The 54,152-nt window shown below is 70.4% G+C and carries 57 protein-coding genes and 1 tRNA gene (1 of these 58 running past the window's edge); 31 read left to right on the forward strand and 27 right to left on the reverse strand.

The features are described 5' to 3' along the window. The 3 genes from ACK4TT_RS11235 to ACK4TT_RS11245 all read left to right on the forward strand — a co-directional run. Window positions 1-166: cation:dicarboxylate symporter family transporter (locus ACK4TT_RS11235; protein ID WP_409637037.1), on the forward strand; the 166-nt coding region annotated here is incomplete at its 5' end. A 29-nt stretch (window positions 167-195) separates the two neighbouring features. Next, the gene (locus ACK4TT_RS11240; RefSeq protein WP_409637019.1) at window positions 196-657 is read left to right on the forward strand and encodes a RidA family protein; all 462 of its coding nucleotides are present in this window, start codon (window positions 196-198) and stop codon (window positions 655-657) included. Then, on the forward strand, window positions 657-1,367 hold the full coding sequence (locus tag ACK4TT_RS11245; protein ID WP_409637016.1) for a hypothetical protein: 711 nt from the start codon (window positions 657-659) through the stop codon (window positions 1,365-1,367). Before ACK4TT_RS11240 ends, ACK4TT_RS11245 begins: the two co-directional genes overlap by 1 nt. Before the next feature lie 19 nt (window positions 1,368-1,386). On the opposite strand, the gene ACK4TT_RS11250 is transcribed toward ACK4TT_RS11245, so the two are convergent. Both ACK4TT_RS11250 and ACK4TT_RS11255 read right to left on the reverse strand, forming a co-directional pair. After that, window positions 1,387-3,930, reverse strand: coding sequence for a zinc-dependent metalloprotease (locus ACK4TT_RS11250; protein ID WP_410213000.1), 2,544 nt, complete (start codon window positions 3,928-3,930; stop codon window positions 1,387-1,389). After that, window positions 3,927-4,634, reverse strand: a complete 708-nt coding sequence (locus ACK4TT_RS11255; protein WP_410213001.1) for an MFS transporter — start codon at window positions 4,632-4,634, stop codon at window positions 3,927-3,929. The genes ACK4TT_RS11250 and ACK4TT_RS11255 overlap by 4 nt, the downstream gene beginning before the upstream one ends. Window positions 4,635-4,830: 196 nt before the next feature. Between ACK4TT_RS11255 and ACK4TT_RS11260 the strand changes: the two genes are divergently transcribed. The 3 genes from ACK4TT_RS11260 (at window position 4,831) to ACK4TT_RS11270 (ending at window position 7,876) form a co-directional block, all read left to right on the forward strand. After that, on the forward strand, window positions 4,831-5,832 hold the full coding sequence (locus tag ACK4TT_RS11260; protein WP_409637007.1) for a D-cysteine desulfhydrase: 1,002 nt from the start codon (window positions 4,831-4,833) through the stop codon (window positions 5,830-5,832). Next, on the forward strand, window positions 5,829-6,569 hold the full coding sequence (locus ACK4TT_RS11265; protein WP_409637004.1) for an aspartate/glutamate racemase family protein: 741 nt from the start codon (window positions 5,829-5,831) through the stop codon (window positions 6,567-6,569). Before ACK4TT_RS11260 ends, ACK4TT_RS11265 begins: the two co-directional genes overlap by 4 nt. 389 nt (window positions 6,570-6,958) lie before the next feature. Then, on the forward strand, window positions 6,959-7,876 hold the full coding sequence (locus tag ACK4TT_RS11270; RefSeq protein WP_409637001.1) for a LysR substrate-binding domain-containing protein: 918 nt from the start codon (window positions 6,959-6,961) through the stop codon (window positions 7,874-7,876). 74 nt (window positions 7,877-7,950) lie between these two features. Here the strand turns inward: ACK4TT_RS11270 and ggt are convergent, their stop codons facing one another. Together ggt and ACK4TT_RS11280 are read right to left on the reverse strand one after the other, a co-directional pair. Next, complete coding sequence (gene ggt, locus ACK4TT_RS11275) at window positions 7,951-9,720, reverse strand: gamma-glutamyltransferase (RefSeq protein WP_409636998.1); 1,770 nt, start codon at window positions 9,718-9,720, stop codon at window positions 7,951-7,953. A gap of 59 nt (window positions 9,721-9,779) precedes the next feature. Beyond that, a complete protein-coding gene (locus ACK4TT_RS11280; protein ID WP_410213002.1) occupies window positions 9,780-12,869 on the reverse strand; it encodes a TonB-dependent receptor domain-containing protein in 3,090 nt (1,029 codons plus the stop codon). Window positions 12,870-13,239: 370 nt separating this feature from the next. Between ACK4TT_RS11280 and ACK4TT_RS11285 the strand changes: the two genes are divergently transcribed. The 4 genes from ACK4TT_RS11285 (at window position 13,240) to ACK4TT_RS11300 (ending at window position 17,051) form a co-directional block, all read left to right on the forward strand. Continuing rightward, window positions 13,240-14,241 (forward strand): YeiH family protein, encoded by a 1,002-nt coding sequence (locus ACK4TT_RS11285; protein ID WP_410213003.1) that lies wholly within the window; start codon window positions 13,240-13,242, stop codon window positions 14,239-14,241. A 349-nt stretch (window positions 14,242-14,590) separates the two neighbouring features. Next, window positions 14,591-15,379 carry an IclR family transcriptional regulator gene (locus ACK4TT_RS11290; protein ID WP_410213004.1) on the forward strand — a complete coding sequence of 263 codons (789 nt, stop codon included), beginning with the start codon at window positions 14,591-14,593 and terminating at the stop codon, window positions 15,377-15,379. After that, window positions 15,376-16,128, forward strand: coding sequence for an SDR family NAD(P)-dependent oxidoreductase (locus ACK4TT_RS11295; protein ID WP_410213005.1), 753 nt, complete (start codon window positions 15,376-15,378; stop codon window positions 16,126-16,128). The genes ACK4TT_RS11290 and ACK4TT_RS11295 overlap by 4 nt, the downstream gene beginning before the upstream one ends. After that, a complete protein-coding gene (locus ACK4TT_RS11300; RefSeq protein ID WP_409636982.1) occupies window positions 16,128-17,051 on the forward strand; it encodes a polysaccharide deacetylase family protein in 924 nt (307 codons plus the stop codon). Before ACK4TT_RS11295 ends, ACK4TT_RS11300 begins: the two co-directional genes overlap by 1 nt. 65 nt (window positions 17,052-17,116) lie before the next feature. Here ACK4TT_RS11300 and ACK4TT_RS11305 read toward each other — a convergent pair. Continuing rightward, window positions 17,117-17,192, reverse strand: a tRNA-Ile gene (locus ACK4TT_RS11305). 99 nt (window positions 17,193-17,291) lie between these two features. On the opposite strand from ACK4TT_RS11305, the gene ACK4TT_RS11310 reads away from it, so the two are divergent. Further along, a complete protein-coding gene (locus tag ACK4TT_RS11310; protein WP_410213006.1) occupies window positions 17,292-18,029 on the forward strand; it encodes an SIMPL domain-containing protein in 738 nt (245 codons plus the stop codon). On the opposite strand, the gene ACK4TT_RS11315 is transcribed toward ACK4TT_RS11310, so the two are convergent. Further along, complete coding sequence (locus ACK4TT_RS11315) at window positions 18,019-18,450, reverse strand: hypothetical protein (RefSeq protein WP_409636976.1); 432 nt, start codon at window positions 18,448-18,450, stop codon at window positions 18,019-18,021. The genes ACK4TT_RS11310 and ACK4TT_RS11315 overlap by 11 nt on opposite strands. A 34-nt stretch (window positions 18,451-18,484) precedes the next feature. Next, complete coding sequence (gene panD, locus ACK4TT_RS11320) at window positions 18,485-18,841, reverse strand: aspartate 1-decarboxylase (protein ID WP_409636973.1); 357 nt, start codon at window positions 18,839-18,841, stop codon at window positions 18,485-18,487. 361 nt (window positions 18,842-19,202) lie between these two features. On the opposite strand from panD, the gene ACK4TT_RS11325 reads away from it, so the two are divergent. Then, on the forward strand, window positions 19,203-20,450 hold the full coding sequence (locus ACK4TT_RS11325; protein ID WP_409636970.1) for a serine hydrolase domain-containing protein: 1,248 nt from the start codon (window positions 19,203-19,205) through the stop codon (window positions 20,448-20,450). A 4-nt stretch (window positions 20,451-20,454) separates the two neighbouring features. Here ACK4TT_RS11325 and ACK4TT_RS11330 read toward each other — a convergent pair whose 3' ends face one another. After that, window positions 20,455-20,805 carry a hypothetical protein gene (locus ACK4TT_RS11330; RefSeq protein WP_409636967.1) on the reverse strand — a complete coding sequence of 117 codons (351 nt, stop codon included), beginning with the start codon at window positions 20,803-20,805 and terminating at the stop codon, window positions 20,455-20,457. Window positions 20,806-20,904: 99 nt separating this feature from the next. Between ACK4TT_RS11330 and ACK4TT_RS11335 the strand changes: the two genes are divergently transcribed. Further along, a complete protein-coding gene (locus ACK4TT_RS11335) occupies window positions 20,905-21,129 on the forward strand; it encodes a flagellar basal body rod C-terminal domain-containing protein (protein WP_409636964.1) in 225 nt (74 codons plus the stop codon). A 94-nt stretch (window positions 21,130-21,223) separates the two neighbouring features. Further along, on the forward strand, window positions 21,224-21,700 hold the full coding sequence (locus ACK4TT_RS11340; protein ID WP_409636962.1) for a hypothetical protein: 477 nt from the start codon (window positions 21,224-21,226) through the stop codon (window positions 21,698-21,700). Window positions 21,701-21,773: 73 nt separating this feature from the next. Here ACK4TT_RS11340 and ACK4TT_RS11345 read toward each other — a convergent pair whose 3' ends face one another. Both ACK4TT_RS11345 and ACK4TT_RS11350 read right to left on the reverse strand, forming a co-directional pair. Continuing rightward, window positions 21,774-22,223, reverse strand: coding sequence for a DUF6152 family protein (locus ACK4TT_RS11345; protein WP_409636959.1), 450 nt, complete (start codon window positions 22,221-22,223; stop codon window positions 21,774-21,776). Between the two features lie 74 nt (window positions 22,224-22,297). Next, on the reverse strand, window positions 22,298-23,167 hold the full coding sequence (locus ACK4TT_RS11350) for a hypothetical protein (RefSeq protein ID WP_409636956.1): 870 nt from the start codon (window positions 23,165-23,167) through the stop codon (window positions 22,298-22,300). Window positions 23,168-23,306: 139 nt separating this feature from the next. On the opposite strand from ACK4TT_RS11350, the gene ACK4TT_RS11355 reads away from it, so the two are divergent. Further along, window positions 23,307-23,927 (forward strand): TIGR02466 family protein, encoded by a 621-nt coding sequence (locus ACK4TT_RS11355; protein ID WP_409636953.1) that lies wholly within the window; start codon window positions 23,307-23,309, stop codon window positions 23,925-23,927. Between the two features lie 7 nt (window positions 23,928-23,934). Here the strand turns inward: ACK4TT_RS11355 and ACK4TT_RS11360 are convergent, their stop codons facing one another. The 7 genes from ACK4TT_RS11360 to ACK4TT_RS11390 form a co-directional block, all read right to left on the reverse strand. Continuing rightward, a complete protein-coding gene (locus ACK4TT_RS11360) occupies window positions 23,935-24,135 on the reverse strand; it encodes a hypothetical protein (protein WP_409636950.1) in 201 nt (66 codons plus the stop codon). A gap of 92 nt (window positions 24,136-24,227) precedes the next feature. Then, the gene (locus ACK4TT_RS11365; RefSeq protein ID WP_409636947.1) at window positions 24,228-24,482 is read right to left on the reverse strand and encodes a hypothetical protein; all 255 of its coding nucleotides are present in this window, start codon (window positions 24,480-24,482) and stop codon (window positions 24,228-24,230) included. Window positions 24,483-24,513: 31 nt separating this feature from the next. After that, window positions 24,514-26,427: an RNA polymerase sigma factor RpoD gene (gene rpoD / locus ACK4TT_RS11370; RefSeq protein WP_409637034.1), complete on the reverse strand. Its 1,914-nt coding sequence runs from the start codon at window positions 26,425-26,427 to the stop codon at window positions 24,514-24,516. Between the two features lie 446 nt (window positions 26,428-26,873). Next, window positions 26,874-28,778 carry a DNA primase gene (gene dnaG / locus ACK4TT_RS11375; protein WP_409636944.1) on the reverse strand — a complete coding sequence of 635 codons (1,905 nt, stop codon included), beginning with the start codon at window positions 28,776-28,778 and terminating at the stop codon, window positions 26,874-26,876. A gap of 117 nt (window positions 28,779-28,895) precedes the next feature. Next, entirely contained in the window at window positions 28,896-29,777 is an 882-nt protein-coding gene (gene sigJ, locus ACK4TT_RS11380) for an RNA polymerase sigma factor SigJ (protein WP_409636941.1), read from the reverse strand. A gap of 10 nt (window positions 29,778-29,787) precedes the next feature. Further along, complete coding sequence (locus tag ACK4TT_RS11385) at window positions 29,788-30,354, reverse strand: hypothetical protein (RefSeq protein WP_410213007.1); 567 nt, start codon at window positions 30,352-30,354, stop codon at window positions 29,788-29,790. Continuing rightward, window positions 30,347-30,742, reverse strand: a complete 396-nt coding sequence (locus ACK4TT_RS11390) for a hypothetical protein (RefSeq protein ID WP_410213008.1) — start codon at window positions 30,740-30,742, stop codon at window positions 30,347-30,349. Before ACK4TT_RS11390 ends, ACK4TT_RS11385 begins: the two co-directional genes overlap by 8 nt. Window positions 30,743-30,884: 142 nt before the next feature. Here ACK4TT_RS11390 and ACK4TT_RS11395 point away from each other — a divergent pair, with 142 nt between their 5' ends. Continuing rightward, window positions 30,885-31,274, forward strand: a complete 390-nt coding sequence (locus tag ACK4TT_RS11395; protein ID WP_409636932.1) for a GxxExxY protein — start codon at window positions 30,885-30,887, stop codon at window positions 31,272-31,274. Between the two features lie 31 nt (window positions 31,275-31,305). Here ACK4TT_RS11395 and ACK4TT_RS11400 read toward each other — a convergent pair whose 3' ends face one another. Beyond that, on the reverse strand, window positions 31,306-32,001 hold the full coding sequence (locus ACK4TT_RS11400; protein ID WP_409636930.1) for an HAD family hydrolase: 696 nt from the start codon (window positions 31,999-32,001) through the stop codon (window positions 31,306-31,308). Window positions 32,002-32,160: 159 nt separating this feature from the next. Here ACK4TT_RS11400 and ACK4TT_RS11405 point away from each other — a divergent pair, with 159 nt between their 5' ends. After that, on the forward strand, window positions 32,161-33,288 hold the full coding sequence (locus ACK4TT_RS11405; protein ID WP_409636927.1) for a response regulator: 1,128 nt from the start codon (window positions 32,161-32,163) through the stop codon (window positions 33,286-33,288). Here the strand turns inward: ACK4TT_RS11405 and ACK4TT_RS11410 are convergent. Together ACK4TT_RS11410 and ACK4TT_RS11415 are read right to left on the reverse strand one after the other, a co-directional pair. Next, complete coding sequence (locus ACK4TT_RS11410) at window positions 33,267-33,512, reverse strand: DUF1272 domain-containing protein (RefSeq protein ID WP_409636924.1); 246 nt, start codon at window positions 33,510-33,512, stop codon at window positions 33,267-33,269. The two genes, ACK4TT_RS11405 and ACK4TT_RS11410, sit on opposite strands and share 22 nt — an antisense overlap. 62 nt (window positions 33,513-33,574) lie before the next feature. After that, complete coding sequence (locus tag ACK4TT_RS11415) at window positions 33,575-34,012, reverse strand: DUF1330 domain-containing protein (protein ID WP_409636921.1); 438 nt, start codon at window positions 34,010-34,012, stop codon at window positions 33,575-33,577. 149 nt (window positions 34,013-34,161) lie between these two features. Between ACK4TT_RS11415 and carA the strand changes: the two genes are divergently transcribed. After that, window positions 34,162-35,331: a glutamine-hydrolyzing carbamoyl-phosphate synthase small subunit gene (gene carA, locus ACK4TT_RS11420; protein ID WP_410213009.1), complete on the forward strand. Its 1,170-nt coding sequence runs from the start codon at window positions 34,162-34,164 to the stop codon at window positions 35,329-35,331. A gap of 34 nt (window positions 35,332-35,365) precedes the next feature. Here carA and ACK4TT_RS11425 read toward each other — a convergent pair whose 3' ends face one another. From ACK4TT_RS11425 to ACK4TT_RS11445, 5 genes are all read right to left on the reverse strand, one after another. Then, on the reverse strand, window positions 35,366-35,716 hold the full coding sequence (locus ACK4TT_RS11425; RefSeq protein ID WP_409636915.1) for a GxxExxY protein: 351 nt from the start codon (window positions 35,714-35,716) through the stop codon (window positions 35,366-35,368). Between the two features lie 101 nt (window positions 35,717-35,817). Continuing rightward, on the reverse strand, window positions 35,818-36,561 hold the full coding sequence (locus ACK4TT_RS11430; protein ID WP_410213010.1) for an anti-sigma factor domain-containing protein: 744 nt from the start codon (window positions 36,559-36,561) through the stop codon (window positions 35,818-35,820). Then, window positions 36,558-37,076: a sigma-70 family RNA polymerase sigma factor gene (locus tag ACK4TT_RS11435; protein WP_409636909.1), complete on the reverse strand. Its 519-nt coding sequence runs from the start codon at window positions 37,074-37,076 to the stop codon at window positions 36,558-36,560. The genes ACK4TT_RS11430 and ACK4TT_RS11435 overlap by 4 nt, the downstream gene beginning before the upstream one ends. A 76-nt stretch (window positions 37,077-37,152) precedes the next feature. After that, window positions 37,153-37,569: a cupin domain-containing protein gene (locus ACK4TT_RS11440; RefSeq protein WP_409636906.1), complete on the reverse strand. Its 417-nt coding sequence runs from the start codon at window positions 37,567-37,569 to the stop codon at window positions 37,153-37,155. Between the two features lie 44 nt (window positions 37,570-37,613). Then, entirely contained in the window at window positions 37,614-37,838 is a 225-nt protein-coding gene (locus tag ACK4TT_RS11445; protein WP_409636904.1) for a hypothetical protein, read from the reverse strand. A 200-nt stretch (window positions 37,839-38,038) separates the two neighbouring features. On the opposite strand from ACK4TT_RS11445, the gene ACK4TT_RS11450 reads away from it, so the two are divergent. The 5 genes from ACK4TT_RS11450 to ACK4TT_RS11470 all read left to right on the forward strand — a co-directional run bounded on the left by ACK4TT_RS11450 (window position 38,039) and on the right by ACK4TT_RS11470 (window position 44,136). Further along, on the forward strand, window positions 38,039-38,848 hold the full coding sequence (locus tag ACK4TT_RS11450) for a DUF5694 domain-containing protein (RefSeq protein ID WP_410213011.1): 810 nt from the start codon (window positions 38,039-38,041) through the stop codon (window positions 38,846-38,848). Window positions 38,849-38,969: 121 nt separating this feature from the next. Beyond that, window positions 38,970-42,260, forward strand: a complete 3,291-nt coding sequence (gene carB, locus ACK4TT_RS11455; RefSeq protein WP_410213012.1) for a carbamoyl-phosphate synthase large subunit — start codon at window positions 38,970-38,972, stop codon at window positions 42,258-42,260. 222 nt (window positions 42,261-42,482) lie between these two features. Then, window positions 42,483-42,656: a hypothetical protein gene (locus ACK4TT_RS11460; RefSeq protein ID WP_409636896.1), complete on the forward strand. Its 174-nt coding sequence runs from the start codon at window positions 42,483-42,485 to the stop codon at window positions 42,654-42,656. Window positions 42,657-42,850: 194 nt separating this feature from the next. Continuing rightward, a complete protein-coding gene (locus tag ACK4TT_RS11465; protein ID WP_409636893.1) occupies window positions 42,851-43,624 on the forward strand; it encodes a glucose 1-dehydrogenase in 774 nt (257 codons plus the stop codon). Between the two features lie 11 nt (window positions 43,625-43,635). Further along, window positions 43,636-44,136: an AAA family ATPase gene (locus ACK4TT_RS11470; protein ID WP_409636889.1), complete on the forward strand. Its 501-nt coding sequence runs from the start codon at window positions 43,636-43,638 to the stop codon at window positions 44,134-44,136. A gap of 120 nt (window positions 44,137-44,256) precedes the next feature. Here ACK4TT_RS11470 and ACK4TT_RS11475 read toward each other — a convergent pair whose 3' ends face one another. Continuing rightward, the gene (locus ACK4TT_RS11475; RefSeq protein WP_409636886.1) at window positions 44,257-44,886 is read right to left on the reverse strand and encodes a glutathione S-transferase family protein; all 630 of its coding nucleotides are present in this window, start codon (window positions 44,884-44,886) and stop codon (window positions 44,257-44,259) included. Between the two features lie 162 nt (window positions 44,887-45,048). Between ACK4TT_RS11475 and ACK4TT_RS11480 the strand changes: the two genes are divergently transcribed. From ACK4TT_RS11480 to ACK4TT_RS11510, 7 genes are all read left to right on the forward strand, one after another. Further along, the gene (locus ACK4TT_RS11480; RefSeq protein WP_410213013.1) at window positions 45,049-45,240 is read left to right on the forward strand and encodes a PsiF family protein; all 192 of its coding nucleotides are present in this window, start codon (window positions 45,049-45,051) and stop codon (window positions 45,238-45,240) included. 103 nt (window positions 45,241-45,343) lie between these two features. Continuing rightward, complete coding sequence (locus ACK4TT_RS11485; RefSeq protein WP_409636880.1) at window positions 45,344-46,027, forward strand: response regulator transcription factor; 684 nt, start codon at window positions 45,344-45,346, stop codon at window positions 46,025-46,027. A 5-nt stretch (window positions 46,028-46,032) separates the two neighbouring features. Continuing rightward, window positions 46,033-47,388, forward strand: a complete 1,356-nt coding sequence (locus tag ACK4TT_RS11490; RefSeq protein WP_410213014.1) for a sensor histidine kinase — start codon at window positions 46,033-46,035, stop codon at window positions 47,386-47,388. A 95-nt stretch (window positions 47,389-47,483) separates the two neighbouring features. Further along, window positions 47,484-47,957 carry a transcription elongation factor GreA gene (gene greA, locus ACK4TT_RS11495; protein WP_409636874.1) on the forward strand — a complete coding sequence of 158 codons (474 nt, stop codon included), beginning with the start codon at window positions 47,484-47,486 and terminating at the stop codon, window positions 47,955-47,957. Window positions 47,958-47,967: 10 nt separating this feature from the next. Then, entirely contained in the window at window positions 47,968-48,972 is a 1,005-nt protein-coding gene (locus ACK4TT_RS11500) for a mitochondrial fission ELM1 family protein (protein WP_410213015.1), read from the forward strand. Further along, window positions 48,969-50,015 carry a UDP-2,4-diacetamido-2,4,6-trideoxy-beta-L-altropyranose hydrolase gene (gene pseG / locus ACK4TT_RS11505; RefSeq protein ID WP_410213016.1) on the forward strand — a complete coding sequence of 349 codons (1,047 nt, stop codon included), beginning with the start codon at window positions 48,969-48,971 and terminating at the stop codon, window positions 50,013-50,015. The genes ACK4TT_RS11500 and pseG overlap by 4 nt, the downstream gene beginning before the upstream one ends. An 84-nt stretch (window positions 50,016-50,099) precedes the next feature. Further along, complete coding sequence (locus ACK4TT_RS11510) at window positions 50,100-51,650, forward strand: DegT/DnrJ/EryC1/StrS family aminotransferase (RefSeq protein WP_409636864.1); 1,551 nt, start codon at window positions 50,100-50,102, stop codon at window positions 51,648-51,650. On the opposite strand, the gene ACK4TT_RS11515 is transcribed toward ACK4TT_RS11510, so the two are convergent. Next, a complete protein-coding gene (locus tag ACK4TT_RS11515) occupies window positions 51,640-52,818 on the reverse strand; it encodes a glycosyltransferase family 61 protein (protein ID WP_409636861.1) in 1,179 nt (392 codons plus the stop codon). The two genes, ACK4TT_RS11510 and ACK4TT_RS11515, sit on opposite strands and share 11 nt — an antisense overlap. A 101-nt stretch (window positions 52,819-52,919) precedes the next feature. Here ACK4TT_RS11515 and ACK4TT_RS11520 point away from each other — a divergent pair, with 101 nt between their 5' ends. Beyond that, window positions 52,920-54,152: the 5' portion of a tetratricopeptide repeat protein gene (locus ACK4TT_RS11520; RefSeq protein ID WP_409636858.1), read on the forward strand. Its footprint extends 318 nt past the window's final position; only the first 1,233 of its 1,551 coding nucleotides appear in the window; it begins with the start codon at window positions 52,920-52,922; its stop codon lies beyond the right edge, outside the window.

Genomic DNA, 54,152 nt, shown 5'->3' on the forward strand with positions numbered 1-54,152 from the left:
CGAGGCCGGCCTGCTCCTCATCCTCGCCGTCGACCACCTCCTCGACATGGGCCGATCCGCCACCAACGTCGTCGGCAACTCCGTCGCCGCCGCCGTCGTCGCCAAGTGGGAAGGGCAGATCGCCGAGCCAGAGGAACAGACCGCGCCCGAGACGACCGGCGCCTGACCGTCCCCACACCCCAGAAGGACCAGCCCATGAATGCAACCGAGACGCGCCTGGCCGAACTCGGCATCGTCCTCCCCCGCCCCGTGGCCCCGGTCGCCAACTACGTCCCCTGGACCCTGCAGGGCGGCCTCGTCCACATCTCCGGGCAGCTTCCGACCCATCCCGGGGGCGCTGTCGGAGGAACCGTGGGCGTGGACGTGGATCTCGACCAGGCGCGTCACGCCGCGCGGCTCTGCGGCCTCAATCTCCTGGCCCAGATGCGGGACGCCGCCGGCGGCGACCTCGACCGCGTCACGCGGGTTCTCAAGCTGAACGCCTTCGTGCAGGCCGGCCCCGGCTTCATCGACATTCCCGCCGTGGTGAACGGCTGCTCGGATCTGATGGTCGAGGTGTTCGGCGACCGCGGCCGTCACGCCCGCTCGGCTGTCGGCGTATACCGGCTCCCCCTGGGCGTGGCCGTCGAGATCGACGCGGTCGTCCAGCTCGCCTGATGGGCCGGGCCGGGCGAACTCATCCCCTGGCGCCACCCGCCCTGGGCGTTCTCGCCGGCTCGGCCGCGGCGGCGATCGCCCTGCAGCAACGGCTGGACCGCCAGTGCGTGGCCGCCCCGGGGCCTCGCCCGCGGGTCCTGGTCGACTGCGATCCGGCCTTGGGCGATCCCGAGCGGGACGACCCCCGCCGCTGGGAAGAGATCCTCACGGAGCAGGGACGGCGGATCGCCGGCGCCGGGGCCGAGCTGTTGCTCTTCACGTCGGCCGCCGCGCACACGGCCCAGCCACGGGTCGAGCGCGCCGTGGCGCGGCCGGTGCTTAGCCGCATCGAGGCCGCCGCCGAGGCCGCCTGCAGACTGGCGGGCGACGGGGCGGTGGGAATCCTGGCCGGGCCGGCCTGCCTCGACGCCGGCCTCTATCAGTGGGCGTTGCGACGGCGCCGCCGGCGCGTCCTGATGTCGGAAAGCCCTCCGACGGAAGAGGCCTCGCGGGTCCTCGCCGCCCTGCGCCGGCGCGGCGCCGCCGTCGTGATCGTGGACCTGCCGCACCTCGAGGGGGCCGCGCCCGCCGACCCGCTCGGGACTCCCGTCGTCGACGCCGCCGAAGCGCAGGCCGCGGCCGCCATCGCCTGGGCCCGGGGCGAGGCGCCCCTGCCCGGCCGGCCTCACATCGAACCGGGCCTTCTCGGTCCGGCCTCCCACCCCGGCTGACGCGGCGGCCGCATGGGGGTCAGCGATCCGCCGCTGTGGGCGGAGCGCAGAACCAGCAGCCCTCGCCGATCGGGCTGCCGGGGGGCGCCGGCGACGAGGGCAGCCGATCGGCGGTCAGCGCCTTCAGGCGGTCTGGGTCGGCGTCGAGCAGGATGGCGGCCAGGTATTGGGCGGCGTTCAACTCCTCGGGCGAGCCGCGGTAGTCGCGGAGCTGGCCGCCGAAGCGTGTCAGGGCCGTCCTCAGCTCGGCGGCGGCCGTGGGCGACAGCTTCGGATCGAACAGCGTGTCGGCCGCGTCGCCGGCCAGCCGCACGCGCTGGCGGCGTCGGATCTCCGCGAGGCGGGGCGGCAGCTCCTTGCCGGCCTGCGGGGCGAGGGCGTCGAACACGCCGGACAGCAGTTCCGGGAGGCTCAACTGGCCCGGATCGCGGCGGTGCTGCTCGACGACCCGGTTGAGGCGTTCGGCGTCCAGCAGGGGCGAGAGCGTCAGGTCGCTGGCGGTCGTCGCCACGCCCGGCAGGTCGAACACGGGACCGCCGCTGGTCCTGAACAGCTCGATCTCGAACTGCCGGTCGGTCGAACCCGACTGCGCCGCCGACAGCAGCTCGACGGTCCGATCAGGCAGATCCAGCGCTTCCGGGTCGAGCGTGCGCAGCAGCGCCGCCAGCGCCCGCCGCTGCGCCGACGCCCGCACGGGCCTCGCCCGCTCCTGGCCGTCCCCCCGCACGGCGTAGGCATAGTCGACGCCGCCGATCTGCTTCACCGCCGCGTCCAGCTGGTAACGGTGGAACAGGTAGATCGGCACGAACACGCGTCTAAGGTCCGCGACCGGAGCGCCCTTGGGGATGTTCTGCAGGCCGAAGCGATCGAGGGCGATCCGCCGGACCCGCATGACGTTGTCGAGCTCGGCGACGGGGTCGTCGCCATTGTCCCACTGCGTGCTGGCGGGATGCTCGGTGTCGGTGATGAACCGATAGCCGCGGGCCACGGCCTCCTGCGCCAGGCGGTCGAGCTCGCGGCGCTCGTCCACACCCGGCGGGAACTGGCTGTACAGCCACTTCACCGTGAACTTGTCCCAATCGCCGGCGCCGGTGCGATAGGCCCGACTGAGGTCGAGGCGATCGCCCTTCACGCGCACCAGCGGGCCCGGATAGTCCATGGCCGAGGCCCGATCGCCGTAGGTGCTGCCCGCGAAGTTGTGGGCGAATCCCAGCGCATGTCCCGTCTCGTGCATGCCCAGTTGACGAATGCGCCAGAGCGCCAGCTGAACCGGATCGTCGGGGCCGCCGGCGCCCGTACGATCGGCGCCCACCAGACCCTCGAAGATCATCCGGTCCTGGCGGACCCGCAGCGAGCCCAACTGCACCACACCGCGGACGATCTCGCCGGTCCGGGGGTCGACGACCGTCTGGCCCGTGGACCAACCCCGGGTCTGGCGATGGATCCAGTTGATGACGTTGTAGCGAGCGTCCATCGGGCTGACCCCCTCGGGCAGCACCTCCACCCGGAAGGCGTCTACGAAGCCCGCCGCCTCGAAGGCCTGGGCCCACCACCCGGCGCCCTCCACGAGGGCGCTGCGGATCGGCTCGGGGGCCGCGCGGTCGACATAGAACACGATCGGCTTCTTGACCCGCGAACGCGCGGCGGTCGGGTCGGTCTTCTCCAGACGGAAGCGTCGGACGAGCCGGTAGACGACGGGCTCGGTCAGGTCGGCGCCATAGTTGTTGACCAGCACCTGAACGGACGTGCCGGTCCGCGGGTCGTGCAGACGCGGCGTGAAGCCGGGATCGGGCAGTTTCAGGAACGAGTGGTGGACGGTGAAGGTGAGGTTGCGCGGGTCGGGCGCCACGCCGCGCACCTCCGGCCCCGGCTCTTCGGAGGTGAAGGTCTGCACCGCCTCCAACTCGACGTTCTCGGGAAAGGCGGCGGCGCCGGCGGCGTCGATGTAGGACAGCGGCGCCGACAGCCGGAACGTACCCTGGCGGCGCTGCTTGAGACGCGCGGCGATGTCGAGGGCGTCTTGCCCAAGGAAGGAGCTGAAGTCGACCAGCACCGCCCCGTCGGCGGCCTCCGCCTCGACCTCGCCGGACCACAGGTTCGAGACCGCGAAGGAGTCGCGCACGGCCCGTTGCTCTTCCGGCGTCCCCCCGTCGGCGCGGAAACCGTGGTTCTCCGCCTGCAGGATGACGCGGCGCCCCACCCGGCGGAAGGCGACGACCTGGGTGCGGGCCATCTCCGCGCGATCGAGACCCACCGGCGTGGAGCCCAGCCCGCTGGCCAGCGAGGCCTGGTAGAGATAGCGCCCCATCACGCCGTCGGCGCCGGGCGGCGGCAGCCGCAAGCGCACCTTGCCGGCCCTGACGTCGACGTAGAGGTCCAGCAGGCCGGCGCGGCGTTGCTGGCCCGCCACGACCCTGGCGAGGTCCTGCGACGGCTTCTCACCGCCCGCGCGCTCGGCCGAAGGCCGCTCCTGCGCGGCGCCGGAGGCCAAGGGCGTCACGGCCGCGCCGGCCGCCAGCAGAAGGATGGCCAGCGCGCGGCGCGGCGTGGAAGAGCATGTCATGCGAGTAACTCCTTGCGCCGCATGGCGAGCAGGACGCCGAGGGTGGCGACGGCGCAGGCCGTCACATAGAAGCTTGGGGCGATGGCCAGGCCGCTCTCGCGGACCAGCAGGGTCGCGATGAAAGGCGCGAAGCCCCCAAAGATCATCACCGCCCCGTTGTAGCCGACCGACAGCGCCGTATAGCGCACGCTGGTCGGAAACAGCGCGCAAAGCGCGTGCGGCGCGGCGCCGTTGTAGAGTCCCAGCAGGCCGCCGGCGACGACCGCGACGGCGACCAGGCCGGCGAAGCTCTGCAACGAGACGAGCATCAGGAACAGCGGGATGCTCAACAGGGCGAATCCCGCGGCGGAGACGACCATCGGGCCGCGGCCCCATCGGTCGGCCATCAGGCCGGCAAGCGGCACGACGACGATGTTGGTCAGGGACGCGAAGACCACGCCGGCCTGGGCGTCACGGGGGGCCAACCCCAGCGATTGCGCCGCAAAGGTCGGCATGAAGGTGATGTAGACGTAGCTGGCCGCCGTCCAGGCCATGGTTAGGCCGAAGCAGGCGAGCACGGCCCGGCGATGGGTCGTGAAGGCGCTCCACAGCGGGGCGACCGGGGCGATGTCGTGGCCCGCCGCGGCCAGCGCCAGGGCGCATCCCCGGCCGATGCCCCGCGCGCCGCCGGTGACGATCGCGCTGCGAGCGCCCCCCCGCCCCATCCGCACACCCCACGCATGACTAGTCTTGGGAGACTTGCGCGATTTAATGATAAACGCAACCGATCTATTTGCGCAACGCGCGCTATTACTTTATGTTTTGCTATTCATAACCATAATTGATGATTGTTGACTTCGAACGACCCCGGTCTAGGCATGCCGCGCCCGCCGCGCCGGCGGCCCAGTCTGGAGCGCCCCCTTGAACCTCGCCAAGCTTCCCCGTCGCCGCTATACGCCCGCGCCCACCCCGCTGGAGCCGCTGCCGCGACTGAGCCGCGCCCTGGGCGGTCCGAACCTGTTCATCAAGCGGGACGACCTGACCGGCCTGGCCTCGGGCGGCAACAAGACCCGCAAGCTCGAATTCCTGGTCGCCGACGCGATCGCCCAGGGTTGCGACACCCTGGTGACGGTGGGCGCGGTGCAGTCCAACCACTGCCGGCTCACCCTCGCCGCGGCCGCCAAGGAAGGGCTGAAGTGTCGCCTCGTACTCGAACAGCGGGTTCCGGGTTCCTACGACCCCCAGGCCAGCGGCAACAACTTCCTGTTCGGCCTGATGGGAGTCGAGGCCATCACGGTGGTCAACGCGGGCGACGACCTCGGCGCGGCCATGGCGGCGGTGGCCGCCGACCTCGCCGCCCAGGGCCGCAAGGCCTATGTGATCCCCGGCGGCGGCTCCAACCCGCTCGGCTCGATGGGCTATGTGGCCTGTTTCCAGGAACTGATGGGTCAGGCTTTCGACCAGGGCCTCGCCCTCGATCACCTGGTCTGCGCGAGCGGCAGCGCCGGCACCCACGCGGGGTTGCTGGTCGGCGCCGTCGGAACCAGCGCGGGCCTGCCGATCACCGGGATCAACGTCCGGCGTCCGCGCGCCGAGCAGGAGGGCAATGTCCACGCGCTGGCCGAGCAGACGGCCGCCTTCGCGGGCGTCGCGGGCGGCGTGCCGCGCGACCAGGTGGTGTGCCTCGACGAGTGGGTCGGCCCCGGCTACTCCCTGCCCAGCCCCGACATGATCGAGGCCGTGCGCATGCTTGCCGAACTCGAGGGGATTCTGCTGGATCCGGTCTATACTGGAAAGGCGATGGCCGGGCTGATCGGGCTGATCCGCCGCGGCCAGTTCCGCGCCGGCGAGAACGTCTGCTTCCTGCACACCGGCGGGGCGCCGGCGCTCTACGCCTATCAGGCGGTGCTGGAGGGCAGATGATCCCGCTGACGGTTGGCGTCCTGGGCGGCATGGGGCCGGCCGCCACCCTGGACTTCATGCAGAAGGTGCTGGAGGCGACAGACGCCCGGCGCGACCAGGACGGCGTCCGGCTGCTGGTCGACTGCAACCCCCTGGTCCCTGACCGGAACGCCGCGCTGCGGGGCGAGGGGCCGTCGCCGGGTCCGGCCCTCGCCGACATGGCCCGCGGCCTCGAGGCCGCGGGCGCCGACTTCCTGGTCATGGCCTGCAACACCGCCCACGCCTTCCAGTACGACATCGAACAGGCCGTCCGCGTGCCGTTCGTGAGCATCATCGAGGAGACGACCGCCGTCGTCGCCGAGCTCGTCCCGCGCGGCGGGGCGGTGGGCCTGCTGGCGGCGGAAGGCTGCCTGCGGGCCGGACTCTATCAGGAGGCCTTCGCGCGACGGGGCCTGGCCGCCGTTGTCCCGGAGCCGGACGACGACACCTTCATGTCGGCGCTCTACGCCATCAAGGGCGGCGACCTGGGGCCGGCCGTGCGCCGGCGGATGTCCGACCTGGCCGGCCGGCTGGTGGCGCGCGGGGCCCAGGCGCTGGTGGCGGCCTGCACCGAGGCGCCGCTGGTCCTTGCCGCCGGCGACGTGGATGCGCCCCTGGTGGACTCGACGCGGGTGCTCGCCCGCTCGACGGTGGCCTACGCCCGCCGCCTGCGCCCGCTGCCGGAGGTCATGTCGCTTACCGACGGGGGGGAGGCCTGATCCGGGCGAACCTCCGCCCGGTGCGGCGCCGGGTCACCGGTCTTGGCTGATCACAAATTGAGCATGCGGTTCGCCTGGGAGGCGCCGCCGAACGTCTGCCGAACCGCCGTGGAGATCATCGCGGGCCCAAGGCCTCGAAACCCTTGCCGGGGCACGGCACAACTCCGGGCTGCGGGGATCGCGACGCCGCCGCCGGGGCGCTCGCCAGGGGCCGCGTCCAGGCGATCCGCGCCTTGGCAACCTTAGGGCGTGCTCGCCGTCGCGTCCTCCCGCCGGGCGGCGCAAGCGGCCGTGATTCCGCCTCCCTGCCGTTCGAGGTTGTGAACGATATTCTCTTTGCTGAACGTCAGCCAGTGTGTCTAACCTGTGACGCCAGCACAGGTTAGATCATGACCCTTGAGCAGCTTCGGATCTTCGTCTGTGTCGCCGAGCGCCTGAACATGACGCGCGCGGCGGAGGCGTTGCACATCACCCAGTCGGGCGTCAGCGCCTCGATCAGCGCTCTGGAAGGCGCCTACGGCACCACCCTTTTCGACCGCGTGGGGCGGCGCATCGAGCTCTCGGCGGCCGGCCAGGCGTTCCTCGTTGAGGCGGAGAAGGTGCTCAGCCAGGTGAACGCCGCCCAGCGGACCCTCTCGGACCTCAGCAACCTCCGCCGCGGCGCGGTGTCGATCTGCGCGAGCCAGACGGTCGGGAACTACTGGCTTCCGCACGTCATCGCCGACTTCCGGAGCCGGTTCTCGCACCTCGAGATTCAGCTCTCGATCAGCAACACCGCCGGGGTCAGCCGCGCCGTGCACGACGGTACGGCGGAGATCGGCTTCATCGAAGGCGAGGCGGGCGACCCCAGCCTCACGGGTTTCGACATCGACGGCGATCGGCTTTGCGTCATCGTGCCCCCCGACCACCCCTGGGCCGGCCGCGAGGTGGCGCCCGAGAAGTTGGTCGAGGCGGATTGGGTGCTGCGGGAAGAGGGCTCTGGCACGCGGTCGGAATTCATCCGCGCGCTGACCGAGCTTGGGGCCCCGGTCGAGGCCTTGCGGGTCGGTCTCACCCTGCCGAGCAACGAGGCGGTGCGCTCGGCCGTGATCGCCGGCGCCGGTCCGGGCGCGCTGTCCCACCTGGTCGTGCGGGAGGCGGTCGCGGCGGGCGCCCTGGCCGAGGCGGCCCTGCCCCTGCCCCGTCGTCCCTTCCGGGTGCTGCGGCACTCCGAACGGCGGCTTAGCCGGGCCGCCGACGTCTTCCTGAAGAGCCTGCCCGGCCGCGAGCCGGTGGTCACCGAGCTGCGGCGGCGGGTGAACGCCTGAACAGGCTGGAGCGGCCGTGGGCGGGGCGCTGATGGCCTGGCCACGCGCCGCCGCGCCCGCCAGGCCCACGCGTCCTAGCGGACCGCCACCGCGCCGGCGTCGGGGCGACGGGTGTCGGCGGCGCCGTACAAGACCCCGTCCGGGCCGATCATGATCGACTGGGTGCTGCCGATGATCTGCGAGCGCTCGACCTCGTGGCCCATGGCCCGCAGAGCCTTGACCTGATCCTCGGGGATCGGCTCCTCGACCTGGAGTGGGCCGTCCGGGCCGGCCTGATAGATGCGCGGGCGCTGGGCGGCTTCGGCCATGTTCAGTTTGAAGTCGATGAGGTTCATCAGCACCTGGACCATGGTGCCGATGATCGTCCCCCCGCCGGGGGTGCCCGTCGCCACCCAGGGCTTGTCGTCCTTGAAGACGATCACCGGCGAGATGGTCGACTGCGCGCGCTTGCCGGGCTCGATCTTGTTGCCGAGGCTCTGGGGCCGCGGGTTCCAGTCGAAGTTGCCGAGCGAGTTGTTCAGCAAGAACCCGGTCCCCGGCGCCACCACGTGGGCGCCGTAGGAGGCGGTCAGGGTGTAGGTGTTGGAGACCACGTTGCCGTCCTTGTCGACCACCGAGAAGTGGGTGGTGTCCGGGCTCTCGTAGGGCGTCGGGTCGAGGGGCGGAATCTTGGTCCGGTCGAGGACGGAGTTCATGGAGATCAGCTTGGCGCGTTCCTTGGCGAAGGCCTTGCTGGCCATCCCCTCGGCCGGCGTCTTCCACTGCGGCGGCCCGCCCGAGTAGCGGCGGTCGATGTTCACGACCTTCAGGGTCTCGGCCACCAGGTGCATGGTGGCCACATTGCCCGCGCCGTACTCCGCCACCGGGAACTGCTCGATGATGTTCATCGCCTCGGCCACGCTGGATGCGGCCGAGGTCGGCGGCATGTAGGCGATCTTGTAGCCGCGATAGGTCGACCAGATCGGCTCGCGGACGTTGGCCTTGTAGGATTCAAGATCCTTCAGCGAGATGATCCCGCCGCCGGCCTGGATGCCGGCCACCAGGCGCTCGGCCACGGGTCCCTTGTAGAACCCGTCGGCGCCGTTCTTCTGTATCTGGCGCAGGGTCCAGGCGAGGTCGGGATTCCTGAACACCTCGCCCGGCCGGTAGGGGCTGCCGTCCTGCTTGAAATAGACCTTGAAGGCGCCGTTCGGGTCCTTGCTCATCGCCTCGCGCCGCGCCGCCAGCGCGATCGACTCGTCGTCACTCATCACCAGGCCCTTCGAGGCCATGTCGATGGTCGGCTGGATCAGATCCGCCCAAGGCAGCTTGCCGAACCGCCGGTGCGCCTCATAGAGGCCCGCCACGGTGCCCGGCACGGTGACGCCCTTCATCGACTGGACCTTCTCCTGCGACACCCGCTGGTCGGGCCCAAGCAGGAAGTCGGGCGTCACCCCGAGCGGGGCCTGGCCGTAGTACTCGATGGCCGTCGTCGTGCGGTCCTTGGCGTTGTAGATAAGCATGTAGCCGCCGCCGCCGATGTTGCCGGCCCGGGGCAGGGTCATGGTTTCGGCGAAGCCGATCGCCACCGCCGCGTCGACGGCGTTGCCTCCCTTGCGCAGGATGTCTGCGCCGATGGCGGCCGCCACCTTGCTCTGCGCCACCGCCATGCCGTCACGGCCGATGGTCGGGTGGTGGATGGAGCGGTAGCCGATCAGGTCGCCGCCGCCGACCGCGGGGCCCGGCGGTCCTTCGGTCTCCTGGGCCAGGCCGGCGGCCGGGGCGAAGGCGAGGGAGAGCGCGATCGCGCTCGACAGGGCGAGACGCGCCATGCGCGCGCCGGCGGAAGCGGCGGAGCCAGCCATGGAAGTATCCTCGATGAAGACAGGCCGCCCCGGACCGGCGTGGCCCGGGGCGGCGACGATCAGAACGTCTTGCGCACGTTGAAGTAGAGATAACGGCCGTAGGGATTGTAGACCGAGGCTTGATAGCCGCCCGCCACCAGCGGCGGATCCTTGTCGAACACGTTCCGGGCCCCGATCCGGACCCGGGTCCCTTGCAGGTACGGGTTGCCGTCCTCGAACGAATAGGTCAGCGACACGTTGTGGATGAAGGTGTCGGGCACCCGGAAGTACTCGCCCGTCGAATACCTCAGCGCGGTCGAATAGAACTCCCCGGTGTAGGCCGTGAACCAGTTCGCCGAGAAGTTCCCGTAGCGCCAGTTCAGCGAACCCGACCCGCGCCACTCTGGCGTGCCGTTCTGACCGACCAGGTCCTGGCCGCCGGTGATGGTCGTGCCCGGGTTGATCAGGCCCGCGTCTCGCGCCTCCAGGAGCAGGGCCAGGCCCTCGGTGGGCGACTGGTAGAACTTGTCCAGGCGCGCCACGTTCACATCGACGCTGAAGTCGCCGAAGCGATCGGTCTTCAGGGCGTAGTTGACACCGACGTCCACGCCCTGGGCCACCTGCGGCAACTGGTTGACGTACTTGTCGTCCGCGTACTCCACGAAGCCGACCGGCTCCAGGCCGGTGCCGGCGAACACGGCGATATTGTCCGGCGTCGGCGGCAGGCGGTGGACCGCCGGGTTGGACGAGCCCTGCATGCGCATCAGGTAGTCGAGGATGACGGCGTTGCCTTCCCCGAACAGCCCGATGACGCCCTTCTGTTTGATCTTCCAGACGTCGACCGTGAAGATCAGGCGGCCCAGCTCCGGCGGCAGGAACTGCGGCTGGAAGACGATGCCGTAGGACAGGCTCTCCGAGGTCTCCGGCTTCAGGTCGGGGTTGCCGGCCCGCACGGCGCGCGTGGTCCGCGACTGCGCGCACTGGGTGAAGCTGGTGATCCGGCCGGCGCGAAGGTCGGCTTCGCAGAAGTAGTAGTCCTGCCGGCTGTTGGTGCGGCTCACCTGGGTGACGTTGATCTGCTCGAGGTTGGGCGCCTTGAAGCCCTGCGACCAGGAGCCCCGCAGGCGGAAACCGGGGACGAGATCCCAGGCGGCCGCCACCTTCGGCTTGGCGACCGAGCCGACGTCGCTGTAGTCCTCGGCGCGGCCGGCGAGCTGTAGCTCCAGGCGGTCCACCAGCGGGATGTTCATCTCGGGCGAGACGAGGGGGATGGCGAGTTCGGCGTAGGCCGACTTCACCGTCCTGTGGCCCTTCACGTCCGGCGACACCGAGGTCCCGGGAATGTTGCTGAGCGCCACCGCACCGCCCACGATAGGACCGGTGACGGCGTCCACGAACTGGATCGTCCCGTCGACGTTCTCGTCGCGATCGTCGCTATAGGTTTCGCGGCGGACCTCGACGCCGGCGGCGAGGCCGACATCGCCTCCCCAGATCGAGAACAGGTCGGGGCGGCTCACCTTGAAATCCCAGAGCGCGAGCGTCGTCTTGTTCGCCCGGGTGATCGGGATCACCAGCCCGGCCCGCGCGGCGTCGCTCGAAGGCGTCTGGTCGCCGCCGGTGACCAGGTCCGTCGTGCCGATGCCGTTGAAGGGGTTATAGGCGTCCGGCGTCGTCCGGTTGACCGCCGCCGAGAAGGCGGTGCCGTCCACGGCGTACGAGAGGTCGTCGACCGTCGCCCAGGAATAGAGGGCCGCGCTTTCCCATTTGAACCCGAACTTCTCACCCTTGAGGCCGCCGAGGAAGCGGTACTGCTCGTTGGTCACGTAGACCTTCGAGGTATCCAGATCCAAGAGGCCGTAGGTGTTGAAGGTCAGCCTAAGGCCGCTGGCCGGCACACCCACCAGGTTGGGCAGCCGGTTGGGGTTCGGCTGGCCGTTGGCCAGGGTGGTCGCGCCGAACGGGTTGTAATAGGCGTTAGGGCCGATGCTGATCGTCGGCGAGGTGCCGATGCTCTGGGCGCCGGCGACGGTGCCATCGGTCTCGGCCCTATAGTAACCGGCCTCGCCGAAGAACGTGACGTCCTCGTTGATGTCGTAGTTGCCGGTCAGGAAGAGGTTGTACCGCTCGGTCTCCGGCATGATCGTCGACTTGCTCGACTTCAGCGTGTCGACGCGGAAGGCGCGGTCGGTCGTCGTGTTGAAGGCCCCCGGCACGATGCAGAGCCCAGGGCTGACCACCACCGTGCAGTTCACCCCTGCGGCCTGCGGCGAAAAGTGGAAGATGCCGGTGGAGCCGGTGATCGCGGTGGAGCCCTGGCGGATCGCACCGGTCACGCCCTGCGCCTGGAAGGCGCCGAAGCCCGTGGTCGCGGAGCGGCCGTCGAGGCTCACGGTGTTGGCGAACTCGGTGTCGGCGAACAGCGGCCGGCGGTCCGACGAGGCCGTGTAGTCCTGGTCGGAGGCGAGCAGCGCCGAGCGGCTCTCCAGCGACCCGAACAGCGTGATGTTGCCGCGGCCGTCCTGGATGTTGCGGCCGAACAGGCCCGTCAGGCGGCCTTCGCGCAGGTTGGTCCCTTGCGCCTGGCCGTACTGGAATTCCAGTTGGCCGCCATCGAAGTCGTCCTGCAGGACGGTGTTGATCACGCCGGCGACCGCGTCCGTGCCGTAGATGGCCGCGGCGCCGTCCCGCAGCACCTCGACGCTCTTCAGGCCCGCCACGGGGATCGCGTTGGTGTTGTAGGTGAAGGTCGGCACCAGCGACTCGGCCTGGGTGGTCGGGTGGTAGACGGTCCGCCGGCCGTTGATCAGCACGAGGGTGTTGCCCGCGCCGAGGTTCCGCAGGCTGACGGAGTTCACGTCGCCGCGTGCGGAGTTGGACGAGCCCGGGATGAAGCTTGAGTTGAAGGTGACGTTGCCGGCCTGCGGGATCGTCCGGAACAGCTCGTCGCCCGACCCGGCCGCCGTCGCCTGGATCTGCTGGACGTCCACGACCGTGACCGGCAGAGCCGCCGTCACCTTGCTGCCCTGGATCTGGCTGCCGACGACGACGATCTCCTGGACGTCGGTCGCGCCCGCGTTCTGACCGAACGCCGGCGTCGCCAGCGCCGCTATCGCCGAGAAGGCCGTCGTGGCCAACATGGCCGCGCGGCGTCGCCCTGCTGCTTGCATCATCTTGTTCCCCTCTCGCCCCAAAATCCGTCGTTGCGGACGGTCAGGATTGTTCGGCGATCGGGCAAGCCACGTCAAACAACTGCTCTTAAGACGTTCAATAACCCAAACTTGTCGATTTGAAATTCGGCGCCGCGCTTCCAGGCGCCTGAGGCGACAATGGCCCTTGAGACAACATTTCGCCCGGAACGTCGACCTCATTGCGACGCCCTCAACTTGAGGTAGGTCGCCTTTTCTGTCTAGCCGGGCGGACTGATCGGATCAGTGAGAAATCCGATCGTTTCCACAACTACAATACGTTTTGGACCGGAGCGGCCATTGTCTATCTCCGACAGGCCCGACGTCGCGGGCGTGCTTCGCAACGAATCCGGCCTTGTCATCAGACCCGCTTTCGCGCCGCCGCCGGCGGGGCCTCGTCCACGGGCCGGGCCTCGCTCTCTGCCTTGCGATCGGCCTGCTCGCCTTCGCCCTGCACCGGCTGCCCGCGCTGGCCCTGCTCAGCCCCCTGATACTGGCGGTCCTGCTCGGCATGGCCGTCCGGAACGTGGCCGGCCCCCTGGCAAGCTGTGAGGAAGGGATCGCCCTGACCCTGCGGGGCGCCCTGCGCCTGGGCATCGTGCTGCTGGGGTTCCAGGTGAGCCTCGGCCAAGTGCTGGCGCTCGGGCTACCGGGCCTTGCGGTGATCATCTTCGCCGTGACGGGCGTCTATCCCTTCACCGTGCGGGCCGGCCGATGGCTCGGCGTGGACGCCGGCCTGGCGCGACTGCTCGGGGCCGGCTGCGCGGTCTGCGGAGCCTCGGCCATCGTCGCCGCCAACACCGTCGTCGAGGCGCCCGAGGAGGACGTGGCCTATGCCGTCGCGGCCATCACCCTGTTCGGGCTCCTCGGCCTCGGCCTCCTTCCGCTGGCCTCGACCCTGCTGCATCTGTCGTCGCATCAGCAGGGGCTATGGGCCGGCGGGGCCCTGCACGAGGTCGCGCAGGCCACCGCGGCCGCGTTCCAGGGCGGCCCCGAGGCCGGCCGGACAGGCGTCGTGACCAAGCTCGGCCGCGTGGCCCTCCTGGCGCCCCTGGTGCTCATCCTCGCCGCCCGTTCGCCCGCGACGGCCTCGGGCCCGCGGCCCGGCGTCCCGGGCTTCCTGCTCGGCTTCGTCGGCGCGGTGGCGCTGAATTCGCTCGTTTCCCTGGACCCCGGATTGAAGTCCTTCCTCTCCACGGTCACCACCCTGCTGATGACCGTGGCGCTGGCCGCCATGGGCCTGGGGGCGAGCTTCGCCGCGCTCGTCCGGCGCGGGCCCCGGCCGCTGCTGCTCGCCGGCCTCGCCACCCTCTTCATATCGGCCGGAACGCTCGTCCTTGTCGTCGGCCTCGCCTGATGTCAGGCGGCCGGCAGCGCCGCGACGAGGTCCCGGCCCCGGCCGAGACAAGAGACCAGACCGTATTCCTGCAGGGTGTGGGCGCCCGCGCCCTCCATGCCCAACCCATCCAGGGTCGGCACGCCGGGCGCGGCGGTGAAGTCGCCGTCCGAGCCGCCGCCACGCAGCGGCAGGCGACCACGGCGTTGACGCCGGCGGCGTGGTGGCTGGGGCTCTCCTCCACAAGCCGCGCGATCGGCATCTCAAGCCGCATCGCGCCCATACCCCCGCCAACCGCCGACCACCGCATTGACGCCAGCTTAGGCGAAAGGCGACAATGCGTTCAATCATAGGAACTTCGTTCAATTAGATGACCGACAATGTCCTCTCCGCCGGGCGGGTCCTCGACCTGCTCGAGTTCATCGCCCAGGCGCCGGAGGCGGTGAGTCTCCGCGACGCGACCCATGCCCTGGCCGCGCCGAAGAGCAGCACGCTGATGCTGCTCCGGACCCTGGTGAACCGCGGCTATGTGCAGCGCGACGCCACGACCGACCGCTACCGGCTTTCCGACGACTTCCGGGCCGGCGCCTTCGGCTGGACCGTCGACCCGAACGCCCGTCTGGTCACCCTGGCGCGTCCGATCCTCGAGGCGCTCAGCCGGGAGATCGGCGAGACCTGCACCCTGGGGATCTGGGACGAGCCCGGCCAGGCCCGCCTCCTGGTCAAAGTCGTGGCCGATCTCGACGTCCGCTACGACACCGACGTCTCCCGCCCCATCCCCCTCTACTGCACCGCGATCGGCCGGGCGCTGTTGTCCACCTGTCCGGCGGCCGAGCGCGCCCGGTTGCTGGGCGAGGGTCCCTTCCCCGCCGTGACGCGCCACACCCTGACCGACCGCCGGAAGATCCTGGCCCGCATAGAGCAGGCGGCCGAGGCCGGCTTCGCCTCGGTGGAGGAGGAGTTCGCCCTGGGCGGCACCGGCGTCGCCGCGCCGGTCCTGGGACCGGACGGCCGGGCCCTGGCCGCGCTCAACGTTGGCTGCGTGACCAACCGCTTCGAGGAGAAGCGCGAACAGGTGATCGGCGCCGTGAAGCGTTGGGCCGGCGTCCTCGCCGCCGAGCTGAACCAGGAGCCGCAGCCGCGGCGCCGCGCCGGATGAACCTGGACTTCTCCGGCCGGACGGTCGTCGTCAGCGGCGGCGCCATCGGCTTCGGCCGGGCGATCGCGCTGAGCTTCCTCGACCTCGGCGCCCGGGTCTTCGCCTGCGACATCCTCGAACCCGAGCTCGCGGCGCTCGCCGACGCCGGCGTCGAGACGGCGCGGGTCGATCTCACCGACCGGGCCGCGGCGGCCGACTGGATTCGGCGGGTGGAGGATCGCACGGGGGCGCCGGTGGACGTCCTCGTCAACAACGCCGGCGGCGTCGCGGGCCAGGCCTTCACGCCGATCGAGACCGTGACCGACGAGGCGTGGGACCGGATCATCGCGATCAACCTGGGCGCCGCCATGGCCCTTAGCCGGGCCTGCGCGCCGGGCATGAAGGCCGCCGGTCGGGGCGCCATCGTCAACATCACCTCCGGGGCGGCGCTGAAGGCGTCGCTGACCGGCGTCCAGGCCTATTGCGCCGCCAAGCACGCGATGCTGGGGCTCACCCGCCAGCTCTGTCACGAGCTCGGCCCCTTCGGCATCCGGGTCAACAGCGTCGCGCCCGGCTTCGTCCAGACCAATGCCGCCACCGCGGCCCAGTGGGCTTCGTACAGCGAGGCCAAGCGGGCGGCGATCGTCGAAGGCGTCGCGCTCCGCCGCCTGGGAACGCCCGAGGACATCGCCCGGGCGGTCGTCTTCCTCGCGTCCGACCTCGCCGGTTTCATCTCGGGCGAGATCCTCTCCGTGAATGGAGGCCATTGATGCCCCCCCTGCCCCGGCCCCCCGCCCCCGATCCTGACCAGAAGCCCTGGCAGTGGCCGGAACCGGTGTGGCGCGGCCTGGTGGACCGGGTGCGCGCAGGCCGGCGCCTGGCGCCCGAACGCTGGCCCGGCGGCGCGCCCTTCGCCGTGGCGATCTCCTTCGACAGCGACCACGAGACCAATGACCTGCGCGACGGCGGCGCCTCGATCAGCCGGCAGAGCTGGGGGCAGTTCGGGCCGCGAAAGGGGGCGCCGCGCATCCTCGACATCCTGCGCCGCACCGATACGCCGGCCTCCTTCTACGTCCCGGCGGTCTCGGCGCTGCTGCACCCGGACGAACAGCGTCAGGTGGCGGGCGAGGGCCACGAGATCGGCATCCATGGCTGGATCCACGAACTCAATTCGGTGCTGCCCTACGAAGCCGAGCGGGACCTGATGCTCCGATCCGCCGACGTGCTCGAGAAGATCGCCGGAACCCGGCCGCGCGGCATCCGCACGCCCTCGTGGGACTTCAGCCCCAATACCCTGACCATCATCCGCGAGATGGGCCTGACCTACGACAGCTCGCTGATGGCCGACGACGACTGCTACGAGCTGGTCCAGGACGGCGTTCCCACCGGCGTTGTCGAGCTGCCCGTCGAATGGATTCGGGACGACGCGGTCTACTTCGGGATGAACCGCTTCGCCGGGCTGCGCCCCTACACGCCGCCCGAGGGCGTGCTGGACATCTTCCGGCGGGAGCTGGAGGCCGCGCGCGACGAGGGCGGGCTGTTCCAGCTGACCCTGCATCCGCACATCATCGGGGCGCGCTCGCGGATCTGGATCCTCGAGGAGATCATCGCCCTTGGGCGCGGCCTGGGCGCATGGTTCGGAACCCACGGCCAGGTCGTCGACCACGTGCTCGCGGCCTGCCCGGCCGTCTGAAAGGAGCCGGCGCGCAAGCCGTCGCGGCTGGGCGGCCCGCCGCCCATGGCATGCGCGAAGCGCGCTGGTGGGCCCGGCAGGACTCGAACCTGCAACCAGACCGTTATGAGCGGCCGGCTCTAACCATTGAGCTACAGGCCCCTGCAGCGGGTTTGGCGGTTACCACGGGCTGCACGCCGCTTAAAGCTTGCGTTCAGGTGGCGCTTGCGAGTTTGCGGCCCAGTTTCGATGGAGACCTCGATGAAGACCCTGATGCGCGTGTCCGCCCTGGCCCTGGCTCTTTCTGCGAGCGCGGCCGTTCCCGCGGCCCTGGCCCAGGCTGCGCCCCCCGCGGCCGACAGCATGTTCCGGGCGACCACGCTCAACCTCTCGGCCTATGGCGAGACCAAGGTCGCCCCCGACATGGCGACCATCACCCTGGGCGTCACGACCGAGGCCCCGACCGCCGTCGAGGCCATGCAGGCCAACGCCCAGCGCATGTCGGGCGTCGTGGCGGCGCTCCGCCGGGGCGGCATCGCCGAGAAGGACATCCAGACCTCGGGCCTGAACCTCAACCCCCAGTACCGCTACGAGGAGAACAAGCCGCCGCAGCTCGTGGGCTACCAGGCCTCGAACATGGTCACCGTCACGGTCCACGACCTGAAGCGGCTGGGCCAGGCGGTGGACGCCACGGTGGGCGCCGGCGCCAACCAGATCCACGGGATCAGCTTCGGCCTCGACGACCAGACCGCCGCCGAGAACGCCGCCCGCGAGGAAGCCGTGAAGGCCCTGCAACAGAAGGCCGACCTCTACGGCCGGGCGACCGGCTACCGGGTGTGGCGCCTGGTGTCGCTGAGCGAAGGCGCGGCCTCGTTCCCGATCCAGCCCCCGATGCCGATGATGGAGTTCGCCCGCGCCGCCAAGGCCGACACCTCGGTCTCGCCCGGCCAACTGACCGTGCGGGTCGACATCACCGGCCTCTACGAACTTACTCGCTAGGCGCGCTGACGCCCGCGCGGCGGAAGGCGGCCTCCAGCCGGTCGGCCATCATGAGCCCCGGAAAGGCCCGGTCGCCTTCCATCACCGCCGCGTAGACGAGGTCCTTGCCCGCGACGGGGCCGGCGGCCCAGCCGACGCCGCGCGAGCCGTCGGCCAGGGTGTTGCAGCTCAGCGTGCGCGGGCGGCCGTCCTTGGCCACGGCGTCCAGCAGGTCGCCGACCTTCATCGCGCCGGGCCCCTCGCAGTCCGGGTATTCCTTCGCGCAGGCGGTGGCGGTGTTGTAGCGGTAGAGCACCTTGCCCGAGCCCTTCGCGCCGATCAGCACGCAGGTGTTGGGGTCGCCGATGGCGCGCGAGACCGCTGCGTCCAGGCGGTCCTTGTCCACACCGGGCGGCGCGCCGGGGGCGCAGGCCGAAAGCATGAGGACGCCGGCCAGGCCGGCGATGAATACGGCCCTAGGCGGCCTGCTTGATCTCGTTGCCATCGTCCAGCAGCACGACCGTGGGCGCATAGTTGCGGGCCTCCTCGGCCGGCAGCATGCCATAGGTCACCACGATCACCTTGTCGCCCTTTTGGACGAGCCGGGCGGCGGCGCCGTTGACGCCGATCACCTTGGAGCCGCGCGGCGCCTCGATGGCGTAGGTCGTGAACCGGGCGCCGGTGGTGATGTTGAGCACGTCCACCTGTTCGTGCGGCAGGATGCCGGAGGCGTCCAGCAGGTCGCGGTCGATGGCGATGGAGCCCTCGTAGTCCAGGTCGGCCTGGGTGACCGTGGCCCGGTGCAGCTTGGCCTTCATCAGGGTGACCAGCATGGCGCAGACGTCCTCGTGAAGGAATGCTCGTGAAACGCTGGGACCGCGCGGGCGGCGACACGCACAATGGCCAAGGCCCGCTGGACGCGAAGCGCATATACGCATGAAGACCTTACCATTCAATGCCGCGATGCAGCGAAGGTGACGCTTGGGGACCTCCCGGCGGGAGACCTTGCGCGGCAAGGCGTCGCAGAGTCCCGGCGGGGGCGCGCGCCTTTCTGACGCCCCTGACCTTACGGCGCCGCAGCACGCGAGGGCCGGCGCGCGCGCAACCCTCGCGGGCGGGCGCAGCCTTTCCCTTGACGGACCGCGCGTCACCCGTCGGTAATCTTCCCTGATCAACGATAAGGAGGCGCGCCCGATGGACGGCGGTCAGGTTCCGGGCGGTTTCGACCGCGACGCTTTGGCTCAGGTTCCGGCGGCCCTGCAGGGCTTCGTGGACCAGGGCGCGCTGTCGGGCATGGTGACACTGGTCTGGCGCGGCGGCGAGGTGGTCCAGGTCAACACCGTCGGCCACCGCGACGTGGCGGCCAAGGCGCCGATGCAGCGGGACACCCTGTTCCGCATAGCCTCCATGACCAAGCCGGTGACCTCGCTGGCCGCCCTCCAGCTCATGGAGGAGGGCAAGCTTCGGCTGGATGACCCGATCACCAAATGGATTCCCGAGCTGGCCGGCATGCAGGTCCTGAAGGATCCGACCGGCCCGCTGGACGCCACCTACCCCGCCCCGCGCGACATCACGGTCGAGGACCTGATGACCCACCGCTCGGGCCTGGCCTACGCCTTCACCTCGTCCGGCCCCATCGCCCAGGCCCACGAGGACACGCTGGGCCCGCCGCTCGGCCATCGCATCACCCCGGACGAGTGGCTGAAGGCGCTGGGGACCCTGCCGCTGACCTACGCGCCCGGCGAGCGTTTCCACTACAGCCACGCCACCGAGGTGCTGGGCTTCCTGGTGGCCCGCATCGAGGGCAAGACCCTGGGGGAGGTGCTGCGCGAGCGGGTCTTCGCGCCGCTCGGCATGCACGACACCGACTTCTGGGCGCCGGCCGAGAAGGCCGATCGGATGGCGAAGCTCTACCAGGCGCCGCCCGAGGGCGGGCCGCTGAAGGACGTCTCCTGGCCCGAGCCGCCGGCCCGTCCCGCCTTCGAGGCGGGCGGCGGGGGGCTGATCTCCACCGCCGACGACTATCTGAAGTTCGCCCGCCTGATGCTGGGCCGCGGCGAGGTGGACGGCGTGCGCCTGGCGAAGCCCGAGACCCTCGACCTGATGACCGCCAACCGGCTGACCGAGGCCCAGCGGACCCACGACTTCCTCGGCATGCCGTTCTGGATGAGCCAGGGCTTCGGCCTGGGCGTCTCGACCATCATGGACGCCGAGAAGCACCAGTGGATGGGCGCGGGCGCGGAAGGGTCGTTCGGCTGGCCGGGAGCCTTCGGGACGTGGTGGCAGGCCGATCCCGTCAATGACCTGATCCTGATCTACCTGATCCAGGACTCCATGCCTCTGGGTCCCGAGGCGGTGACGGCCATGCAGGGCCAGCGCCCCAATGGCCGCCTCGCCCTGCCGGTGTTCCAGAAGATGGTCTACGGCGCGCTTCGCGCCTGAGATGTCACGGGTTGCGGGGGGCCACGCAGATCGGGCGCCCCTCGAACGTGTCGCCCTCCAGGCTGCCGTCCCGGGCGGCGTCCTTGCGGACCCGGTTCAGGGCGGCGCTTTCCGGCGGCGGCCGCTGTCCGGGCGGACAGATCGGCACGCGGGTGCGCAGGCCCCCGGCCGGGCAGGTGCAGATGAGTTCGCTCTGGTCCAGCCGGCTGGCCGGCACGTCGCAAGCCGCCGGCGCGGTGTTTCCGGCGACATCGATGCACTGGATGGTCCAGGTCGGCGGGCGTTCGCCCGCGGGCTGGGCGGCTGCGGCGCCGGCGAGGCCCGCCACCAGGGCGGAGAGGAGAAAGGGTCGCATGGGCGTCTCCTGGGCTAACCCCATCATACGCCTGAAAGAGCCTAGACGTTCACCATGTCCTTCAGCGCGGCCTTAACGCCGTTGCGTCAGGATCGCGGCATGGATGACGCGCTCAACATCGCCCGCGGAGGTCTGGCGGCGGCGGAGACCCGCTTCGCCCGCTCGGCCCAGCGCATCGTCGAGGCGCCGATCGACGAGAGCGTCGACTTGGGCCACGAGATGGTCGAGATGATCCAGGCCAAGCACCACTTCTCGGCCAACCTCAAGGTCATCGAGTTCGCCCAGGACATGTGGCGGTCGCTTCTCGAAATTCAGGTACGCTAGACCCCTTCCAACGGTGGACCCCAGGCTCCGCTTGACGCACACTGTCCGCCAAGCGCGGCCGTCGATCGCGCGACCGAAACCGGGGGGATACGCCGTGCACCGTCTGACGCCGCTGGCCGCCGTGGCCGTGCTGCTGGCCGCCTGCCAGCCCAAGCCCGAACAGCCTGCCTACACCGGCCTCGATATGCAGGAGCTGATGGTCCACGTGGTGGACCCGGCCGCCTTCGCGTTCTGGCGGGGCTCGGGCTACGTGCTCACCGAGGAGGGCGAGCAGGACCTTTCGCCCACCACCGAGGAAGGCTGGAAAGCCGTCGAGGACGGCGCCGCCACCGTGGCCGAAGCCGGAAACCTGCTGATGCTGCCCGGCCGCGCCCGCGAGCCCGCGGCCGAGTGGAACAAGTACGCCAAGCTCCTGACCGAGCGGGCGCTCGAGGCCAAGGCCGCCGCCGAGAAGAAGGACAGGAAGGCCGTATTCGACACGGGTGGCCGCCTCTACGAGGTCTGCGTCGCCTGCCACGAGAAGTACGTCATCGGGCCCATGCTGGCCGACGAGCAGAAGCCGAAGAAGTAGCGGCCACGAAAAAGGGGAGCCTCGCGGCTCCCCTCGACACCCCGGGGCCTTCCCTCGGGCCTTCCCTGGGAGCCTACTTCTCGTTCGGGTCCGAGCCGTCCTTCGGCGCGCCGGTGCCGGACGAGCCCATGAACACCTTGCGGCCGTCGGCGAAGGTCACGTCGCGGCCGTTGGCCTTGCACTTGGGCGTGCAGAGCTTGTCCTTGGACTGGTAGCCGCGGACGATGACCTCGGTGCCCGGCCGCAGCGAGTTGCGGTCGATGCCCGCGCGCAGAAGGGTGTTGGGCGTGCCGCCCTCGACCATCCAGGGCGTCACCTTGCCCCCGGGACCTTCCACGTCGACATGCACCCAGGCGTGCGGATTGATCCATTCCACGCGGGTCACCTTGCCGCGCAGCAGCACCGGGGCCTTGCCGTCGAACTCGGCGGCGAAGGCGTGGTGAGCCCAGGCCGCGCCGCCGGCCGCCGCGGCCGCGAGCGCCGCGCCGACCATGCCTGCGATGATCAGTTTCCGCTTGTCCATCTTCCGTCTCCCCGGCCGGTCGCCGGCCTCTGGTCTTGTCCTTGGAGGGCTGGGCCCCCGATCGCTTCAGTGGGCTACTTCACCGGTTCCTTGCGCAGGTGCCCGTACATCAGCTCCTCGACGAACTCGACGCACTTGAACTGCTGCAGCCGCGCGTCCTCGCCCAGCCGCCGGTAGAGGTTCATGCTCATCTTCCACGGGCGCGTGAAGGTGTTCGGGTCGGTGATCTCGGCCTCGTAGCGCATGGTGTTCGGCCCCGTGGGCGTCCATCGCTCGACGACCGTCATCTGGTCCGAGTGGTGGTTGCCCGCCCGGTCGAACCAGGTGCGGTCGTTCTGGCCGGTAACGGTGACGACCAGGGTGTCGCCTTCCCACTTGGCCACCGACTGGCCCATCCAGGAGTCCACCGGCGCCGGGCCCGGATCGTCGAACATCAGGCTGCGCACCGCGCCCGCGTACTCATAGGCGATCATCACCGTCCTGTCGGACTGGAGGATCTGGAACGGCAGGTGCATGTAGTTGGCCCGCGGCACGCCGGGCAGGTAGCACTTCACCTCGGGATCGCGGGCCAGATAGTCCGCGCGGTTCTCGTCGCGCAGCTTCCTGGCCTCGGGGGTGTAGGGGATCTCGCCGCCGTCCACCACGCCGGCGCCGCCGGGGACCGCGCCCACCGCGCCCAGCGGCAGGAGCTCCTTGGCCGGCAGGGGACCGTGGGGGCCGGGGCGCATCTGCAGGGCCGCGCGCGGGGCATGCGGCTCGATGTCCCAGCCGGCGGTGTTCATCACCTGCCAGACGCCGTTCAGGTCGGGGAGCTTCGTACCGGCCAGGCGCGGCGCCTTGTACGCGGCCACGGAGCCGGCCTTGGGGGCCTTCGTCTGGGCCACGGCCGCCGGGCCGCTCATCACCAGGCCGGCCGCCGCCAGCGCCGCCGCGATTCTGATCATGCTCTCGTTTCCCCCGGGATCCGTGCGCCTGCGCGCCGGTCCCCCTTGTTCTGTGCGTCCAGCCTAAACGCCGTTCAGTCAAAGCGCCAGCCGAGGCGCGGCTTTGACAAAACGGCCCGCGGCGACTAGCGCGGACGGCATGACGCTGCGCACGCTCTTCGCCACTTCGGTCTACGAAGCGACCCTTACAACAGACCGTTATTTCGAAAATTTCAATAGCGAGATTTTCGAGGCCTGCGACATGCTGGCAGCCGAGGACGCCGCCGGCCGGGCCTGGTGCCGCGAGCACGGCTATGGCGGCTACACCTCCTACGCGTCGCTGGACGACCTGCCCCAGCGGGCCAGCGTCTTCGGGGAGTTGAAGACCAGGCTGGATCGCCACGCCCGCGCCTTCGCTGAGGCCCTCGACTTCGACCTGGGCCGCGGCCGACTGAAGCTGGACAGCCTGTGGGTCAACGTCCTGAAGCCCGGGGCGGCGCACACGAGCCACATCCACCCGCACAGCGTGATCTCGGGCACCTACTACGTCGAGACCCCGCCCGGGGCGAGCGCGCTCAAGATCGAGGACCCGAGGCTGGCCATGATGATGGCCGCCCCGCCGATCCGCCCGGACGCACCGGAAACCCGCCAGCCCTTCGTCTACCTGCAGCCCGCGCCCGGGACGATCTACATGTGGGAGAGCTGGCTGCGCCACGAGGTCCCGGCCAACCGGGCCAAGACCCCGCGCGTCTCGGTCAGCTTCAACTACGGCTGGCGGTGAGGCGCCCTCAGCGGTCCGCGACGGTCCGCCGGCCGCCGAACCTGCCCCCGAAGAAGTCGCCGGCGTTCCAGCTCGGGCTCTGCGGCGCGTCGGCCAGCTCGCGGGCGATCTCGTAGTTGATGCGGGCGAACCTGGCCCCGGCCACGTAGTCGATGGGCTGGGAGAGGTCGGCCAGGCTGTCGAGCGCCTCGCGCAACACGGCCGACATGCGCCCGGCGGCGTTTCGGTCACGCTCGGCGAGGAAATTGGCGAGTCGTTTCAGGTCTCATGTCGCCCGCGGCGACAGGCGTACGGTGCGGCTCAACGCTTCCGCGCCAGCGCGGCCTCCATTTCCCGGTCGAAGCAGTTCATCGCCTCCTCGACGGAAATGAACTCCCCTGTCCGGCGGTATTGCGCCAGCCGGGCGCGCGACACCGACAGGGGATCACCCCCCAACTCGTCGACGAGAACGCCCAGCGCATAGGCCTCGACCGACATGCCGGCCGCCCGGGCGGCTTCGGCGAGCCGCCGCTGCGTTTCGTCGTCAAGCTTCAGGGTCAGGTCGCCATCGGGCATGGCGGCAGGCTCCCTCCGCCGGGACCGGCCGTCAACTGTCGAGGAAGCTCCGCAGCTTCCGCGACCGGCTGGGATGCTTCAGCTTGCGCAGGGCCTTGGCCTCGATCTGGCGAATCCGCTCGCGGGTCACGCTGAACTGCTGGCCGACCTCTTCCAGGGTGTGGTCGGTGTTCATGCCGATGCCGAAGCGCATGCGCAGCACGCGCTCCTCGCGGGGCGTCAGCGACGCCAGCACGCGGGTGGTGGTCTCCCGCAGGTTGGACTGGATGGCCGCGTCGATCGGCAGGACGGCGTTCTTGTCCTCGATGAAGTCGCCGAGGTGGCTGTCCTCCTCGTCGCCGATCGGGGTCTCGAGGCTGATCGGCTCCTTGGCGATCTTCAGGACCTTGCGCACCTTCTCCAGCGGCATGGCCAGCTTCTCGGCCAGTTCCTCCGGCGTCGGCTCGCGGCCGATCTCGTGCAGCATCTGGCGGCTGGTGCGGACGATCTTGTTGATCGTCTCGATCATGTGGACCGGGATGCGGATGGTCCGGGCCTGGTCGGCGATCGAGCGGGTGATCGCCTGCCGGATCCACCAGGTGGCGTAGGTCGAGAACTTGTAGCCGCGGCGGTACTCGAACTTGTCCACCGCCTTCATCAGGCCGATGTTGCCCTCCTGGATCAGGTCCAGGAACTGCAGGCCGCGGTTCGTGTACTTCTTGGCGATCGAGATCACGAGCCGCAGGTTGGCCTCGACCATCTCCTTCTTGGCCTGACGGGCCTCGCGCTCGCCCTTCTGCACCGTCTGGACGATGCGGCGGTAGTCGTCGATCGGCACGCCGGTCTCTTGCGCCAAGGCGGCGATCTCGGAGCGGATCTCGGCGATCTGGGCGGCGTCGTTCTCGGCGAACTTGGTCCAGCGCACGCCCAGTTGCTTGACCATGTCGGTCCAGTCGGGGCGCATCTCGTTGCCGAAATAGGCCTTCAGGAACTCGGCGCGGCTGATGCCGTAGCTGTCGGCCAGGCGCAGCAGGCGGCCTTCCAGCACCATCAGGCGCTTGTTGATCGCATAGAGCTGCTCGACCAGCGCCTCGATGCGGTTGTTGTTCAGCTTCAGGGTCTTGAGGTGCTGGACGATCGTGCCGGTGGCGGCCTGGTAGGCCTTGCGCTCGGCGTCCGACAGGTCCTGGCCCTTCAGGCGATGACCGACCAGCTTCTCCTGAAGCTGGCGGAAGCTCTCGAATTCGGCGGCGATGGCGTCGAGGGTCGCCATGACCCCTTCGCGCAGCTCGGCCTCCATGGCGCTGATCGTCGGGCCCGCGCCGTCGTCGAAGTCGTCGTCGCTCTCGCCTTCGGCCTCGCCCTCGGCGGCGCCTTCGGCCTCGGCCTCGACCGGCGCCTCGGCGGCGCCCTGGTTCTGGCCGCCGTAGGTCTGCTCGAGGTCGATGACCTCGCGCAGCAGGATGCGGCCGTTCTCCAGCTCCTCGCGCCACACCATGATCGCTTCGAAGGTCAGCGCGCTCTCGCACAGGCCGCGGATCATGGTGTCGCGGCCGGCCTCGATGCGCTTGGCGATGGCGATTTCGCCCTCGCGCGACAGCAGCTCCACCGAGCCCATCTCGCGCAGGTACATCCGGACGGGATCGTCCGTGCGGTCGTAGGCCGGCTCCTTGGTCGTCTCGACGACGGCGCTTTCCTCGCGCACCGCCACCTCGCCGCCGTCGGCGTCCTCCTCGGACTCCACCACGTTGACGCCCATCTCGCTGAGCATGGCGAGCGTGTCCTCGATGGCCTCCGACGTGACCTCCTCGGAGGGCAGGACCTTGTTCAGCTCGTCCATGGTGACGTAGCCGCGGGCCTTGGCCTGCTTGATGAACTTCTTGACCGCGGCGTCGGTCAGGTCGAGCAGCGGGCCGTCGCCTTGGGTGGTTTCGGGCGTTTCGGCTTCGGCTGTATTCGAGCTCATCGAGTTCTCCGACATGGGTCTTTCCCGCCCCGCAAGAGGCGGGCCCAAGATGGTGTCCGGCGGTCATATGCCTAGGGGCCGCGACGTTACGACCCGTCAGTCCGCCAAGTTCGTTCCCGTTCTGATCGCGCGCATCAGGGCGTCGCGCCGCCGCAGGCATGAAGGACGTTGCCTAACCACGCCTGAACGACCGCGAAGGTCCCCCTCCGCAGCGCAACCCCTGGGATCACCGCGCATCGAGGGAGACATCATCAGACCCACATGGGGGGCGCGCCCGAATGGTTCGCAGCGGCCCGAATCGATGCCTGTCAACAGCGCGCTAAATCCGCACGGGGGCAGATGGCAAGCCGCCTGCCGGGAGTCAAGATGTCCACACGGCGCCAAGGGGAATGATTTCCCTCGGCATTTCGCCGCAAGACGGGTCCGGCGTCGGGACATGGCGGCGCCTAGTGGGGCAGGACGGGCCGGTCGCCGTCGGCGTGGGCCCAGTCGGAATTGACCAGCTTGCGCAGGTGATCGCGCTCGGCCTTCAGGTGGATCAGGGCCTGGGCGTCCTGGTCCCGGGGCAGGTCCCGGGCGGCCGCCTCCACCGCCTTCTCCAGGGAGTCCAGTTGCATCAGCAGGTCGAAGGCCTGCTGCCAAAGGTCCCGGACGCGTTCGCGGGCGGCTGTCTCGTCCAGGAACGGCGCGCTGACGCCGGCGCGCCGGGCGTCCTTCTCCAGGCGGGCGATCGCATCCTCGCTCATGCCCCTGGCGCGCAGGCGGCGGACCACGGCGTCGAACTCGGCCTCGCCGGCCTCGTAGCGGAGCTGCACCAGTTCGTGGGCGATGGCGTCCAGCCGCTCGTCCCCGAAGCCCCGGGCGCCCACCAGCTCGATGGAGTTGTCGATCAGGCTGGGGTCCTTCAGCGCCGCCACCGCCAGGGCCGCGGCCAGCGGCCGCACCGAGGTCTTCAGCGCCTGGGCCGCCTGCTTGCCCTCGGGCGTGGGCCCGGCCATCACGGGCTTCCGTGACCAGCGCTGGCGCGACAGCTCCCGGGCCGCGGCGCCCACCGTGTAGACCGGCTCCCGCGTCGGCCAGAGCTGCTCGTAGCGGCCCAGCAGGTCCTCCTTGTAGGCCTGGGCCAGGTCCGGGTCGGCGATCGTGGCGGCGAGCTTGCGCAGGCGCACCTTCAGCGAGGTGCGCCGCTCGGGCGTATCCAGCGGCTCCAGGTCGCGCTCACGGATGAACAGCGCCTCGGCGAAGGGCGTGGTCTTCTCCAACTGGGCCTTGAGCGCCGCCGGCCCCTGCTCGCGCAGCACCTCGTCCGGGTCCTTGCCGCCCTCGACGAGGGCGAACCTGAAGCTCTTGCCCGGCTTCAGCAGCGGCAGCGCCCGGTCGATGGCCCGGCCCGCCGCCTGGCGGCCCGCCCGGTCGCCGTCGAAGCACAGCGTGGGCTCGTGATGGTGGCGCCACAGCACCTCCATCTGCTCCTCGGTCAGCGCCGTACCCATGGGCGCCACCGCCGGGATGCCCGCCCGCTGGCAGGCGATCACGTCCATGTAGCCTTCCACCGCCACCAGCGGCGGCTGGTCGCCCGAGGGCGCGGCGGCCAGGATCTTGCGGGCCTCGGAAAGGCCGTAGAGCTGGTTCCCCTTGTGGAAGACGACCGTCTCGGGGCCGTTCAGGTATTTGGCCCGGGCGTTCGGATCCATCGCCCGGCCGCCGAACGAGACCACCCGGCCTCGCACGTCCAGGATCGGGAAGATGATGCGGTCCCGGAACCGGTCGTAGGGGGCGCCCCCCTCCTCCGGCGCGATCAGCAGGCCGGCCTCGACCAGCTCGGCGGGGCGGGCGCCCTTGGCCACCAGATAGTCCTTCAGCGCCGTGCGCCCGGAGGGCGAGTAGCCCAAGCGGAAGCGGGCCCAGTCCTTCTCGGGCAGGCCGCGCTTCTCCAGATAGGCCCGGGCGTCGCGACCCGAAGGCCGCTTCAGCTCGGCCTCGAACCATTGGGCGGCCAGCTCCAGCCAGTCGACCAGCCCCTGGCGCTTCTTCTCGACCTCGGCGCCACGCGGGTCGGCGGCGGGCAGCGCCAGCCCCGCCTCGGCGGCCAGTTTCTCCACGGCCTCGGCGAAGGTGAGCCGCTCGGTCTCCTGCAGGAAGGTGATGATGTCGCCGGTCTTGCCCGACGAGAAATCGAAGAACTGGCCCTTCTCGTCGTTCACGAAGAACGACGGGGTCTTCTCCTTGTTGAACGGCGACAGGCCCACGTACTCGCGGCCCTGCTTGCGCAGCTTCACCGTCTTGCCGATCACGTCCGACGGGCGCAGCCGTCCCTTGATCTCCTCGATGAAGTGCTCGTCGAAGCGCATCCGGCCTGTCTACCTCGCCGACCGGGGCCTTCGGATGCGGCCTTGTCAGCCGACTCGCAGTCTCCCGGTAGACGCCTGTGCATACACCTTCGACACGCTGTGGATAAGCTGTGCGTTCTACAGGCGTTCCGCGCGAGCTTCCGGAACGTGCCCCAGCTTCTCCGGATTGCGCATGACATAGATGGCCGCGATCCGGCCGTCCTCGCCGGGCTCGAAGGCGATGGTCTCGGGTCCGTCCGACAGGTGCAGCAGGAGGCCCGGCCAGCCGTTGATCCGCACCGCCTCGAAGGCGTTCACCTCCGGGAAGCCGGCCCGCCAGCGGATGCCCTGGAAGAGGCCGATGATGTCGTCGCGGCCGACCATCACCCGCAGAGCCGCCTTCCGCTTGCCGCCGCCGTCGGTGACCATCACCGCGTCCTCGGTCAGCAGCGAGGCCAGCCGGGCGTAGTCGGCGCCGGCCGTGGCGGCGGCGAAGGCCTCGGCCAGTTCCTTGGCCCGGCCCTCGTCCACCGAGAAGCGCGGGCGGGCGTCCTGCACGTGGGTCCTGGCGCGGCTGGCGAGTTGGCGCACCGCCGCTTCCGTCCGGCCCAGGGTCTCGGCCACCTGGGCGTAGTCCTGTTCGAAGACGTCGTGCAGCAGGAACACCGCCCGCTCCAGGGGGGAGAGCCGCTCCAGGGCCAGGAGGAAGGCGATCGAGACGTCCTCGGCCCGCTCCACGGGGTCCTCGGTCAGCGGCTCGATCAGCGGCTCGGGCAGCCACGGGCCGCGATAGGCCGCCCGCTCGGCCTTGGCCGCGCGCAGGCGGTCGATGCACAGCCGGGTCGTGGCCCGCACCAGCCAGGCGGCGGGGTCGGCGACGCCCTCGCCCGCCCGCGTCCAGCGCAGCCAGGCGTCCTGCACCGCGTCCTCGGCCTCGGCGACCGAGCCCAGCATGCGATAGGCCAGCCGCTTCAGCCGCGGCCGCTGGGCCTCGAAGGCATCGGTGAGGCCTGCGTCCATGGTCGTCATCCTAGGCCGCGCGCTTGAGCGGCGCGACCGCCTCGCCGGCCACCACCACCCGGGAGCACGCCTTGCCGTAGCCCAGGGCGTACTTGAGCGTCGGGTACATCCGCGCGGCCGTGATCGTCAGGCCGATCGCCACCAGGGCCTTGTCGCCCCAGCGGCGCACGATCTCATCGCGCAGCGGGTCGCAGGCCTCCATGTCGCGGGCCAGGCTCGCCTTGGCGAAGCGGTAGGCCAGCGCCGCCGTCTCGCCCATGGCCGCCTCGTCCCCGGCGATGATCGCCCGCAGGACGGCGGGGTCCATGCCGTTCGCCGTGGCGATGTCGACGCCCACCTGGACGCAGGGGCCACAGTCCTCGCTCATGGCGCCCACGAGGCCGGCGGCGGCCAGGGCCTCGGCCGGCGCCGCCTTGGGGTCGGCCGCCTTGGTCCCGAAGCCGAACTTCACCAGGCTCTTCGGGCTCACGCGCAGCACGTGGCGCATGTAGCTGGCGTCGTAGTCGAAGGCTTTCTCGAACCGGTCGAGCCAGCGGGACAGATAGGCGCGCAGCATCATCTCGGTCTCCTCATGCATCTGCGGGGCGACGGAAGAGGGCGAGCAGGAGCGGCAGGGCGGCCAGCAGGTAGACCCCCGTGAAATCCTGGGCGACGTCGGCCCAGGGGGTCGCGCCGCAGGCCGCGTCATAGACGTGGATGCCGGCGTGGAAGGTCAGGAACAGGGCCCCGGCCGCCAGCGCCGCCCAGCCCTCGCGCGGGCGCCAGGCGAACCACGCCGCTCCGAGGCCGGCCACCAGATAGGCCGCCCCGATGTCGCGGACGAAGTGGGCGTTGAACGGCCCCGTCGCCGGCACGCCCGGCACGGCGTCGTACCAGGCCTGCGAGCTGAACAGCATGACAAGCCCATTGCCGCCCAGCGCCGCCGCCAGCAGCCCCGAAAGCCACCGATCCCAGTTCCGAACCAAACCCGCCTCCTCTTCGATCGCCCCAAGGACGTGAGAGGCCGGCGCGGTGTGACATGAAGATTTCTGGAACCACGGATTTCACGGATTGCACGGATTTGTTCTTGTATTGTTCACGCCACCTGCCTGTGCTATTCAAGCCCAGATGGAAGGCGCCGATGGCCATCGTCTGCTCTATGGGGACGAGACGTTCCGAATCCGCCGGGCTGTGTTCAAGGTGCACGGCACGCTCGGTCCAGGCTTCCTCGAAGCGGTCTACCATGAGTGTCTCGCGATCGAGTTCGAGAGGCAGGAGGTCCCTTTCAAGGCGCAGGAGCCCCTGCGGCTCACATATGATGGGCGCTGGCTCAAACAGACCTACGTCGCCGACTTCGTCTGCTACGGCGGGATCATCGTCGAACTGAAGGCGGTGCGCACCATCGCGCCCGAGCATCGGGCGCAGACGATTAACTATCTCCGCGCTTCCGGGATGCGAGTGGGATTGCTCGTAAATTTTGGAGCCGGCAGCGCGGAGATCGAGCGCTTCGCGCTCTAATCCGTGTAATCCGTGAAATCCGTGGTTCCCCTCAGCTCAGGCCTCGCAGCCAGGCGGGGAGGTCGGAGATGGACGCGAGTTCGGCGAAGCGGGGGTGGCCCTTGGGCGCGTCGGCGACCTCGTGCTCCCAGATGAGCTCGTAGGGGATGTGCGCCGCGTACGCCCCGGCCTCCAGCGCCGGGAGGATGTCGCTGCGCATGGAGTTGCCGCACATGGCCGCCTGGGCCGCGCCGGTCCCGTGGCGGGCGAACACCCGCTCGTAGGTCGAGGCGTCCTTCTCCGAGACGATCTCGACGGCCACGAACAGCTCGCCGAGGCCCGAGGCCGCCAGCTTCTGTTCCTGGTGCAGCAGGTCGCCCTTGGTGATCAGCACCAGCCGGTAGTCCTGCGACAGCTCAGCGAGCGCCTGCTCCACGCCGGGCAGCGGCTCGACCGGATGGGTCAGCATCTCGCGGCCCGCCGCCAGGATCTCGGCGATCAGCCGGCTCGGAGCCTCGTTGCCGGTCAGCTCCATGGCCGTCTCGATCATCGACAGCGTGAAGCCCTTCACGCCGTAGCCGTAGAGGCGGAGGTTGCGCTTCTCCACCTCACGCAGCCGGGCCATCAGGACCTCGGGCTCGACCAGATGGGCCATCAGCGCCAGGAACCGGTCCTGGGTGAAGCGGAAGATGCCTTCGTTGTGCCAGAGGGTGTCGTCGGCATCGAGGCCGACCGTGGTGATGCGCATGGCCGCTCCTTAAGGCGCGGGCCGCCGGCTGCGCAATCGCCGGGCGCCAGGTGATCATCGTTCAGGCGGCTGGCCGCAAAGCGGCCCGGACGAGCCCGTCTCAAGCTCTCGGAAACCCTGCCGCGCCATCTTCCGCCGTCGGTTGGGCTTCGGGGTGTCATGGCTGTGGGAAGGCTGCTCGCCTGGGCGGCGAGGCTGTTCGACGGGAGCGCGGTGGCGCAGGCCCGCGCGGAGGCGCGGCTGGCCGAGGCGCGCCTGCGCGCGGCCATCGACGTCCTGCCGGAGGGCGTCGTCTTCCTGGACGCCCAGGGCCGCTACATCCTGTGGAACCGCCGCTACGCCGAGATCTACCACCGCTCGGCCGACCTCTTCGCGCCGGGCGAGCGGCTCATGGACACCCTGCGCGAGGGCGTGCGGCGCGGCGACTATCCCGACGCGGTCGGCCGCGAAGAGGAATGGCTGGCCGAACGCGAGGCCAAGCTGCTCAATCCCACCGGCGAGCGCCACGAACAGAAGATCGCCGACGGCCGCTGGCTGATGATCGAGGAACGGCGCACCTCGGACGGCGGGGTGATCGGCCTGCGGGTCGACATCACCCACATGAAACGCCAGGCCGAGGCGCTGGAGCACGCGCTCGCCCACGCCGAGGCCGCGCACCGGGCCAAGACCGAGTTCCTGGCCGACATGTCCCACGAGCTGCGGACGCCCCTGAACGGCGTGCTGGGGCTGCTGCGGGCGCTGGAGGCCACCGAGCTTTCGCCGCGCCAGCGCGCGCTGGCGGCCGAGATCGCCGCCTCGGCCCGCCAGCTCGACCAGATCGTCACGGGCCTACTGGACTACGGCGAGGCGGACCTGGCGCCCGAGGCGGTCGGCCCCGCCCCCGACATCGAACGGCCGCTGAAAGTCCTCGCCGCCGACGACAATCCCACCAACCGCAAGGTCATCGAACTGATGCTGGAGGCGGCCGGCTGCGACGTGGCGACGGTGGAGAACGGCGCCGAGGCGGTGGCGGCCTGGCGGGGCGGCGACTTCGACCTGCTTCTGATGGACCTGCGGATGCCGGTGGCCGGCGGCGTCGAGGCCATCCGGGAGATCCGCGCCGAGGAGCGGGCGACGGGACGCCCGCGCACCCCCGTCATCGTGCTGTCGGCCAACACCTCGCCGGAGGACCGCGCCGCGACCGCCGCCGCCGGAGCGGACGGCCACGTGGGCAAGCCGATCCGCATCGACGAACTGCTGACCGCCATGCAGGCGGCGCTGCAACTTCAGGCGGCGCACGCCTCGTGAGGCTTTGTCACCCGTTCCCTCGACGCCGGGAAGCGGTCCAGCAGGCCTGAGGGCCGGATCGGCCGGGCCACGAGACCGCCGCCGCAGTTCGGGCAGGCGCCGTGGAAACGCCCCTCGGCGCAATCGGCGCAGAAGGTGCATTCGAAACTGCAGATCCGCGCGTCCCGGCTGTCGGGCGCGAGGTCACGGTCGCAGCATTCGCAATTGGGTCTAAGAGCCAGCATGGACCGAGCCTGCCTGATCGGCCGCCCAGCCGGAAGGACAAGGTTCCCTCGATTTGCGCCGGCTATTCGCCGAAGCCCTCGCCGGGCTCAACCGGCGCGAGCCGAAGCAGGCGGGAGTCCGCGACGCCCGCCGTGCGGTGCTGGACCAGCTCCCGGTACTCGGGATCGCGCACCATGGCGATGAAGGCCTCGGCGTTCGGATATTCCGCGATGAAGGCGAGGTCCCAGGCCTCGTCCTGGGGCCCCGTCACCATCACCTGCGGCTTGCCGGCCCACACCTGCCGCCCGCCCAGCCGCCTGAAGATGTGGGCCGTCGTCCGGCCGTAGGCGCGGTAGGCGTCGAGACCCGTCAGGTCCTTGCCGTGGTCGGGATGGCCCGCCGGATAGTCGGCCTTCGGCTTCAGCCGGATCAGGTTCAGCATGTGGATCGGCTCGTCGCGGGGCAGCGACTTGAAGACCTCCCAGGCCTCGCGCTCCGGATCGATGTGACCGCCGCTCATCCGATATCCCTTCCTGAATCCGCTCCGACACGTTAGCCGCATTGACCCAGGCCGCGCGACTCACTACCTACGCGGCCGTTTGCGCGGCGGGCGGGGTTCACCTCGGCCCGCCTTTTTGCCACCCTGACGCCCGAAGGAGCCCCCCCGCCATGAGCCGAGACCTGCTGCCTGGCGTCACCGGCGTTCTGGCGCTGGCGGACGGAACCATCCTCCAGGGCGTGGGCGTGGGCGCGGTCGGCGAAGCCGTCGGCGAGGTGTGCTTCAACACCGCCATGACCGGCTACCAGGAGATCCTGACCGACCCCTCCTACATGGCCCAGATCGTGGCCTTCACCTTCCCGCACGTGGGCAACGTGGGAACGAACGTCGAGGACATCGAGCAGATGTCGGGCTCGGCCGAGACCGCGGCCCGCGGCGCGATCTTCCGCGACGTCCCCACCCGGCCGGCCAACTACCGCGCCGACGCCGACCTCGAAACCTGGATGAGCCGGCGTGGCGTCATCGGCCTGGCCGGCGTCGACACCCGCGCGCTGACCCGCAGGATTCGCGAACACGGCATGCCCCACGCGGTCATCGCCCACAGCCCGGACGGCCGGTTCGACCTCGACGCGCTCGTCGAGAAGGCCCGCGCCTGGAACGGCCTGATGGGCCTCGACCTCGCCAAGGACGCCTCCTGCCTGCAGCCGTTCGTCTATGACGAGGGCCTGTGGTCCTGGGGCGAAGGCTACGCCAAGGCGCCCGAAGCGCCGAAGTACGACGTCGTGGTCATGGACTTCGGCGTGAAGCGGAACATCCTGCGCGCCCTGACCTCGGTCGGCGCCCGCGTCACCGTGGTGCCCGCCAACACCACCGCCGAGGAGATCCTGGCGCGCAATCCGGACGGCGTGCTGCTCTCCAACGGCCCCGGCGACCCGGCCGCCACCGGCGAATACGCCGTGCCCGAGATCCAGAAGCTGGTCGACAGCGGCAAGCCGGTGTTCGGCATCTGCCTCGGCCACCAGATGCTCGCCCTCGCCCTCGGCGCCAAGACGGTGAAGATGGACCAGGGCCACCACGGCGCGAACCACCCGGTGAAGGACCTGACCACCGGCAAGGTGGAGATCGTGTCGATGAACCACGGCTTCACCGTGGACCGAGACACCCTGCCCGCCCCGGTCGTCGAGACCCACGTCAGCCTGTTCGACGGCACCAACGCCGGCATCGCCCTGAAGGGCCGCCCGGTGTTCTCGGTCCAGCACCACCCGGAAGCCTCGCCCGGCCCCACCGACAGCCTCTACCTCTTCGAACGCTTCGCCGGCCTGATGGACGGGAAGAAGTAAGAACCACGAAAAGCACGAAAGACACGAAAGCAGGTCAGAGCGCGAAGCGCTCGATCTGCACTTTCGGCGTCGCCGCGAAGTTGACGAGCAGGCCGAGGCGCAGACCGGTCGCCCGCAGGTAGTTGATCGTCTGCGCCCGATGCTCGGGCGCTATCGCCCGCGTCGACTTCAGCTCCGGAACGATCCTGTCGAAGCAGACGAAATCGGCCTTGTACGCCTGCTGGAGACGGCGGCCCTTGTAGTCCAGCGCAAGGGGAGCCTGGGCGCGGAATGGCATTCCCCGCGCCTCAAGCTCAAAGGCCAAACACTCCTGATAGACGGACTCCAGGAACCCCGCGCCCATGGCGCGATAGACCTCGAACACGGCGCCTTGGATGCGGAACACCTCGTCCGCATAGAGGAGCCTTTCGTGCTTTTCGTGTCTTTCGTGGTTCGTCGTTCGACCATACGACGATGGCCGAACCAGAACAATGAAAGAACATAAGCCTAGATTCGGCCGAGCTTGCCCTTGGCGGCGATGGGGCCGCTGGGGCCCTGCGGGTCGGTCGAGCCGCCGGGGGGTTCGACCGAGACGGCCAGTTCGGCGCCTTCCTCGACCATGTCGGTCATCGGCTTGGGCATGGGCATGGCCCGCGACTTGCCCGGCTCGACCATGCCCAGCGACCGGGGCTTGCCGTCCTGCGGGATCAGCCAGAGCTGGTGGACGTGCAGCGGGTCGGTCCCGGGCGGCACCAGCGACGTGACGATCAGCGCCTGGCGGTCGGGATCGTAGGCGGCCACGAACAGCGGCTGGGGCCCGCCCGCCTGGGGCATCAGGCTGGCGTTGAGCAGGGGGGCGGGCGGCGCCGCGGGCCGCGGCTGGACCACCACGGGCGGGCGGCCCATCAGCACGACCACGGCGGCCAGGCTCGCCGCCGCCAGTCCCATCGCGCCCATCGCCGTCCCGCGCCAGAACCTCAGGCGGCGCACCGCCCTTTCGCGATCCGTGTCGTTATCGTTGGCGGGCAGCCGGCGTTCGATCCGCGCCCAGAGCGCGGCGGGCGGGGCGACCGCCGCCACCATGTCCAGCAGGGGCGCGAGCCGGATGCGCCAAGCGGCGACCTCGGCGGCGAAGACGGGGTCGCGGGCCATGCGGGCCTCGGCCTCGGCCCGTTCGGCGGCCGACAGCACGCCCAGCGCATGCTCGGCGGCCAGGGCTTCGGCTTCGGTCAGTTCGGGCTCCTCGCTCATCGCTCCAGGCACCCCCTGAGCTTGGCGAGACCGCGGCGGATCCAGCTCTTCACCGTGCCCAGCGGCGTCTCCATCCGGCGGGCCAGCGCGTCGTAGGTCACCCCCTCGAAGAAGGCGGTCCGGATCACCTGCTGGGTGCGGGCGTCGAGTTCGGCGAGGCACCCGGCGAGCCGGGCGCGGTCGTCGGCGGCCGACAGCAGGGCTTCGGCCCCGGCCTGGCCCTCATCCTCGATCTCGAGGTCCTCGACGGGCTCGGCGTAGGCCAGGGGTCCGCGGGCGCGCAGCCGGTCGATGGCCCGATTGCGGGCGATGGTCGATATCCACGTCACCACGCTCGCCCGGCCCGCGTCGAAGCGGTCGGCGCGGCGCCAGATGGTGACATAGACGTCCTGCAGCACGTCCTCGGACTCCTCGCGATCCTTGAGGATACGCAGGCAGACCCCGAAAAGCTTCGCGGAGGTGGCCTCGTACAATTGTCGCAGGGCGTCGCGCTCGCCATCGGCGATGCGAGTCATCAGTCCGGCCAGGGCTTCGGAGGAGGTCGCCACGACCCCAAGCTGCCCGCGCCCGCCGATCCGCGCAAGGCTCCGCTCAGTCCGGCTTGGGAATGGTCACCGCCGCGCCGGGCGGCGCCTGGTCGATGACGAGCAGCCGGACGGGCGCGGCGCCCAGCGCCACCGCCTCGTGCCACTGGTCCACGGCGTCCACCAGCCATTCGCCCGGCTTCGGTTCGCTGACCGCCCCTGTGTCGAGGTTGGTGACCTTCAGATGGCCCGCCACCACCTGCACCACGCGCGGATAGGGATGCTTGTGGGGCGCCAGCCGGCCACCGGCCGGGATGAGCGTCTCGGTCACGGTGACCCGCAGCGGTCCCGGCGCCGCCACGATGGGCTGGCCCGTGAGCGTGGCGTCGAGGGTCGCCACCGGCGTGTTGACGGCCTGGGCCGCGGCCGGGGCGGCGGCGAACAGGGCGGCAAGGGGGGCGATGGTCAGGAAGGCTTTGCGCATGGGCGAACCATGCGCCGTGGCGAAGCCCTCGGCAAACGGCGGGCCTAGGCCGCCGCGCTCTTGGGGCGGCGAGCGGCGGCGCGGCGCGCCTTCGTGCGCTCCAGGCGGGCGGCGCGGCGTTGTTCGGCCTCTTCTTCGAGGCTCGGCAGCAGCTCGGACGCAGCGGCCTGCTGCTTCTCGTCGCCCTGGTCCCTCAGACGGCGCGCGTTGGTCAGGAGATTGACGACCTCGTCGTCGCTGAGGGTCGGGATTCGCTCGATCAGGGTCATGTCGGCCTCCGCGGGTCTGGTCGGCGCGCCGGGCGCACGGTTCACCGGAGAAAGTCCGCCAGCCCCCGTTTAGTTGCGGGAATCACCAGATGTTTTTCTCGGGAACCGGCCCCGGATCGCCGTTCATCCCGGCAAGCTGTCCAAAGCTTAACTGGACGCCTCGCGCCCTCTCCCCCAAAGCGCCGGCAGGGGGATTTTCCATGAAGACCATCGCCGCCGCGCTCTGCGCGCTCCTTGCTCCAATCCTCGCCCTCGCCGCCGCGCCCGCCCGGGCCGAACCGGAGACACCGGTGGATGTGATGATCGTGGGGGCTTTCCACATGTCCAATCCCGGCCAGGACATGGCCAACGCGAAGTACGAGGACGTGCTCACGCCCCGCCACCAGGCCGAGATCGAAAGGGCGGTCGATGCGCTCGCCCGCTTCCAGCCCACCCGGGTGGCGGTCGAGTGGCCGGACGACGTGACCGCCGAGCGCTACGCCCGCTACCGCGCCGGAACCCTGCCGGCCTCGCGCAACGAGGTGGTCCAGCTCGGCTTCCGCCTGGCCGCCAAGGCGGGGCTGGAGAGCGTTCAGGGCGCCGACGTGGACGGCGACTTTCCCTTCGAGCCGGTGGCCGCCTACGCCGCCGCCCACGGCCGGCAGGCCCTCATCGACCAGGGCATGGCCGAGGCCCAGGGCTTCGTGAAGGCCCAGGAGCAGGTGTTCGCCAGGGACGGCGCGGCCGCCCTGCTCTCCTGGATCAACCAGCCCGAGATGATCGCCCGCAGCCACGACTTCTACCGCCGCATCCTGCTGGTCGGCGGCGGGACCGAGCAGCCCGGCGCCGATCTCCTGACCGCCTGGTACCGCCGCAACTTCCTGATCTGCGCCAACATCCTGCAGGCCGCCAGGCCCGGCGACCGGATCGTCGTCTTCTATGGCGCGGGCCACGCCTTCCTGCTGCGCCAGTGCGTCGCGGAGACCCCGGGCTTCCGCCTGGTGGAACCGTCCGCGTGGCTGCCGAAGTAAGATTCCCCGCGGACGTTCTTGCGCGCGCTCGACTCCGTCTCTAAACGGGCGCCTTAACCTGCAGTTCGAACCGGTGTCGGGCGCGCATCGCCGCGCGGCCCGCCCTTGCGCGCGAGACGAGATGCCGAAACGCACCGATATCAAATCCATCCTGATCATCGGGGCCGGCCCCATCGTCATCGGTCAGGCGTGCGAGTTCGACTATTCCGGCGTCCAGGCCTGCAAGGCCCTGCGCGCCGAGGGCTACCGGATCGTCCTGGTCAATTCGAACCCGGCGACGATCATGACCGATCCGGACGTGGCCGACGCCACCTACATCGAGCCGATCACGCCCGAGATGGTCGAGAAGATCATCGCCAAGGAGAAGCCGGACGCCCTGCTGCCCACCATGGGCGGCCAGACGGCGCTCAACACCGCCCTGGCGCTCGAGCGCAACGGCGTGCTCGCCAGGTACGGCGTCGAGATGATCGGGGCCAAGGCCGACGTCATCGACAAGGCCGAGGACCGCCAGAAGTTCCGCGACGCCATGGACGCCATCGGGCTGGAAAGCCCGAAGTCCCACGTCGCCCACACCCTGGACGAGGCCCTGGCGGGCCTTGAGCTGGTGGGTCTGCCAGCGATCATCCGGCCGTCCTTCACGCTGGCCGGCACCGGCGGCGGCATCGCCTACAACGTCGAGGAGTTCCGCGAGATCGTCGAGCGCGGCCTCGACCTGTCGCCCACCACCGAGGTGCTCATCGAGGAGAGCGTGCTCGGCTGGAAGGAATACGAGATGGAGGTGGTCCGCGACCGGGCGGACAACTGCATCATCGTCTGCTCCATCGAGAACGTGGACCCGATGGGCGTGCACACGGGCGACTCCATCACCGTCGCCCCGGCCCTGACCCTGACCGACAAGGAATACCAGCGCATGCGCGCGGCCTCGATCGCGGTGCTGCGCGAGATCGGCGTCGAGACGGGCGGCTCCAACGTCCAGTTCGCGGTGAACCCCGCCGACGGCCGGATGGTGGTCATCGAGATGAACCCGCGGGTCAGCCGCTCGTCGGCGCTCGCGTCCAAGGCCACCGGCTTCCCGATCGCCAAGGTCGCCGCCCGCCTGGCCGTGGGCTACACGCTCGACGAGCTGATGAACGACATCACCGGCGCCACGCCCGCCTCGTTCGAGCCCAGCATCGACTACGTGGTCACCAAGATCCCGCGCTTCGCCTTCGAGAAGTTCCCGGGGTCGGAGCCGCACCTCACCACCCAGATGAAGTCGGTGGGCGAGGTCATGGCCATCGGCCGCACCTTCGCCGAGAGCCTGCAGAAGGCCCTGCGCGGCCTGGAGACGGGCCTCACGGGTCTCGACGAGATCGCCATCGAGGGCGGCGACGACCCCGAGACCGGCCACGCCGCCGTGGTCCGGGCGCTCGGCAAGCCCACGCCCGACCGCCTGCGCGTCATTGCCCAGGCCTTCCGCGCCGGCCTGACCTGCGACGAGATCCAGGCGGCCTGTTCCTACGAGCCCTGGTTCCTGCGCCAGATCGAGACCATCGTCGCCGAGGAGGCCCGCATCGTGCGCGACGGCCTGCCCACCGAGGCGGCCGCCTTCCGCCGCCTGAAGGCCCTGGGCTTCTCGGACGCGCGCCTGGCCAAGCTCACCCACACCACCGAGAACGAGGTGCGCGAGCAGCGCCGCGCCCTGGGCGTCCGGCCGGTGTTCAAGCGCATCGACACCTGCGCCGGCGAGTTCCGGGCCGACACGCCCTACATGTACTCGACCTACGAGACCGGGGCGCTGGGGCAGCGGCCCGACTGCGAGAGCGAGCCGTCCGACCGCAGGAAGGCCATCATCCTGGGCGGCGGGCCGAACCGCATCGGCCAGGGGATCGAGTTCGACTACTGCTGCTGCCACGCGGCCTTCGCCCTCGACGAGATCGGCGTGGAGTCGATCATGGTGAATTGTAATCCCGAAACGGTTTCAACGGATTACGACACGTCGGACCGCCTCTACTTCGAGCCGCTGACGGCCGAGGACGTGCTGGAGCTGATCAAGGTCGAGCAGACCCGCGGCGAGCTCCTGGGCGTCATCGTCCAGTTCGGCGGCCAGACCCCGCTGAAGCTGGCCAAGGCGCTGGAGGACGCGGGCGTGCCGATCCTGGGCACCTCGCCCGACGCCATCGACCTGGCCGAGGACCGCGAGCGCTTCCAGCAGCTCCTCCACAAGCTCAAGATCGCCCAGCCGGTGAACGCCATCGCCCGCTCCCGCGAGGAGGCCTTCGAGGCGGCGCACAAGGTGGGCTACCCCGTGGTCATCCGGCCGTCCTACGTCCTGGGCGGGCGGGCCATGGAGATCGTCCGCGACGACGAGCAGCTCGAACGCTACATCACCACCGCCGTGCAGGTGTCGGGCGACAGCCCGGTCCTGCTGGACCAGTACCTCAGCCGCGCCACCGAGGTGGATGTCGACGCCCTGTGCGACGAAGCCGGCCAGGTGTTCGTCGCCGGGGTGATGGAGCACATCGAGGAGGCCGGCGTGCACTCGGGCGACAGCGCCTGCTCGCTGCCGCCCTATTCGCTGAAGCCCGAGACCATCGCCGAGCTGAAGCGCCAGACCGAGGCCATGGCCAAGGCGCTGAAGGTGCGCGGCCTGATGAACGTCCAGTTCGCCATCGAGGAGCCGCAGGGCCCGAGCCCGCGCATCTACGTCCTCGAGGTCAATCCGCGCGCCAGCCGCACGGTGCCGTTCGTGGCCAAGACCATCGGCCGGCCGATCGCGGCCATCGCCGCCAAGGTCATGGCCGGCAAGGCGCTCGCCGAGTTCGACCTGGCCGAGACGCCCTATGACCACATCGCGGTGAAGGAGGCGGTCTTCCCGTTCGCCCGTTTCGCCGGCGTGGACACCGTGCTGGGCCCGGAAATGCGCTCGACGGGCGAGGTCATGGGCCTCGACTGGGTGCGCCCCGGGGAAGGCGCCGGCCCGGCCTTCGCGCGGGCCTTCGCCAAGAGCCAGCTCGGCGGCGGAACCGTCCTGCCCAAGGCCGGCTGCGTCTTCGTCTCGGTGAAGGACGCCGACAAGCCGTGGATCGTCGAGCCGGTGAAGATCATGCTGGCCCAGGGTTTCCGCGTGCTCGCCACCTCGGGCACCGCCGACTACCTGGCCGAGCAGGGGCTCAAGGTCGAACTGGTGAAGAAGGTTCTCGAAGGCCGTCCCCACATCGTCGACGCCATGAAGAACGGCGAGGTCCAGCTGGTCTTCAACACCACCGAGGGCAAGCAGTCCCTGCTGGACAGTTTCGAGATCCGGCGCACCGCCCTCATGGGCAAGATCCCCTATTTCACGACCGCGGCCGGAGCCCTGGCCGCGGCCCAGGCGATCGCGGCCACGGCGCAAGCCCCCCTCGAAGTGCGCCCGCTCCAGTCCTACGCCTGACGGAGCCGCGCCTCACAAGCGCGTGTTCCGCTCGTGGAGCGTACGACCGACGTTAATTGACCGTTGTTCTTCCGCTTGGCAGACTCGGGGCATCGCCTGGTTGAGTCAGGCGTTCAAGGGCTCGCCCCGGCGGCCCGTCAAAGGAACCCGGGGCGAACCGGCGGCGCCTGCCGCAGCCTGGCGTGGAGTGTGGAGCTCCACAACAGATTGCGAGGAAGCGTCATGCATATCGAGCCGCATCACGACGGAGTCCGCCATCACAAGAACAAGCACCTGGCGGAGCGTTTCGAGGGCATGGTCGGGGCCGTCATGGTTGTCGCCATCGTCCTCCTGGCCATCGGCCTGATCTACGGGATCATGACCACGGGCGACACGACGCCGCGCTGGATGCAGTAGCGCGGGGGCCTGAGGTCCCGCGCCGGCGTCCACCGCTGGGACGCCGGCGCCGATCCGACGATCGTTGCGAACGTCCGTCTTCCCGCTGGAGACGGGCGGCGGTGAAAGATTGCATTCGCACGATCGACACTGAACACCCTTCACCTACGCTGCGGAACCTGTGCTAGCCCTCGTGGAAACGACGGGAGGAGCCCATGGCGGGACGCGTGGACGGCAAGGTGGCCCTGGTGACGGGCGCGGCGAGCGGCATCGGACGGGCCTGCGCCGAGCGGCTGGCGGCCGAGGGAGCGGCCGTCGTGCTGACGGACGTCCAGGATCACCTGGGCGAGGAGGTCGCGCGCGGCATCGGCGCCAGGGCCAGCTACCTCCACCATGACGTGACGAGCGAGGATGCCTGGATCGCCGTCGTGGCCGAGGTGAAGGCTCGCCACGGCAGGCTCGACGTCCTGGTCAACAACGCCGGCATCGGCCTGGGGGGCTCCGTGCTGGAGATGAGCCTGGCCGACTTCCGCCGCCAGACGGCGGTCAACGTCGACGGCGTCTTCCTGGGCGTGAAGCACTGCATTCCCCTGATGCGGGCGGGCGGCGGCGGCAGCGTCGTCAACATGTCCTCGGTGGCGGGATTGAAGGGCGCGCCGAACCTCGCCGGCTATTGCGCCACCAAGGGGGCCGTCCGGCTCTTCACCAAGGCCGTGGCCCTGGAATGCGCCGCCGTCCGGGACGGGGTGCGGGTCAACTCGGTCCATCCGGGCATCATCGAAACCCCGATCTGGAACACGGTGATCGGCGGCCCGGCCGGAACCAACGCCCCGCCGGACCTCGACGCCATGTCCGAGATGGCCGTGCCGCTGGGCGTGAAGGGCGTCCCCGCCGACATCGCCGACGGCGTGCTGTGGCTGGCCTCGGACGAGAGCCGCTACGTCACCGGCGCGGAACTGGTCATCGACGGGGGGCTCTCCGTCCGCTAGACGGGCGCCCCATGTCCGCCACCCTGCACGCGATCTTCGGCCCCTCGGGCGCCGGCAAGACCACCTACGCCAACGCCTTCGCCCGTCGCGAGGGCGCGGTCGCCTTCATTCTCGACGAATGGATGGCGCGCCTCTTCGCGCCCGACATGCCCCAGCCGATCGGGTTCGAGTGGATGATGGAGCGTGTCGGGCGGTGCGAGGCCCAGATCTGGTCCGTGGCCGCGGGCGTGCTGGCGACCGGCACGCCGGTGATCCTGGACATGGGCCTGATGCGCAGGGCCGACCGCGACCGGGTGCGCCAGGTGGCCGAGGCCACGGGCCTGCCGCTGCAGTTCCACTACGTGACCGCGCCGGCCGAGGTGCGTCGCGCCCGCGTGGCCGAGCGCAACGTGGTGCGCGGCGAGAACTTCGCCATCGAGGTCACGTCCGACATGTTCGAGTTCGTCGAGGGGATCTTCGAGGCGCCCGACGCCGCCGAACTGGAAGGCGCGGTCGTCAGCGAGAGCGCCTAGAGCACGATGGGTTCAGGCGGGATCGCCTGAACGCTGAATCGTGCTCTAGATTCAACGGTGTAGAGCGCGTTCAAGCGGCGAAACCGCTTACACTTTCGCCTAACGCGCCCTAGGCCCGCCTCACGCCGGGTGCATGAGGCTGGACGGCCAGGTGGCGTCCGCCGCGCGCTGGTAGGCCGGCCTGGCGGTCAGGCGGCCGTTGTAGTCCACGAGCGCCGCCACCTCGGGCAGGACCTGGCGATGGAGCAGCACCGAAACCGTGGCGCCCAGCACGACGTCGGCGGCGGTGAAGCGGTCCCCCAGCAGGTGCTTCCGCTCCATCAGGAGGGCGGACAGCACCTCCACCATGTCGTCGAACGTGCCGAAGCCCGCCGAGAAGCCCGAGACGTCGATCTCCTTGCTGTGCAGGAAGGCCACCGGATCGACCACGGCGGTCGCATAGACCATCCACTTCAGGTACTCGCCGCGTTCCGGGTCCTCGATCTTCGGCGCCAGCCGGCCGTAGCTGTAGCGGTCGGCCAGGTAGATCGCGATGGCCGGATTCTCGCTGACCACCACCTCGCCGTCCCGCAGCGTCGGGACCTTCCCGGCGGGATTGAGCTTGAGGTACTCGGGCGCCTTCTGCTCGCCCTTGCGGATGTCGACGGTCTTCACGTCGAACGGGACTCCGACCTCCTCCAGCATCCAGTAGGCGGTGAAGGCCCGGCTGGCCGGCGAGTGATAGAGGGTGATCCCGCGTGGCGAGGCCATCGGACGCTCCGGGTGGATGGGGCCTCAGCCTAGGCCCGGCGGCGGCGGCGCGCCAGGGCGGGCGACCTTACAAACTTGCGAGATTTGGGTCAGGGCCGCGACAGCCGGGCGCGGTCTTATGCCCCCGCCGCCGCACCGGCGGCGCCACAGGGAAACCTCCAGATGCGCAAGCTCATCGTCTCCTCCGTCCTCCTCGCCTCGCTGGCCGCCGGTACGGCGGCCATGGCGGGAACCCAGGCCAAGCCCGCGGCCCCCGACAAGGCCAAGGCCGCCGCGTGCGCCCAGCAGTGGAAGGCGCAGAAGCAGCACACCCAGACCCGCAAGGCGTTCATGGCCGCCTGCCTGAAGGCCTGAGGGGCGGCGGCGGGCGCGCCCTGCCCCCCAGGGGGCCCGCCCGCCGCTTTTCCGCCGATTTGCAGGCGCAGCACACCGGCGCAGCTTGCGCGGAGACCTCGCCATGGGCGCGCGGATCCTGATCGTCGAGGACGATCCGAACACGGCCGAGACCCTGCTCGCCGGACTGCGCCAGGAAGGCCACACGGTGGAGCACGTCGCCGATGGCCGCGACGCCCTCTATCTGGCCTCGGCGGCGGATTTCGACGCGCTGATCGTCGATCGCATGCTGCCGGGCATGGACGGGCTGTCGGTGCTGAAGGCGCTGCGGGCGGCGGGCGTGCGCACGCCGCTCCTGTTCCTTTCGGCCCTGGGCCAGCTCGACGAGCGGGTGAAGGGCCTCCGCGCCGGCGGCGACGACTATCTGGCCAAGCCCTTCGCCTTTTCCGAACTGTCGGCCCGGCTCGACGCCCTGCTGCGTCGGCCCGCCGTTCGGGAGGAGGTCACGCGGCTCGCCTGCGGGGACCTGGAGATGGACCTGCTGACCCGCCGCGTCAGCCGCGCGGGCCGGCCGCTGGCCCTGCTGCCCCGCGAGCTGAAGCTGCTTGAGCACCTGCTGCGCAACAAGGATCGCGTGGTGACCCGGACGATGATGCTCGAGGAGCTGTGGGACTACCGCTTCGATCCCCACACCAGCCTGATCGACACCCACATCAGCCGCCTGCGCAAGAAGATCGACGAGGGGTTCGAGCGCCCCCTGCTCCACACCGTGCGGGGCTCCGGCTATCGCCTGTCCGAGACGCCCTGAGCCCCATGCGCATCAACGCGTGGATCTGGCCCGGACTGGCCTCGGCCGCGGCCCTCGCGGCCCTGGTGATCGGCCTTGTCCTGGTGGATCGCGCGGGCGAGGCCGCGATCGCGCGCCAGCAGGCCGCCACCGCCGCGGCCGCCCGCGACTACTTCATGGCCTTCGCCCGCGAGGAAGGCGCCCGCGCCCTGGCCACGGCCCTAAATCGCCGGGCCCGCATCAGCGCCCAGGACGGCTTCCGCTACGCCCTGGAGGACGCCCAGGGGCGGATGATCGCCGGCTCCGACGTCATAAGCTCGCTGGACGCGCCCGACGAGGGCTGGCGCACGGTTGTGGAGCCGGACACCCGCCCCCGCCGCCTCTGGCGCGTCCTGGCCCAGCCCCTCGGCGGCGGCCTCACCCTCGTGGTGGCCGAGGACCTGGGCGCGCGCGACGCGCTGCGCCGGGCCGTCTTCCAGGAATCCGCCCTGGCCGTGCTGATCACCGGCCTGGGGGCGGCGGTGGGCGGGTTCGGGCTCAACGCGATGCTGCTCCGCCGCACGCGCGCCATCGCCGACACGGCGGCGCGCATCGCCGACGGCGACCTCTCGGCCCGGGCGCCGGTGGGCGGTCGCCGGGACGTGTTCGACGACCTCGCCGCGGACCTGAACCGCATGCTCGCCCGGATCGAGGAGTTGATGACCGGCATGCGAACCGTCACCGATTCCATCGCCCACGACCTCCGCTCGCCGCTGACCCGCATGAAGGGCGCGCTCGTTCGGGCCGGGGACTCCGCCGCCCCCGAGCCCGTGCGTCTGGCGGCGCTCGACGAGGCCAACACGGCCGCCGACAGCGTGCTTGCCACCCTGAACGCCCTCCTCGACATCGCCCGCGCCGAGTCGGGGCTTTCGCGCGAAATGATGCAGCGCCTCGACCTCGGAGCCCTGGCCCTCGAGATGACGGAGCTGTTCGGCCCGGCGTGCGAGGACGCCGGGCAGCGCCTCCTGTGCGAAGTCCCCGCCGAGCCGATCGTGGCCTGGGGCCATCCCGCCCTGCTGCGTCAGGCGGTGGGCAACCTCCTCCACAATGCGGCGACCCACGCCGGCCCCGGGGCGATGGTCCATCTGATCGTACGGGAGGCCGACGGCAGACGGGCCCGAATCGCCGTCGCCGACGATGGCCCGGGCGTTCCGGCCGAGCACCTCGGCCGCGTCCGCGAACGGTTCGTCCGTCTCGAGGCCGCCCGCAGCGGACCGGGCTCCGGGCTGGGCTTGGCCTTGGCCGCGGCTTGCGCCAAGCTGCACGGGGGCGAACTGATCCTGGCCGACAACGAGCCGGGCCTGCTGGCCGCGCTGGAGATCGCCGTTCGGCCCCGCACTTGAATTTTGCGTCGCACAATCCTAACCTTTTCGCCCCCGGACGCCTGCGCCCGCGGCCCGGCGCTGAGGACATTCACTAGGGCGAACTTCGAGTCACGATGGAAAAAGTCCCGATGACCGCCGAGGGCTACAAGGCCCTCGACGAAGAGCTGAAGCGTTTGAAGACGGTGGAGCGGCCCGCCGTTATCGCCGCCATCGCCGAGGCGCGTTCGCACGGCGACCTCTCGGAGAACGCCGAGTACCACGCCGCCAAGGAGCGCCAGGGCTGGATCGAAGGCCAGATCGCCGAGATCGAGGACAAGATGGCCCGCGCCCAGGTGATCGACGTCTCCAAGCTCTCGGGCACCCAGGTGAAGTTCGGCGCCACGGTGTCGCTCATCGACGAGGACACCGAGGAGGAGGCCCGCTACCAGATCGTCGGCGAGCACGAGGCCGACGTGAAGGCCGGCCGCGTCTCCATCACCTCGCCCATCGCCCGGGCCATCATCGGCAAGGAATCCGGCGACGTGGTCGAGGTGAACACCCCCGGCGGGGTGAAGGCCTACGAGATCACCAAGGTGGAGTGGGTCTGACCCACTCCCGATGGCGAAGGCGAGCCCGCCTCCCCTGACAATCTGGGCCGTCTCGGACGGCCGGGCCGGCATTGAGGCCCAGGCCCTGGGCCTGGCCGAGGCGGTCGCGCGCCTGCGGCCCGCCGAGGTGGTGGTCAAGCGCATCGGCTGGCGGTGGGGCCTGGGCCGCCTGCCCTGGCGGCTGATCCCCCCTGCCGCGCTGAAGGGGGACCTCGCCCCCCCCTGGCCCGACATCTGGATCGCCGCCGGCCGCGCCACCCTGCCGCTCTCGACGCGCGTCCGTCGCTGGAGCGGGGGCGAGACCTTTGTCGTCCAGACCCAGGATCCGCGCGTTCCGCTGACCGCCTTCGATCTCGTCGTCCCGCCCGAGCATGACGGCCTCACCGGCTCCAACGTCTTCCCGATCCTGGGCGCGCCCAATCGCCTGACGCCGCAGAAGCTCGCCGACGAGCTCGCCGCCGTCGCCGACCGCCTTGAGCCCCTCCCCCATCCGCGGGTCGCCGCGATCATCGGCGGCAAGTCCAAGGCCTTCGACCTGCCCCCGGCCCGCGCCGCGGTCATGGCCCGCGAGATCGCCGCGGCCATCGAGGCCTCGGGAGGCTCGCTGCTGCTCTCGTTCACGCGCCGCACGCCCACGGCGGCCCGCGCGATCATGACGGCGGCCCTGCGCCATCTTCCCGGGATCATCTGGGACGACCGGCCGCCCAATCCCTACTTCGCCTTCCTGGCCGCCGCCGACGCCATCCTGGTGACCGAGGACTCCACCAACCTCGCCACCGACGCCGCGGCCACGGGCAAGCCGGTGCTGACCCTTTCCATGGAGGGGGGCAGCGCGAAGTTCGCCCGCTTCCACGCCGCCCTGCGGGACCGCGGGATCACCCGGCCGTTCGACGGCCGGATCGAGACCTGGACCTATCCGCCGCTCGCCGAGACCGACCGCGCCGCCGCCGAGCTGCTGCGCCGCCACGACGCCCTTTGCATTGGAGGCCGCATGGCCTTTCTTCACGACCGATGAGTCTTCCGAGCGGCCCCCGTATCCTGTTCGTCGTGGACGCCGGCCCCCGGGTCGGCGGCGGCCACGTCATGCGCTCGCTGACCCTGGCCCGGGCGCTGGAGGCCCAGGGCGCAAGCTTCGCCTTCCTGGGCCCGCCCGCCGCCGACGAGGTGCTGGACGCATTCGCGGCCGGAGCGGCCCGCCTGCCGGCCGCCTCGGCCGAGCCCCGGGATCTCGCCGCCGCCGTGGGGCGCGAGCAGTTCGACGCCATCGTCTTCGACCACTATGGCCTCTCCGAGCGCGACCACCGGGCCATGGCCCAGGGCCGGCCCGTTCTGGTGATCGACGACCTCGCCGACCGGCCGCTGGCCGCCGACGTGGTGGTGGATTCCGGACCGGAGCGGAAGGCCTCCGATTACGAGGGTCTGGTTCCCGAGGGCGCGCGCCTGCTGCTGGGGCCCGCCTTCGCGCCCGTGCGTCCGGAGTTCGCCGCCCTGCGCGAGCCGGCGCTCGCCTGGCGCGGCGAGCCGGTCCAGCGCCTGCTCGTCTCCATGGGCCTGACGGACGTGGGCGGGATCACCGGCCGCGTCGTCGAGCGCCTTCGCCCACGGATAGGCGACTGCGGCCTCGACATCGTGCTGGGCGCGGCCGCCCCCAGCCTGCCGGGTCTCGCCAAGATCGCCCGGCGCGATCCACGGCTGATGCTGCACGTGGACACGCCTCACATGGCGAGGCTCACCGCCGAGGCGGACATCGGCGTCGGCGCCGCCGGCTCGTCGACCTGGGAGCGGTGCACGCTCGGCCTTCCCTCGATCATGGTGGTGCTGGCCGACAACCAGCGGGCGGCGGCCCGGGCCCTGGCTGAGCGCGGCGCGGCCATCGTCATCGAGGCCCAGGCGGCGGACTTCGACGCGGCCTTCGACCGGGCGGTGATGCGCCTGCTGCGCGACGCCGACCTGCGCCGGACGCTCGCGGCCGCCAGCGCCGAGGTCTGCGACGGCCTGGGGGCGGGCCGCACGGCGGAGACCTTCCTGAGACTGATCGCCGCCCGGGCCGCCGTCTGACAGCGGTTGGCGATCGGTGCGGATGCAGGCACACCTATGGAAAGATGCGTCGTGGCTCGCGCCGCGCCGCGGGGGGTTACTGGGATGAGCGAGGCCCTGAAGTCGGATCGGACCGGCGGGAGCGGCGTGCGGCTCGTGCCGCTTCAGACGATCCCCATGGCGAACGGCATCCTCGGCGTCGCCGAGGTCTCCAAGCATATCGGCTTCCCGGTTCATCGGGCCTACTACATCCGAGACGTGCCCGAGGGTTCGAGCCGGGGCAGTCATGGCCACAAGGCCCTGCGCCAGTGTTTCCTGTGCCTGCGCGGCAGCTTCCAGCTCTCGATCACGAAGAACGGCCACACCGAGATTGTGACGCTCGACCGTCCCGACCTCGCCGCCGTCGTCGAGCCCGGCTGCTGGCGCGACCTCTCCCACTTCTCGGAGGATTCCGTGGTCGTGGTGCTGGCCTCCGACGAATACGACGAGGCCGACTACATCCGCAGCTTCGGGGACTTCGTGGCCTGGGAGGCCGAGGGCGAGCGCATCACGTCCGTCCCGTACCTCGACCTCGCCCGCGGCGCCCGCGAGATGGCCCCCGAGCTGGAACTGGTGATGCGCCGCGTGCTGCGCTCCGGCTACTTCATCGGCGGACCCGAGCTCGCCCGCTTCGAGACCCGCTTCGCCGACTACTGCGGAGTCGGCCACATGGTCGGCGCCGGCAACGGTCTGGACGCCCTCGTGCTCGCGCTGCGCGCCTGGAACATCGGGCCGGGGGACGAGGTGATCATGCCCGCCCACACCTTCATCGCCACCGCCCTGGCGGTGGACGAGGTCGGCGCCACGCCGGTCCTCGTCGACGTGGAGGCGGACACGGGCCTGCTCGACGTGACCAAGGTCGCCGCGGCGGTCACCGCGCGCACCCGGGCGGTCATCCCGGTCCACCTCTATGGCCTGCCGGTCGACATGGACGGGCTGAAGGCGGCCCTGGCCGGGCGCGACATCCGCATCCTGGAGGACGCCTGCCAGTCGCACGGCGCCCGCTACAAGGGCCGCCGCACGGGGGCGCTGGGGGACGCCGCCGCGTTCAGCTTCTATCCGACCAAGAACCTCGGGGCCCTGGGCGACGCCGGGGGGCTTACGACCAACGATCCCACTCTCGCCGAGACCGTTCGGATGCTCGGCAACTACGGCTCCCGGGTGAAGTATGAGCATGAGCTCGTGGGCCGCAATTCGCGCCTGGACCCCCTGCAGGCCGCCATCCTCGACCACAAGCTGGATCGCCTCGACGACTGGAACGAGCGCCGGCGCACGTACGCCCGGCGCTATCTGTCCGCCCTTTCCGGCCTGCCGGGCCTGGAATTGCCGGCCGTGCGCGACTGGGCCGAACCGATCTGGCACGTGTTCCCCGTCCGGATCCCCGGGCGACGCGCCGAACTGCAGGCTCATCTGGCGGAGCGCGGCGTGGGCGTGAACATCCACTACCCGACGCCCATCCACCTGCAGCCCTGCTACGCCGGACGATGGCGGGCTGGAGACTTCCCGGTCTCGGAGGCTTTCGCCGCCTCGGTGCTCAGCCTGCCGCTGGACCACACCCACACGGAGGCCGAGATCGACTACGTGATCGATCAGCTCCGCGCATTCTTCACCCCCTGAGCGCCTCGGCGGCCGCCAAAGCGTCCAGCACGTCCTTCAGTTCGACGCGATAGTCGTAGTCGTTCGCCGCGGGATGGAAGGGATCCTCATGGGATTCGAGCTGAGGGCCGTTGGCGTGCACCAGGGCCACGTGCGGCGCCATCGAACGCCAGTACCAGTAGCCTACGTGGCGCAGGCGAGGGATCAGCATCACCACGGGGCAACCCGACGGGCAGAACAGCAGATTGGTCGCCGCGGCCCCCGTAGAGCAGACGACGAGGCCGGCGCGAGAGAAGGTGCGGATCTGCTCGTCGAAGGTCAGCCGCTCCGGGTGCACCATCTCGAACCCAAACTGCGTCAGGAGTTCCGCGAGCTGCGGCTCGGTGACCATCCGCCGCGCACGGGTCTGGCGCCGGATGAACAATTTGGGGCGGGCGCCGCGTTCCGGGACGACCGCGCCCACGGCTTGGCGCAGCCTCGCGACCATGTCCGTCAGGGCGGCCTGGTTGAAGGCGCCATGGCTCCTCTCAGCCGCGCCCTCCCTGAACTTGAACGCACCATAGCCCGTCGGGGACACGTTGTGCAGACGCCCGATCCGCAGCGCCTGGCGCAATCCGAGGCGCCGCACCGGCGATTCCGGCGCCGCCAGGGCGATCGACCTCAGCAGGTTCGGATGCAGATTGTCGTCCACCACCAGCGGAATCCCGGCCGCGCCGGGCAGTTTCGCGAAGGCGGCGATCCGAGGCAGCGTCTCGGTCATCCAGTGCGCGTAGTTGACGGCCACCCGATCGGTGAACACCGCCGCCTCGGGCAGGTAGTCGACCTCCAGGGGGTCATACGATCGCCAGGCCGCGAACTTGCGATCAGGCGTCGTCCGAAGCCAGCCGTAGAACTCCTCGGGCGTCACATCCCGGTCCAGCACGATCAGATCGTGCCTGACGATGGCGTCCGGCGTCGTCAGGATGTTCGAGCCGCCTCGGACCACGACATCGTGCATCTCGGTGAGCGTGACGGCCGGGAACTCGTAGGACCTCGGTCCGACCTCATAGAAGCTGTCGGGCGAGGCCGGGAACATCATCGTCGCGCCGCATTCGACCCGTGCGGCGGGAAAGAGGGTCCGCTGACGCAGCTTGGCCCGTTGGGCATAGGCCGTCTCCGTCGTGTAGGGCAGGATAAGCGGGGCGGACATCGGCTCGGTCGATCGCTGTGATGACTTCGCCAAGCCTTTGGCGGATCATTTGATCAAGAGGAATCTGCGATTCTGCGCGAGCTCAAAGGCGTTCCATGCCAATGACCGAGGCCGCAGCCGTCCCCGGCGGTGAGGAAGAAGCCGCACTCCTGGACGTGGCGGACAAGCTGGAGGCGGCGGGCGATATCGCCGGCGCCTATGCCGCGTGCAGCCGGGCGCGCAAGATCGCGACCTCCCCCTTGGCCCTCTCGGCCCGGATGGGGCGGCTTGCCCTCGAACTGGGGCACCCCCAGGTGGCCGAGACGCTCCTGACGAGCCATACTCATGAGCCGTCTGCTGATCCGGCCGCTGTCATCTGCCTCGCCCAAGCGCAGAGCGCGCAGCAGCATTTCGACCGCGCTCACGCCACTCTGAAGGCGGCGATCGAAGCGGATCCCGGCCAACCCTTGCTCTGGTGCGCCCTGGGCGACCTGCTCTTCGATCAGGGCCGCCACGCCGAGGCGATCGTGTTCATCGAGGAGGCGTTGCGCCTCGACCCCAATGCGGCCACGGCCCGGCATCGGCTGGCCGAAGCCCTGTTGCGCAGCGGCGGCGACCTGGAGCAGGTACTGGGCCTGGGCCGGGAGGCCGTCGCGGCGGCCGATGGGGCGTCTGCATCCGAGACGACCGCCAGTCATGCCCGTCATCTGTTGGCGGCGGGCCGCCTGGACGAGGGCTGGCCGGCGTTTGTGGCCTGGTCGGCGCCCGGCCCCGCCGCTGGCGTGAGAGTGAGGGTCGCAGCGCCGCACTGGGACGGCGGCCCCTTCAACGACAGGCTGCTGGTGCTTGGCGAGGAAGACGTCGCCGACGAATTGCTCTTGGCCCACGTGCTCTCCGACATCGCCACTCGGCGGCTCATCTTGGCGGTCGACGAGAGATGGCATGGCCTCGCGGCGCGCGCCTTTTCCGCATTCCCGGTCGTCAACCTGCTGCGGGGCCGCCGAGGGTCGGAACATCGGCAGGGCGCCGACCTCCAGACGCCGCATCGCCACGGCGACGCCCTGGTGTCGGCCTGGACCACTCTGCGTTCCCTGGTCGCCGCACGTTGGCGGCGCGAGCAGGCGCTGCCGGTCCCTCACGCCTATCTCTCGGCAGAACCCCGGAAGGTGGAGCAGTGGCGGGCCTGGCTGGACGGTCTCGGGAACGGCCCGAAGGTCGGCCTGCAGGGCTGGCTGGACGGCCCCCGCGCTTGGGAGATGCCGCCCGAGCAAGCCCTGGGCGCGGCCCTCTGCGCGGCGCCGATCCATATCGTCTCATTGCAGCCTTCCGACACCCCCGACGAAACGGCCGGGCTC

The organism is Phenylobacterium sp., from assembly GCF_046463815.1.
In the GTDB taxonomy this organism is placed as follows: Bacteria; Pseudomonadota; Alphaproteobacteria; order Caulobacterales; family Caulobacteraceae; genus Phenylobacterium.

Coding starts and splice junctions, on each gene's coding strand:
- ACK4TT_RS11265 (WP_409637004.1), top strand. CDS start 5,829: ATGATCCCGCTGACGGTTGGCGTCCTGGGCGGCATGGGGCCGGCCGCC.
- ACK4TT_RS11490 (WP_410213014.1), top strand. CDS start 46,033: ATGCGCATCAACGCGTGGATCTGGCCCGGACTGGCCTCGGCCGCGGCC.
- rpoD (WP_409637034.1), bottom strand. CDS start 26,427: ATGAGCTCGAATACAGCCGAAGCCGAAACGCCCGAAACCACCCAAGGC.
- ACK4TT_RS11460 (WP_409636896.1), top strand. CDS start 42,483: ATGCATATCGAGCCGCATCACGACGGAGTCCGCCATCACAAGAACAAG.
- ACK4TT_RS11365 (WP_409636947.1), bottom strand. CDS start 24,482: ATGCCCGATGGCGACCTGACCCTGAAGCTTGACGACGAAACGCAGCGG.
- ACK4TT_RS11360 (WP_409636950.1), bottom strand. CDS start 24,135: ATGTCGGCCGTGTTGCGCGAGGCGCTCGACAGCCTGGCCGACCTCTCC.
- ACK4TT_RS11470 (WP_409636889.1), top strand. CDS start 43,636: ATGTCCGCCACCCTGCACGCGATCTTCGGCCCCTCGGGCGCCGGCAAG.
- pseG (WP_410213016.1), top strand. CDS start 48,969: ATGAGTCTTCCGAGCGGCCCCCGTATCCTGTTCGTCGTGGACGCCGGC.
- ACK4TT_RS11350 (WP_409636956.1), bottom strand. CDS start 23,167: ATGATCAGAATCGCGGCGGCGCTGGCGGCGGCCGGCCTGGTGATGAGC.
- ACK4TT_RS11410 (WP_409636924.1), bottom strand. CDS start 33,512: ATGCTGGCTCTTAGACCCAATTGCGAATGCTGCGACCGTGACCTCGCG.
- ACK4TT_RS11465 (WP_409636893.1), top strand. CDS start 42,851: ATGGCGGGACGCGTGGACGGCAAGGTGGCCCTGGTGACGGGCGCGGCG.
- ACK4TT_RS11255 (WP_410213001.1), bottom strand. CDS start 4,634: ATGGGGCGGGGGGGCGCTCGCAGCGCGATCGTCACCGGCGGCGCGCGG.
- ACK4TT_RS11290 (WP_410213004.1), top strand. CDS start 14,591: ATGACCGACAATGTCCTCTCCGCCGGGCGGGTCCTCGACCTGCTCGAG.
- ACK4TT_RS11475 (WP_409636886.1), bottom strand. CDS start 44,886: ATGGCCTCGCCACGCGGGATCACCCTCTATCACTCGCCGGCCAGCCGG.
- dnaG (WP_409636944.1), bottom strand. CDS start 28,778: ATGCGCTTCGACGAGCACTTCATCGAGGAGATCAAGGGACGGCTGCGC.
- ACK4TT_RS11480 (WP_410213013.1), top strand. CDS start 45,049: ATGCGCAAGCTCATCGTCTCCTCCGTCCTCCTCGCCTCGCTGGCCGCC.
- ACK4TT_RS11280 (WP_410213002.1), bottom strand. CDS start 12,869: ATGATGCAAGCAGCAGGGCGACGCCGCGCGGCCATGTTGGCCACGACG.
- ACK4TT_RS11430 (WP_410213010.1), bottom strand. CDS start 36,561: ATGAGCGAGGAGCCCGAACTGACCGAAGCCGAAGCCCTGGCCGCCGAG.
- ACK4TT_RS11515 (WP_409636861.1), bottom strand. CDS start 52,818: ATGTCCGCCCCGCTTATCCTGCCCTACACGACGGAGACGGCCTATGCC.
- ACK4TT_RS11245 (WP_409637016.1), top strand. CDS start 657: ATGGGCCGGGCCGGGCGAACTCATCCCCTGGCGCCACCCGCCCTGGGC.
- ACK4TT_RS11295 (WP_410213005.1), top strand. CDS start 15,376: ATGAACCTGGACTTCTCCGGCCGGACGGTCGTCGTCAGCGGCGGCGCC.
- ACK4TT_RS11335 (WP_409636964.1), top strand. CDS start 20,905: ATGGATGACGCGCTCAACATCGCCCGCGGAGGTCTGGCGGCGGCGGAG.
- ACK4TT_RS11300 (WP_409636982.1), top strand. CDS start 16,128: ATGCCCCCCCTGCCCCGGCCCCCCGCCCCCGATCCTGACCAGAAGCCC.
- ACK4TT_RS11485 (WP_409636880.1), top strand. CDS start 45,344: ATGGGCGCGCGGATCCTGATCGTCGAGGACGATCCGAACACGGCCGAG.
- ACK4TT_RS11240 (WP_409637019.1), top strand. CDS start 196: ATGAATGCAACCGAGACGCGCCTGGCCGAACTCGGCATCGTCCTCCCC.
- ACK4TT_RS11385 (WP_410213007.1), bottom strand. CDS start 30,354: ATGCATGAGGAGACCGAGATGATGCTGCGCGCCTATCTGTCCCGCTGG.
- ACK4TT_RS11330 (WP_409636967.1), bottom strand. CDS start 20,805: ATGCGACCCTTTCTCCTCTCCGCCCTGGTGGCGGGCCTCGCCGGCGCC.
- greA (WP_409636874.1), top strand. CDS start 47,484: ATGGAAAAAGTCCCGATGACCGCCGAGGGCTACAAGGCCCTCGACGAA.
- ACK4TT_RS11415 (WP_409636921.1), bottom strand. CDS start 34,012: ATGAGCGGCGGTCACATCGATCCGGAGCGCGAGGCCTGGGAGGTCTTC.
- ACK4TT_RS11450 (WP_410213011.1), top strand. CDS start 38,039: ATGAAGACCATCGCCGCCGCGCTCTGCGCGCTCCTTGCTCCAATCCTC.
- ACK4TT_RS11270 (WP_409637001.1), top strand. CDS start 6,959: ATGACCCTTGAGCAGCTTCGGATCTTCGTCTGTGTCGCCGAGCGCCTG.
- ACK4TT_RS11400 (WP_409636930.1), bottom strand. CDS start 32,001: ATGCGCATCACCACGGTCGGCCTCGATGCCGACGACACCCTCTGGCAC.
- ACK4TT_RS11315 (WP_409636976.1), bottom strand. CDS start 18,450: ATGCTTTCGGCCTGCGCCCCCGGCGCGCCGCCCGGTGTGGACAAGGAC.
- panD (WP_409636973.1), bottom strand. CDS start 18,841: ATGCTGGTCACCCTGATGAAGGCCAAGCTGCACCGGGCCACGGTCACC.
- ACK4TT_RS11445 (WP_409636904.1), bottom strand. CDS start 37,838: ATGACCCTGATCGAGCGAATCCCGACCCTCAGCGACGACGAGGTCGTC.
- sigJ (WP_409636941.1), bottom strand. CDS start 29,777: ATGGACGCAGGCCTCACCGATGCCTTCGAGGCCCAGCGGCCGCGGCTG.
- ACK4TT_RS11310 (WP_410213006.1), top strand. CDS start 17,292: ATGAAGACCCTGATGCGCGTGTCCGCCCTGGCCCTGGCTCTTTCTGCG.
- ACK4TT_RS11355 (WP_409636953.1), top strand. CDS start 23,307: ATGACGCTGCGCACGCTCTTCGCCACTTCGGTCTACGAAGCGACCCTT.
- ACK4TT_RS11325 (WP_409636970.1), top strand. CDS start 19,203: ATGGACGGCGGTCAGGTTCCGGGCGGTTTCGACCGCGACGCTTTGGCT.
- ACK4TT_RS11405 (WP_409636927.1), top strand. CDS start 32,161: ATGGCTGTGGGAAGGCTGCTCGCCTGGGCGGCGAGGCTGTTCGACGGG.
- ACK4TT_RS11500 (WP_410213015.1), top strand. CDS start 47,968: ATGGCGAAGGCGAGCCCGCCTCCCCTGACAATCTGGGCCGTCTCGGAC.
- carB (WP_410213012.1), top strand. CDS start 38,970: ATGCCGAAACGCACCGATATCAAATCCATCCTGATCATCGGGGCCGGC.
- carA (WP_410213009.1), top strand. CDS start 34,162: ATGAGCCGAGACCTGCTGCCTGGCGTCACCGGCGTTCTGGCGCTGGCG.
- ACK4TT_RS11440 (WP_409636906.1), bottom strand. CDS start 37,569: ATGCGCAAAGCCTTCCTGACCATCGCCCCCCTTGCCGCCCTGTTCGCC.
- ACK4TT_RS11250 (WP_410213000.1), bottom strand. CDS start 3,930: ATGACATGCTCTTCCACGCCGCGCCGCGCGCTGGCCATCCTTCTGCTG.
- ggt (WP_409636998.1), bottom strand. CDS start 9,720: ATGGCTGGCTCCGCCGCTTCCGCCGGCGCGCGCATGGCGCGTCTCGCC.
- ACK4TT_RS11510 (WP_409636864.1), top strand. CDS start 50,100: ATGAGCGAGGCCCTGAAGTCGGATCGGACCGGCGGGAGCGGCGTGCGG.
- ACK4TT_RS11435 (WP_409636909.1), bottom strand. CDS start 37,076: ATGACTCGCATCGCCGATGGCGAGCGCGACGCCCTGCGACAATTGTAC.
- ACK4TT_RS11345 (WP_409636959.1), bottom strand. CDS start 22,223: ATGGACAAGCGGAAACTGATCATCGCAGGCATGGTCGGCGCGGCGCTC.
- ACK4TT_RS11395 (WP_409636932.1), top strand. CDS start 30,885: ATGGAAGGCGCCGATGGCCATCGTCTGCTCTATGGGGACGAGACGTTC.